Consider the following 57,671-nt stretch of genomic DNA (forward strand, 5'->3'; position numbering starts at 1 on the left):
TTCTTTTAATACTAAGCGGGTGTAGTTTAGTGGTAAAACTACAGCCTTCCAAGCTGTTGTCGCGAGTTCGATTCTCGTCACCCGCTTTGAACATTGTTCAAACACCAAGTTTTTAACTTGGGCGCGTAGCTCAGGTGGTTAGAGCGCACGCCTGATAAGCGTGAGGTCGGTGGTTCGAGTCCACTCGTGCCCATTTAGGAGAATTACTCAAGAGGCTGAAGAGGACGGTTTGCTAAATCGTTAGGTCGGGTAACTGGCGCGGGGGTTCGAATCCCCCATTCTCCGTATAGTTTTGAAGTTTGGGATTTTGTCTCAGGCTATTTTTTATATCTTTTTGAAGGTTTTTCACTATGGCTTTACATCGTTTTTTGAAAATAGTTTCTTTTTTATTCGTTCTTGTGTCTTCTGCTTTATTGTTTTTATTTCCATCTATTCGTAAAACGATTGTTTCCAAATCGGCAGATGGATTGGCTGTTGTGGATAGGGCTGTTTCGTTACCATTTGTAAAAGTAGAATCGAAGGCTAATGATCTAAAAAATTTAGCTCATGTTTATAATGAAAATGCTAGTTTGAAATCTAGTTTGTACCAGAATGATGTGGATCGTTCGAAACTTGATCGACTTTCTGCGGAAAATAAAGAGTTAAAGAGTTTTTTGAATATAAAAGATACTACATCTTCTTCAAAACAAATGATGGGGGAGATTGTGGATCGAAATTATAGTTCTTGGGATCAGGAATTTGTGATTGATAAGGGGAGTTCGGATGGTGTTTCAGATTCTATGTTTGTCCTTGCTTCTGGTGGTGTGATTGGAATTGTTGAAAAGGTGGAAAGTCATTCCAGTAATGTGAAGTTGCTTGTTGGGAATGATATAGCTTCTCAACATTTGACCTTGAAGATTGATGGACAAGGTCAATCAATTTTTGCCTTACTTAGTGGTTTTGACGATAAGACGGGCGAGTTTCGTTTGTTGCAAATTGGAGAACCGGTCGACATTAAGAAAGGATCTTTAGTTTCAACAAGTGGTTTAGGAAACTATAAAAGTAGTGATTTACCAGTTGGTACGGTGACATCAGTTAAAAAATCATCCGATCAGCTGGGGCAAGAAATTCGAGTCAAACCAAAAGCAAATTTGGATGTTGAACGATATGTGCTATTGATTGGAGAATAATGTGAAAGTATTAAGAAAACACTATTTCTTTCCTATATTGTTATTTTTTTCCTTGTTTGTGGATGGGCAAATTTCTTTTATTGTTTCGCGTTTTATTTCATCTTCTTTTACGTCTACATCTTTCTTGTTTTTCTATGGCTTTATGGTCTTGAGTCTTTATTTTTCTGAAATGGCTAGTATTTGGTGGGCTATTTTCTTTGGGTTTTGTTTTGACGTTTATTTTCTTCATACCCTTGGAATTGCTTTTCTACTCTTTCCTTTATTGCAGTTAGTGTATTCGCATTATAATCAAATTATTTTGGTCAACCGCTTAACTCGTTTTTTCACCTTCTTACTAACGATTTTGGCCTTTCAATTATTGGCTAGTCTTTTAGAAATCTTCATTATTGGAATTCACTTTAATGGCATTACAGTGATTGTTTATGAAGTTGCGCCAAGTTTATTATTGAATTTTCTGTTGTATATTGGGCTTCAACCATTACTTGAAAAAATTTATTTATAAAGTCGAAATAAAAATGTAACAATAGCGTAACATAAAAATTGAAAAAATTTGTTATACTAGTTAGTGTCTTATTTAAGAAGGGAAAATTTTAAATGAAGAAAAAATTATTTGCCACAATCTTATTGAGTACTGTTGCTTTAGCACAAGTAGCTGTAGTAGCTGGTGTGTCAGCAGACTCTACAGACGATAAGATTGCTGCTCAAGACAACAAAATCAATAGTATTAATCAACAACAACAAAGTGCGCAAGCTCAAGTAGATCAAATTCAAGGCCAAGTATCTGAAATCAAGAAACAACAAGCAGATCTTCAAGCTGAAAATGATCGTTTGAATGACGAATCTGAAAAATTGTCTGCTGAGATTGATGAGTTATCAAAAAATATTGTTGCTCGTCAAGAATCACTTGCAAATCAAGCACGTAGCGCTCAAACAACTGGAACTGCAACAAGCTATATCAATGCGATCGTTAGCTCTGGTTCTTTGACTGAAGCTATTTCACGCATTTCTGCTATGAACGAAATTGCTGATGCAAACAACAAAATGTTGCAAGAGCAAAAACGTGATAAAGAAGAGATTGCGAAAAAACAAAAAGAAAACAATGATGCGATCAATACTGTAATTGCTAACAAGCAACAATTAGATGATGATGCGCAGGCTTTGACTACAAAAGAAGCTGATTTGAAAGTTGCACAATTGAACTTGGCAGCTGAAAAATCAACTGCTGAAAATGAGAAGAATGCGTTAGTACAACAAAAAGCTGAGGCTGAAAAAGCAGCAGCGGCGGCAGCAGCAGCAGAAGCAGCTTACCGTGCTAAACAAAAAGAACAACAAGCAGCTGTGAAAGCTTCGGCTAACACAACTCTTCAAGCACAAGTACAAGCGGCAGCTCAAACTCCTGCAGCATCTGGAGCTCCAGCAGCTCCAGCAGCTCCAGCAGCTCCGGCAGCTCAAGCAACAACTCAAAAAGTAGCAGCAGCTCCAGCAGCCACTACTTCTCGTCCTACCTACAGCTCATCTGCGTCTTCTTACCCAGTAGGTGAATGTACTTGGGGTGCGAAAGTTTTAGCTCCATGGGCTGGCGATTACTGGGGTAACGGTGGTCAATGGGCAGCAAGTGCAGCAGCGGCTGGATTCCGTACAGGATCTCAACCACAAGTTGGGGCTATTGCATGTTGGAATGATGGTGGATATGGACACGTAGCAGTCGTTACTGCTGTTCAATCTACAACAAGCATCCAAGTTTCTGAATCTAACTATTTAGGAATTCGTAGTATTGGAAACTACCGTGGATGGTTTAACCCAGTCAATGCTCAAGGTACTGTTACTTATATCTATCCAAATTAAGAATTATCATGAAGCAGAACAAAGGTTCTGCTTCTTTTTTTGATAGCTTCTTTCTTTTGTATTTTCCATAAATTAATATTTGAATATTTGTTTAAAAAGCGATAAAATGGTGGTAGGAGAAATTTGTGCTGACTGTACAATATGGTTTTTAGATTTTACTGGAGGAAATCATGTCATTTTCTGATTTAATGCTCTTTGCTTTGTCGTCAAATCAAGAATTGGCTCAACGTGTGTCTCATGAAATGGGACTACCGCTTGGAAAGTCAACGGTTCGTCAATTTTCTGATGGAGAAATTCAGGTTAATATTGAAGAATCAATCCGTGGGAAAGATGTTTATATTTTGCAATCCACTAGCTCACCGGTTAATGATAATCTAATGGAAATTTTGATTATGGTAGATGCGTTGAAACGTGCGAGTGCGCAATCGATTAATGTGGTGATGCCGTATTACGGCTATGCTCGTCAAGACCGGAAAGCTCGGGCTCGTGAACCAATCACTTCTAAGTTGGTTGCGAATATGCTTGAGGTTGCTGGTGTAGATCGCCTCTTGACCATTGATTTGCACGCAGCACAAATTCAAGGCTTCTTTGATATTCCAGTTGACCACTTGATGGGAGCTCCATTGATCGCCGACTATTTCGAACGTCGCGGGATGATTGGAAAAGACTTTGTTGTTGTTAGTCCAGACCATGGTGGAGTGACTCGTGCTCGAAAATTAGCTGAATTTTTGAAGACACCGATTGCGATTATTGATAAACGCCGGAGTGTCGATAAGATGAATACGAGTGAAGTGATGAACATCATTGGGAGTGTTGAAGGTAAAACTTGTATTTTGATTGATGATATGATTGATACTGCTGGTACGATCTGTCATGCAGCGGATGCCCTTGCAGAAGCAGGAGCTGTAGAGATCTATGCAAGCTGTACGCACCCAGTTCTATCAGGACCTGCTATGGACAATATTCAGAAGTCTGCGATCAAGAAGTTAGTTGTTTTGGATACGATTTATCTGCCGGAAGATCGCTTGATTGACAAGATCGAGCAAATTTCAATTGCGAAGCTTCTTTCTGAAGCGATCGTTCGCATCCATGAAAATCGTCCTCTTTCACCTTTATTTGAAACGGGAAATGCGAAAAAAAGTTAAGAATGAAGAGGCTGGGCTACTGGCCTCTTTTATATAGGAGAAACACAAATGGGAATCAAACAGTGGTGGCAAAAAGTTAAAAATGAAAAGAAGCGAAAAGAACTGATTCAAGCGGCTCAAAAACTCGAAAGCAAGGCAGATCCAAGTTTGCCGAAGAAGACTCTGCCCAAAAATCGTGCGGTAAAATAGGAAATCATTGAAGTGGAAAAGAAGTGGGGATTTGTGAAATTAGAAAGTTCTATATATCTAATAGAGAAACGATTGAGTAAAAGTGTCCAAAAACCGAATAAATCTAATAGATGAGTATAATATAGTGCTAAATCGTAATTTTAGGGATCAAATAGGAAAAAATCTTAAAATTTTTAAAAAAAATGATAAAAAACTCTTGACAGGAGAAACATATCCTAGTATACTACTTATAGTTACGAAGTAACGAATATTTTTAAAACTATAAAAGGAGATAAAACAATGAAAAAAGTTTTATTATCATCAGTAGCAGCTCTTGCTGTATTTGCAGCAGCAACACCAGTTTTTGCCAATAACACTGGTCAACACTACTCAGCAGACGACAATGCTACACCACTTACAGGTGCAGACATGTTCACAAACGATAAAGATGGTCTTACTCAATACAATAAAGACGGTCTTAACAATGTTGATGCTGACTCAACTAAAGCTAAATTCAATGAAAATGGCGAAAAACTTGTACCTGTACCAGGTAAACCAGGTGAATTCGTAGTTGAAGGTGCATCTAAAGATGCTAAAGCTGATGCTAAAAAAGCTGACGATAAAAAAGCTGACGCTAAAGCTCCAGCAGCAGCTGCAGGTCAAAAAGCACTTCCAAAAACAAGCGCAGTTAAATAATTTGATTATTAATTAGCTCATAAAAATATCACTGAGTCCTTGGGCTCAGTGATATTTTTTAGAGAAAATACCTAATAGGAGAGTTTATTTTATGAAACGTTCTGCAAAAAAAACATCTTCAGGTGGGAAGATTGTTGGACTATTTGTTGCTCTTTTAGCAGTTATTGTGGTTGTCGCTGGTTTTTTATTCTTTAATCCATTTGGTGGAAAGGCCTCTAATACAGCTAAGAAAACAACTGGATCTTCAACCAGTGCTTCATCACAGACAGTGAAGTATGAACCTAGCCAAGAAGAAAAAGATTATCTAAAAAATCGGTTTGCCCAGTTGACAGCTGTGAACCCTGAAGCGATTGCTTATATATACGCTCCTGGTACTCAGTTAGATGAGCCAGTGGTGCAAACTGGGGATAATGCCACTTACTTAAATAAGACGTTTGATGGTGGTTACCAACCATATTTGGGAACAGTCTTTATGGATATGGATAATAAAAAGAACTTTAGTGACCGTTTGACTTGGCTGTTTGGTCATGCTCGTGGTAGTAAAGTTGGTGATCACCGGATGTTTAATGATGTGAATTTTTATGATAAGCAAGAATTCTTTGATCAACATCCATATGTTGTCATTGAAACACCAGAACGCAAGTACTACTATGAAGCAATGTGTTTGGTGATTGTTCCTGAAACGACAGCTTTTTATCGTACGAGCTTTAAGGATGATGAAGACTTTACAACTCAGTTGAAGAAGGTTTACGAAGACGGTCAAACCAAGAATCCTAATATTAAGATCAAAGCATCTGATAAATACTTGGTATTGTCTACTTGTCGTGAAGAGGACGAAACCATTCGTTCCAACCTCTACCTCCGTCAAATTCCTGATTCAGAAATGAAGGATTTTGTGGCCAAACACGGAGATCAATTGAAGTATGTTGCTACACGTGGTCAACAATAAACAATAAAGGCTTAGCAGTGCTAGGCCTTTTTGTTATATGTGAGTAGTTTGGGCAAGTTGTTGGAGTTCTTGTTGGGTTAACCCAGTGTATTTGACGATGAAGGGAATATCCAGCTTGTCTTTTAACATAGCTTTTGCTATCTCTGTTTTAGATTTTTGAATCCCCAATTGTTGTCCGTCGTAAGTGGCTTGAGCAATGGCTCCTTCGTAGAGGTCACGATTTCTACGTTTTTGATCAAACATTCTTTTTTCCTCCTAGATTGGATAACTTTATTGGAGTGAGAGGACTTCATCTGTCGTTAACCCAGTGTATTTGGCGATGAAGGAAATATCCAGTTTGTCTTTTAACATAGCTTTTGCCATCTCTGTTTTAGATTTTTGAATTCCTTTTTCAATTCCTTGTTTAATTCCCAATTGTTGCCCGTCGTAAGTGGCTTGAGCAATGGCTCCTTCGTAGAGGTCGCGGTTTCTACGTTTTTGATCAAACATTCTTTTTTCCTCCTTTGTCCATTGGGTTTGGTCTAGTAATTCTTCTGCTTCTTTGATCACGGGATCCATCTCGATATCAAAGGGTTTGTTTGAGAAAAATTCAAACCATTTTTGTAAGTGGTATTCTGTAATCTTATCTTTATTATACTTGTTCAGTTCTAGGAATGCAAATTTCATTGGTGGTCGTTGAGAACTTCCGTGAAAATCTGAATAGACGGGAGTTAAGGTCTCCTCATCATAAAGAGAGAGGGTATGAAAGGCTCGATCATCATCAAAGTGTTCTTTTTCAAGAATCGCGATACAGTACACAGGATCCATCTTGGAGTAGAGGGTGTGGGTCTTATTTTGATCAGTTTTTAAACGTTTTAAGTTATCAGTAATTTGATTGGCTAAATAGGCAAGCATACGATTGAAAAATGAGCGCTGTTTAGTAACTTGAACTTCAATGATCACTTGTGTACCGTCTTCAAGTTTGGCGCAAACATCTACGGCTGTATAGAAATTTGGATGGTCATATTCGGCTAATTGAATCTGGGTGCCATCGAGTATTTCAACGGAAACAACGGGAATATTAAGGACGCTTCGGATGAAATCGGCTGTTAGGTGTTGTTTGTGGAAGATCTTTTTGGCAATTAAGTCCATGGTTGGGGATAGATCTGGGTGTCTGAGTTGAGTGGGCATAAGTGTTCTCCTTTAGTAGTTCTCACTTATATAATTCGTAAAATTTGACCTATTGCATGGGAAAATCTGAAGTGGGGACTTTTTGTTTACCTGTTCTTTTGCGATGGGGTTCTATTTATAGTATAATGAATATAATTGTTTTTGGAGGTGGATTATGGATTTAACGAAACGGTTTAATAAAAATCTCAATCGGATTGAAGTTTCTTTGATTCGTCAGTTTGACCAATCGATTTCTTCGATTCCTGGGGTCTTGCGTTTGACGTTGGGGGAACCGGATTTTACGACTCCAGAACATGTCAAAGAGGCGGGGAAAGCTGCGATTGATGCGAATTTTAGTCATTACACTGGGATGAGTGGTTTACTGGCTTTGCGTGAGGCTGCGAGTCAATTTGTGGCTGATAAATATGGTCTTCACTATCGTCCGGAGGATGAGATTTTGGTCACGATTGGGGCGACAGAAGCTTTATCCGCAACCTTAACGGCAATCTTGGAACCTGGGGATGTGGTGCTTCTTCCTGCACCGGCTTATCCGGGTTATGAGCCTATTGTGAATCTGGTTGGGGCGGATGTTGTTGAAATTGATACGACGGCGGATCAATTTATTTTGACACCTGAAAAATTGGAAAAAGCTATTGTGGAGCAAGGAGACAAGCTGAAGGCAGTTGTTCTCAATTATCCATCCAATCCAACAGGGGTCACTTATTCGCGCGAACAGATGGCAGAATTGGCTGCGGTTTTGAAAAAATATGAAGTGTTTGTTGTCTGTGATGAAGTATACTCAGAGTTGACTTATACAGGAAAAGCGCATGTTTCTATGGCAGAATTTATTCCTGAGCAGACCATTGTCATCAATGGCTTGTCCAAATCTCACGCGATGACGGGTTGGCGGCTTGGCTTTATCTTTGCGCCTGCTGTATTAACAGCGCAATTGATCAAGAGCCATCAGTATTTGGTTACTGCTGCTGGAACCATGAACCAGTATGCTGCGATTGAGGCCTTGACTGCTGGTCGGGATGATGCGGAACCGATGAAGAAGGAATATGTGAAACGTCGGGATTATATTATTGAAAAGATGTCTGCTATTGGGTTTGAGATAATTAAGCCAGATGGAGCCTTCTATATTTTTGCTAAAATTCCAGTTGGTTACAACCAAGATTCCTTTGCTTTCTTGCAAGATTTTGCGCGTGAAAAAGCGGTTGCTTTCATTCCGGGGGCTGCTTTTGGTCAATACGGCGAAGGCTATGTGCGCTTGTCGTATGCAGCCAGTATGGAAGTGATCAAGGAAGCTATGAAACGCTTGAAGGAGTACATGGAAGAACATGCTGGAGTCAATTGAGACCCGAGGCATTGTGCTCTATAATCGGGAATTTCGTGAGGATGATAAATTGGTCAAGATCTTCACGGAGAAGTCGGGCAAGCGGATGTTTTTTGTGAAACATGCTGGTAAATCGCGGTTAAATCCTGTGTTGCAGCCCTTGGTTACGGCAGATATGTTGCTGAAAATCAATGATGATGGGCTGAGTTATATCGATGATGTTCAAGATGTGCAGGTCTATAAAAAAATCAATGCAGATCTTTTTGCTCTTTCTTATGCAACCTATGTTTTGGCACTTGCGGATGCCAGTATTCAGGATAATCAGGTGGATCCGGCCTTGTTTGCTTTTTTGGAGAAGACCTTGTCTTTGATGGAAGAGGGACTGGATTATGAGGTTTTGACCAATATTTTTGAGATTCAGATCCTTTCGCGGTTTGGGGTTGTCTTGAACCTGCATGAATGTTGTTTCTGCCATCGGGTTGGTCTTCCTTTTGATTATTCCTTCCGGTATAGTGGGGTCCTTTGTCCGGATCATTATGATCAGGATGAGAGACGCGCTCACTGGCATCCAAATGTTCTCTATTTATTGGATCAATTTCAAGCGGTACGATTCAGTGAGTTAGAGACAATTTCCCTACAAGCAGATATGAAAGTAGCTCTACGTCAGGCGATGGATCAGTTGTATGAGGAGTATGTAGGGATCCATTTAAAAGCTAAAAAGTTTATCGACTCCTTGAGTGATTGGGGAGCGATTATGAAAGATTCATCTGGAGGTGAAACATGAAAAAAATTGCAGTAGATGCAATGGGGGGCGACAATGCACCTCAAGCCTTAGTAGAAGGCGTGAATCAAGCCATTCGTGATTTTAGTGATATCGAAATTGTCTTGTATGGCGATGAAGCAAAAATTAAGAACTATTTGACAGCGACGGAACGTGTGTCCATTGTGCACACAGAAGAAAAAATCGATTCAGATGATGAGCCAACGCGTGCCATTCGTCGGAAGAAGCAGGCTTCGATGGTCTTGGCAGCTAAAGATGTGAAGACTGGGGATGTGGATGCCATGCTATCTGCGGGGAATACCGGTGCCTTGTTAGCGGCTGGTTTCTTTATCGTTGGCCGCATCAAAGGGGTGGAACGTCCTGGATTGATGTCGACACTTCCAACGGTTGATGGACGTGGTTATGATATGCTGGACTTAGGTGCCAATGCGGAAAATACACCGGAGCACTTGCATCAGTATGCTGTAATGGGGTCTTACTATGCGGAAAATGTGCGTGGAATTCAAAAACCGCGCGTGGGTCTATTGAACAATGGGACAGAAGCAAGCAAGGGAGATCCTTTGCGCAAGGAAACCTATCAATTGCTGTCTGAGGACGAGTCCATTCATTTTATTGGAAACGTGGAAGCGCGTGACTTGATGGATGGCGTTGCTGATGTTGTTGTGGCGGATGGTTTCACGGGAAACGCTGTCTTGAAAACCATGGAAGGGACAGCTTTTGGCATCTTGAAGCAATTGAAGCAAGCGATCGCCACTGGAAACTGGAAGGCGAAACTAGGAGCTTTCTTGCTCAAGGATCGTTTGAAATCATTGAAGCAAACCTTGGATTTCTCAGATGTTGGAGGAGCAGTCTTGTTTGGCCTTCAAGCACCTGTTGTCAAAACGCATGGTTCAAGTGATGCGAAAGCGGTCTATAGCACCATTCGTCAGATTCGAACCATGTTAGAGACGGATGTTGTTGGAAAATCAGTGAAGGAATTATCAAAGAAGGAGTAATGTATGAGTAAACGAAACGAAATTTTAGCTACTATTGAGGAATTTCTCAAAGAGCGCAAGGGATCAGATTTCCAAGTATCTTTGGAGTTGGATTTGCGCAAGGATTTACAGGCAGACTCCGTTGAATTGATGGAATTTATCATCGAGTTGGAAGATGAATACCAATTGGAAATCCCAGATAAGGTGATTGATGAATTCAACACGGTTGGGGATGTTGTAGATTATATTGAAAAACGAACTGCTGGTCACTAATGAAAAATGGATCGTTCAGAGATTGTTCTGAACGGTCTTTTTTTTCTGTTCTTTTCATTCGGATTCTGCCTATATTGTACGGAAATTTATTGAAAATGCGCTTTGTCTATGATAGAATGTAGGTGATAAAATACGAAAGGCGAACAAAGTCATGAGCAATCAACTGATTTATACTGGAAAAGCTAAGGATATCTATACTACTGAGGACGAACATGTGATTAAGTCGGTCTATAAAGACCAAGCAACCATGCTAAATGGGGCTCGTAAAGAGACTATTAAGGGGAAAGGTGTGCTGAATAATCAGATTTCGTCTCTTATTTTTGAAAAATTGAATGCTGCCGGTGTGGCAACACACTTTATCAAACGTATTTCTGACACCGAACAACTCAATAAAAAAGTGAAAATTATCCCTTTGGAGGTTGTTCTTCGTAATGTGACTGCAGGTTCATTTTCTAAACGTTTTGGCGTTGAAGAAGGGTTGGAATTAGAAACCCCAATCGTTGAATTTTACTATAAAAACGATGAGTTGGATGATCCATTTATCAACGACGAACATGTGAAATTCTTAGGTGTTGCCAACGATGAACAAATTGCTTATATTAAGGCAGAAACACGTCGTATCAATGAACTGTTGAAAGATTGGTTTGCACAAATTGGTCTTCGTTTGATTGATTTCAAATTGGAATTTGGTTTTGATAAGGATGGCAAGATCATCTTGGCAGATGAGTTTTCACCAGATAACTGCCGCCTTTGGGATGCTGAAGGGCACCATATGGACAAGGATGTTTTCCGTAGAGACTTGGGTAGTCTGACAGATGTGTATGAAGTTGTATTGGAAAAATTACAGGGCTTGGAGTAAATTGTTTGAAATGGAAAACCTTCGTCTTCAATAACCTATTTGAATAGAATTAAAGGAAATAAAATGGATAAACGTATTTTCGTTGAGAAAAAAGCTGATTTTCGTGTGAAATCTCACTCTTTAGTAAAGGAGTTACAGCATAATCTTCAGTTGAAAACCTTGAAGGACCTTCGGATTGTGCAGGTTTACGATGTTTTTGGTTTGGCAGAGGACTTGTTTGCGCGTGCAGAAAAACATATTTTCTCTGAACAAGTGACCGATACTGTTTTGGATGAAGCTGCGGTTCAGGCTGATCTTGAGAAGGTTGCTTTCTTTGCCATTGAAAGCTTGCCTGGTCAATTTGACCAACGTGCGGCCTCTTCACAAGAAGCTTTGCTTTTGCTTGGTAGCTCAAGTGATGTAACGGTGAACACAGCTCAATTGTACTTGGTTAACAAGGACATTGCTGCGAATGAATTGGAAGCTGTCAAAAACTACCTCTTGAACCCAGTGGACTCTCGTTTCAAAGATATCACTGTCGGCATTGCGAAGCAGGATTTCTCTGAGTCTGACAAGACCATTCCAAACTTGGATTTCTTTGAAACTTATACGGCTGAAGATTTTGCTCGGTATAAGGCAGAGCAAGGATTGGCCATGGAAGTGGATGACCTTCTCTTCATTCAAGACTATTTCAAGTCCATTGGACGGGTACCAACTGAGACTGAGTTGAAGGTTTTGGATACTTACTGGTCTGACCACTGTCGTCACACAACTTTCGAGACTGAGTTGAAAAACATCGACTTCTCAGCTTCTAAATTTGAAAAACAATTGCAAGCGACTTATGACAAGTATATCGCCATGCGTAATGAGTTGGGACGTACAGAAAAACCTCAAACCTTGATGGATATGGCGACTATTTTTGGTCGTTATGAGCGTGCCAATGGTCGTTTGGATGACATGGAAGTTTCTGACGAGATCAATGCCTGCTCCGTTGAAATTGAAGTAGATGTTAATGGTGTCAAAGAACCATGGCTTCTTATGTTCAAGAACGAAACTCACAACCACCCAACGGAAATCGAACCATTTGGTGGAGCGGCTACTTGTATCGGTGGTGCCATTCGTGACCCATTGTCAGGGCGTTCATACGTTTACCAAGCCATGCGTATTTCAGGTGCTGGTGATATTACAGCTCCAATTTCAGCGACTCGCGCTGGGAAATTGCCACAACAAGTGATTTCTAAAACAGCAGCTCACGGTTATTCTTCCTATGGTAACCAAATTGGTCTGGCAACAACCTATGTTCGTGAATACTTCCACCCAGGTTTCGTTGCCAAGCGTATGGAGCTAGGTGCCGTTGTCGGTGCGGCTCCTAAGGAAAATGTTGTTCGTGAAAAACCTGAAGCTGGTGATGTGATTATCTTGCTCGGTGGGAAGACTGGACGTGACGGTGTCGGTGGCGCAACAGGCTCTTCTAAAGTTCAAACGGTTGAATCTGTTGAAACAGCTGGTGCTGAGGTTCAAAAAGGGAATGCCATCGAAGAACGTAAGATTCAACGTCTTTTCCGTAATGGGGATGTGACATGTCTGATCAAGAAATCAAATGACTTTGGTGCTGGTGGTGTCTGTGTGGCTATCGGTGAATTGGCAGATGGTCTTGAAATTGATCTAGACAAAGTGCCATTGAAATACCAAGGTTTGAACGGTACAGAAATTGCCATCTCTGAATCTCAAGAACGTATGGCCGTGGTGGTTCGTCCGGAAGATGTAGATGCCTTCGTTGCAGCATGTAACAAAGAAAATATTGATGCTGTTGTGGTTGCAACCGTGACTGAAAAACCAAATCTTGTCATGCACTGGAATGGCGAAACCATCGTCGATTTGGAACGTCGTTTCCTTGACACAAATGGTGTGCGTGTGGTTGTAGATGCTAAGGTAGTTGACAAGGATGTCAAACTTCCAGAAGAACGCACAACAAGCGCTGAAACTCTTGAAGCAGATACGCTTGAAGTCTTGTCTGATCTCAACCATGCAAGTCAAAAAGGGTTGCAAACCATCTTTGATAGCTCAGTTGGTCGTTCAACAGTCAATCACCCACTTGGTGGTCGCTACCAAATCACACCAACGGAAGCTTCTGTACAGAAATTGCCAGTTCAACATGGCGTGACAACAACTGCCTCTGTCATGGCGCAAGGCTTCAACCCTTATATAGCCGAATGGTCTCCATATCATGGTGCTGCTTATGCGGTCATCGAAGCAACTGCTCGTTTGGTTGCCGCTGGTGCCAACTGGTCTAAGGCTCGTTTCTCTTATCAAGAATACTTCGAGCGTATGGATAAACAAGCAGAACGTTTTGGCCAACCGGTAGCAGCTCTTCTTGGATCCATTGAAGCTCAGATTCAACTTGGGTTGCCATCTATCGGCGGGAAAGACTCTATGTCTGGTACCTTTGAAGAATTGACAGTACCCCCAACCTTGGTTGCTTTTGGTGTCACAACAGCAGATAGCCGTAAGGTCCTTTCTCCAGAATTTAAAGCTGCTGGTGAAAATATCTATTACATCCCAGGTCAAGCTTTGGCACAAGAAATTGACTTTGATCTGATCAAGTCTAACTTTGCTCAGTTTGAAGCCATCCAAGCTGATCACAAAGTCACATCTGCATCAGCTGTCAAATATGGTGGAGTGGTTGAGTCTCTTGCCCTTGCAACATTCGGTAACCATATCGGTGCCACTGTTCAATTAGCTGATCTTGACAACAGCTTGACAGCCCAATTGGGTGGATTCGTCTTCACATCTCCAGAAGAGATTGCAGGTGTTACTAAGATTGGACAAACAGTTGCGGACTTTACACTGCTTGTCAACGGTGTAACGCTGGATGGACACAAACTTGACAGTGCCTTCCAAGGTAAATTGGAAGAAGTTTACCCAACGGAATTTGCACAGGCAACTGAACTTGAAGAAGTGCCTGCTGTAGCATCGGATGCTGTTATCAAAGCTAAAGAAACAGTTGAAACACCAGTGGTATACATCCCCGTATTCCCAGGGACTAACTCTGAGTACGATTCCGCTAAGGCCTTTGAAAAAGAAGGGGCAACAGTCAACTTAGTACCATTTGTAACATTGAATGAAGAAGCAATTGTCAAGTCTGTTGACACTATGGTTGACAATATCGAAAAAGCGAACATTATCTTCTTTGCAGGTGGGTTCTCAGCGGCAGATGAACCAGATGGATCAGCCAAATTCATCGTAAACATCTTGCTCAATGAAAAAGTACGTGCAGCTATCGATAGTTTCATCGAAAGTGGTGGTTTGATTATTGGTATCTGTAATGGATTCCAGGCTCTTGTCAAATCAGGTCTTCTTCCATATGGTAACTTTGAAGATGCAAGCAGTACGAGTCCAACTCTCTTCTACAATGATGCCAACCAACACGTGGCGAAGATGGTGGAAACACGGATTGCCAACACGAACTCACCATGGCTTGCCGGAGTAAAAGTTGGTGACGTCCATACCATCCCAGTATCACACGGTGAAGGGAAGTTTGTCGTGACAGCTGAAGAATTTGCAGAGCTTCGTGACAATGGTCAAATCTTTAGCCAATACGTTGACTTTGACGGTAAACCAAGCATGGATTCTAAATACAATCCTAACGGATCTGTGAATGCTATTGAAGGTATCACAAGCAAGGACGGTCAAATCATTGGGAAGATGGGCCACTCAGAACGTTATGAAGAAGGACTTTTCCAAAATATCCCAGGAAGCAAAGATCAACACCTCTTTGCCTCAGCTGTGAAATACTTTACTGGGAAATAAGAAGGTAAATAAATGACATACGAAGTAAAATCTCTTAATGAAGAATGTGGGGTTTTTGGGATCTGGGGTCATCCAGATGCCGCTAAATTAACCTATTTTGGGCTTCATAGTTTGCAGCACCGTGGTCAGGAGGGGGCAGGGATTCTCTCCAACGACAAGGGAAATTTGAAACGCTATCGGGATATGGGGCTCTTATCAGAAGTCTTTAAAAATCCTGCCAATTTGGATAAATTAACAGGTACAGGAGCAATCGGGCATGTGCGTTATGCGACTGCGGGAGAAGCTTCTGTGGATAACATCCAGCCTTTTCTCTTTCGCTTTCACGATATGCAATTTGGACTGGCGCATAATGGGAATTTGACCAATGCTGCATCATTGAAAAAAGAGTTGGAACAAAGAGGAGCTATTTTTAGTTCGACCTCAGATTCCGAAATTTTAGCTCACTTGATTCGCCGTAGCCACAATCCGAGCCTTATGGGGAAAGTCAAAGAAGCTCTCAGCCTTGTCAAGGGAGGTTTTGCCTATCTTTTGATGTTTGAAGACAAGCTGATTGCAGCCCTTGATCCAAATGGTTTCCGACCACTTTCTATTGGGAAAATGACCAATGGAGCCGTTGTTGTTTCTTCTGAAACTTGTGCTTTTGAAGTGATTGGTGCAGAGTGGGTGCGCGATGTGAAGCCAGGTGAAGTGGTAATTATCGATGATACCGGCATCCAATATGATACCTATACGACAGATACACAGTTAGCGATTTGTTCGATGGAGTACATCTATTTTGCTCGACCTGACTCAAATATTCATGGAGTCAATGTTCATACAGCTCGTAAGAGAATGGGTGCGCAATTGGCGCGTGAGTTCAAGCATGAAGCGGATATCGTGGTTGGGGTGCCGAATTCCTCACTCAGTGCAGCTATGGGCTTTGCGGAAGAATCTGGCCTGCCAAATGAAATGGGCTTGATCAAAAACCAATACACTCAACGGACCTTTATCCAACCAACTCAAGAGTTGCGCGAGCAAGGGGTTCGGATGAAATTGTCTGCCGTTTCTGGTGTCGTTAAAGGAAAACGGGTCGTGATGATTGATGACTCGATTGTTCGTGGAACGACGTCTCGGAGAATTGTTCAATTGTTGAAAGAAGCAGGGGCAACAGAAGTTCACGTTGCTATTGGTAGTCCAGCCTTAGCTTATCCTTGCTTTTACGGGATTGATATTCAGACGCGTCAGGAATTGATTGCGGCCAATCATACGGTTGAAGAAACTCGCCAAATCATTGGGGCAGATAGCTTAACCTATCTCTCTATCGAGGGCTTGATTGATTCTATCGGTATCGAAACAGATGCGCCAAACGGTGGTCTTTGTGTCGCTTACTTTGACGGGAAATATCCAACCCCGTTGTACGATTACGAAGAAGAATACCGTAGAAGTTTGGATGAAAAGACAAGTTTTTATCGATAGGAAATGAAAAGGAAGAAATAAAATGACAAATAAAAATGCATACGCGCAGTCTGGTGTAGACGTTGAAGCGGGTTATGAAGTTGTTGAACGAATCAAAAAACACGTGGCTCGTACAGAGCGTGCGGGTGTCATGGGAGCTCTTGGTGGTTTCGGTGGTATGTTTGACCTTTCAAAGACAGGTGTTAAAGAACCCGTTTTGATCTCAGGTACAGATGGTGTTGGAACGAAACTCATGCTGGCTATCAAGTACAACAAGCACGATACGATCGGCCAAGACTGTGTGGCTATGTGTGTTAACGATATCATCGCTGCAGGTGCTGAGCCTCTTTACTTCCTTGACTATATCGCAACTGGTAAAAATGAACCAGCTAAACTAGAACAGGTCGTTGCTGGTGTGGCTGAAGGATGTGTGCAAGCTGGTGCAGCCCTCATTGGTGGTGAAACTGCTGAAATGCCTGGTATGTACGGTGAAGATGACTATGACTTGGCTGGTTTCGCAGTAGGTGTCGCTGAAAAATCTCAAATCATCGACGGTTCAAAAGTAGCAGTAGGGGATGTGATTCTTGGTCTTGCTTCAAGCGGAATCCACTCAAATGGTTACTCACTTGTTCGTCGTGTCTTTGCGGATTACACAGGTGAAGAAGTTCTCCTAGAATTGGAAGGCAAAAAACTTAAAGACGTTCTTCTTGAACCAACTCGTATATACGTCAAGGCGGCTTTGCCACTCATCAAAGAAGGATTGGTGAATGGGATTGCCCACATCACAGGCGGTGGTTTCATCGAAAATGTCCCACGTATGTTCGCAGATGACTTGGCTGCTGAAATTGACGAAAGCAAAGTGCCAGTTCTTCCAATTTTCAAAGCCCTTGAAAAATATGGTGAGATCAAACATGAAGAGATGTTTGAGATCTTCAACATGGGTATTGGTCTCATGCTTGCGGTGAAACCAGAAAATGTGGAACGTGTCAAAGAACTTCTTGACGAACCAGTCTATGAAATTGGTCGTATCGTCAAGAAAGAAAACGAAAGTGTTATCATCAAATGAAAAAAATAGCGGTTTTTGCCTCTGGTAATGGCTCAAATTTTCAGGTGATTGCTGAAGAATTTCCAGTGGAGTTTGTCTTTTCAGATCACCGGGATGCCTATGTCTTAGAACGTGCCAAAAATCTAGGTGTGGCTAGCTATGCCTTTGAACTCAAGGAATTTGACAATAAAACGGCTTACGAAGAAGCTATCGTCAAACTTTTGGATGAGCACCAGATTGACCTAGTCTGTTTGGCGGGTTATATGAAAATCGTTGGCCCAAGTTTGCTTTCTGCTTATGAAGGCCGTATCATCAATATTCACCCGGCTTATCTTCCAGAATTTCCAGGTGCTCATGGTATTGAGGATGCTTGGAATGCAGGTGTTGCTGAGAGCGGCGTGACCATTCACTGGGTGGACTCTGGTGTGGACACCGGTATGGTTATCAAACAAGTCCGTGTGCCACGACTAGCAGGGGATACCCTTGATACTTTCGAGACTCGCATCCACGAAACAGAGTACAAGCTTTATCCAGAAGTGTTGGAACTTTTGGGGGTTGAGAAGAAAGAAGATGGGTAATAGTTTTAATAATTGGAAGAACAAAGCTGGTAGGGATGTTAACATTCAAATTAATCAAGATCCACCAGAAAAAGTTGCTACTTATGAACCTGAACCAATTTGGAGAAGTCCAATTACAATGGCAGTATTGAGTTGGATTGGTTTCTTCGCTTCAATAGGAAGTTTATTACCACTTTACAATTTTTTTGAACCGTTTGTAAAATGGGCTAAAAATTCTTTTAATGGGAATATTCCTAATGTTCAAGGAAAGCAAATTTATTTGTTTATTTTTTTAGGTTTGTTTATTTTTTCAGGTATCATTTTTTCTTTGCGAAAAATTACCAAGAATCAAACTCGTTATCCCCTTAAATTTAATTATGCAATTAGTGGCGAGAAAAAGAGATTGAATATTGAAAAATTACATATCGAATCGTGTCCAAAATGTGGTGGAAAATTGAAATACTATAATAAACCATATGAGTGGCTTGATTATTATGATGAAAATGGAAACTTTAAAAAAAGAAAGATTACCAAGAGAGTACCAGCTTTAGAATGTAAAAGAAATAGTGATCATTTTTGGTATGTAGATCCAGCTGGAACAAAAATTTGATAAATGAAAGGAAAAAACATGACTAAACGTGCACTAATTAGTGTCTCAGACAAAGCGGGCATTGTTGAATTTGCCCAAGAACTTAAAAAACTTGGTTGGGATATCATCTCGACAGGTGGGACCAAGGTTGCCCTTGAAAATGCTGGGGTGGACACCATTGCTATCGATGATGTGACTGGTTTTCCAGAAATGATGGACGGTCGTGTGAAGACTCTCCACCCAAACATCCACGGGGGGCTCCTCGCTCGTCGTGACCTCGATAGCCACCTTCAAGCGGCTAAGGACAATAATATCGAATTGATTGACCTTGTTGTGGTCAACCTTTACCCATTCAAGGAAACTATCCTTAAACCAGACGTGACTTACGCTGACGCGGTGGAAAACATCGATATCGGTGGTCCATCTATGCTTCGTTCAGCAGCGAAAAACCACGCTAGCGTAACAGTTGTAGTAGATCCTGCTGACTATACTGTTGTTCTTGACGAATTGGCAGCAAATGGTGAAACCACTTATGAAACTCGTCAACGTTTGGCAGCAAAAGTATTCCGTCACACAGCGGCTTATGATGCCTTGATTGCAGCATACTTCACAGCTCAAGTGGGTGAAGAAAAACCTGAAAAACTTACTTTGACTTATGACCTCAAGCAACCCATGCGTTATGGTGAAAACCCTCAACAAGATGCAGACTTCTATCAAAAAGCTCTTCCTACGGAATACTCCATTGCATCTGCTAAACAGCTAAACGGTAAAGAATTGTCCTTCAACAATATCCGTGACGCGGATGCTGCTATCCGGATCATCCGTGATTTCAAAGACCGTCCAACCGTTGTGGCTTTGAAACACATGAACCCATGTGGGATTGGTCAAGCTGATGACATCGAGACTGCTTGGGATTACGCTTACGAGTCTGATCCAGTATCCATTTTCGGTGGTATCGTTGTTCTCAACCGTGAAGTGGACGCTGCGACAGCTACGAAAATGCACGGTGTTTTCCTTGAAATCATCATTGCACCAAGCTATACGGACGAAGCGCTTGAAATCTTGACAACTAAGAAGAAAAACTTGCGCATCCTTGAATTGCCATTCGATGCTCAAGATGCGAGCGAAGTGGAAGCAGAATACACTGGTGTTGTTGGTGGTCTCCTCGTTCAAAACCAAGACGTGGTCAAAGAAAGTCCAGCTGACTGGCAAGTGGTGACCAAACGTCAACCAACTGAGACAGAAGCGACAGCTCTTGAATTTGCTTGGAAGGCTATCAAGTACGTTAAATCAAACGGTATCATCGTGACGAACGACCACATGACACTTGGTGTTGGCCCTGGGCAAACTAACCGTGTGGCTTCCGTCCGCATCGCCATTGATCAAGCTAAAGACCGTCTTGATGGCGCTGTTCTTGCTTCAGATGCCTTCTTCCCATTTGCAGATAACGTGGAAGAAATCGCCAAAGCAGGAATTAAGGCTATCATCCAGCCAGGTGGATCAGTCCGTGACCAAGAGTCTATCGAAGCGGCTGATAAATACGGCTTGACGATGGTCTTCACAGGTGTTCGTCACTTCCGTCATTAATCTAAAAAGGCACTCATCCACATCGGTGAGTGCCTTATTATCTATATCAACTAGTAAGAGAATTCAAACAATATAATATATAGAAATAATTTTTACAAGCTATTATAAACAAATAAATTTTTGTTCCCTTAAAAATGATATAATAGATAATAAAAATAAGAAGATCAAGGTAATAAATGAAATCTAAAATACAATATATAGATTTATTTGCTGGAGCGGGTGGCTTGTCAGAGGGATTTAAACGAACTAGTAATTATAGTCCGGTAGCTCATGTGGAAATGAATGAACATGCTTGTAACACATTAAAAACAAGGTTGTCATATTACTATTTAAAAGAAAATAGGAAGATTGATTTCTATTACCAATACCTTCGTAGAGAAATATCTAGGGAAGAGTTATGGGGAAAGGTCCCTAAGGAAATTTTAGAAAGTGTTATCAATACAGAACTTAATGATAATAGTATATATCAAGTTTTTAAGCAGGTAGATAAATATGTTAGGTTGACAGAAACTAAAAAAGTAGATTTAGTAATTGGAGGGCCGCCATGTCAAGCATACTCTGTAATGGGGCGATCTGTAAGTGTTACAGGTATGAAAGACGATCCTAGGAACTACTTATATAAACTGTATGTGAAATTTATTACTCATTACTCTCCCAAAATGTTTATTTTTGAAAACGTTCCAGGAATTTTAACTGCTGGAAATGGTAAAATTTTAGATGATATTATTGAATCTTTTTCGAAATCAGGATATAAAGTAGAATACCAAGTTTTAAATGCGGAAGATTTTGGTGTTTTACAGAAGCGTAAAAGAGTAATTTTAATCGGATGGAAAAAAGAGTTCAATTTTTCTTATCCTGTTTTTAAAAAAATAAATTTTCCGAATGCAAGTGTAAAATGTATTTTGAATGATTTAGCTAAATTGGATATTGGGACTGAAGATAATACGTATGTATCGAGAACGAATGACTATCTAATTAAGAGTTTTATAAGAGATAGTGACGCTCCACTGACATGGCATGTTTCAAGATATACGAATAACAGAGATAGAGAAATTTATGCTAGAGCTATTGATTTGTGGGATAAAAGTAGAGTAAGATTGAGGTATGACTCATTACCTGCTAATCTTGTGACGCACAAAAATCAAAAATCATTTTTAGATAGGTTTAAGGTGTTAGCTTCAAATTTACCATCCTCTCACACTATGATTGCACATATTGCAAAGGACGGGCATTATTTTATACATCCTGATATTAAGCAATGCCGTTCCATAAGTGTTAGAGAAGCTGCTAGAATCCAATCTTTCCCTGATGATTACTTTTTTGAAGGTTCAAGAACAGCAGCATTTACACAAATTGGTAATGCCGTACCTCCTCTAATGGCTTATTATATTGCAAAAAAATTAGAGGAATATTTTATTAACGAGGACTAAGAAATGACAGAAATTAAATTTAGACCAAAAGCTCAAATTTTAATTCAATTGGGAGATCAGTTAATTAAAAATGAGGGGATCGCATTATTAGAGTTAATAAAAAATTCATACGATGCTGATGCTACAGAATGTGAGGTAAATTTATCTTATTTAGACTCAGAAATGCTTGGGGAAATCGTTGTCGAAGATAACGGAGTAGGAATGTCTTTTGAAACGATTAGAGATGTCTGGATGCAGCCAGGAAATACTCATAAAAAGAGACAAGTTGATGAAGAAAAGAAGACTAAATTAGGGCGTTTACCGATTGGAGAAAAAGGAATTGGCCGATTCGGAATTCATAAACTAGGTAAAGAAATTGAAATTATCACTAGATCGAAGGGAAATCTTGAAGTATATTTTAAAATTGATTGGAGTAAGTTTGATTCAAATCAGTTTTTAGATGAAATACCAATTACTATTGAGGAACGGGAACCTCAGAAGTTTATAAATAGTACTGGAACAAAGATTCAGATTAGAAATATAGAGCAGTGGAACAAACGTAAATTTCGTGAAACATATAGACAAATCATTTCATTGAATTCTCCGTTTGAGTCCCAAGAATCGTTTAAAGTTAATATAAAAAGTACACATGATGATTGGCTAGAAGGGATGTTAGATTTCGGTCAGATTAAACAATTTGCTTTATACCGTTCGACAGCGAAGTTTAAAGATGGCAATATTGAAGATTTTAAGTATGAATTTTTACCCTATGACAATATGTCGGTTAAATCTCGTAGGATAGAAAAAAATATAATTCCACTTGATTTTTTCAGTGATAGCAAACGTAAAGACCCAGCTAAATTTTTTCAAGGTAAATCTAAAAATTTTATGGAACAGTATGGGATAAATGACTTTTCCATAGAATTATATGTTTTTGATAAATCATCTGACGTCACTCGCTTTATTATGGAAGATAAGAAATCTTTTAAAGACTACCTGACTGAAAATGGGGGTATACGAATTTTCCGTGATAATATGCGCGTTTTAGATTATGGTGAAAAGGGAAATGATTGGCTCAATCTTGATTCAAAACGTGTAAATAATCCAGCTAGTTCATTGAGTAACAATATAATTTTAGGAGCTATATCCCTAAAACGTAATAATAGTAGGGGGTTAGTAGAAAAAGCAAATCGCGAGGGTTTCATTGATAATCAAAGCTATGAAGTGTTTGTAAATATAATTGAAAAATACTTATTTGAATTTACTAGGGAACGAAATATCGATAAAGATCGGTTACGCCAATCTTTAAAAGAAGATAACAAAGATTTAGTTGATATTATTGATGATGTGGATAAGGAGATTAAATCTTTAAATGTTGAAACAAAACTAAAGAAACAAATTTCAAATAAACTAAATCGAGTGAAGTCAGAGTATAAATTTATTAAAGAAACTTACGTAAAAACTTCATCAGCTACAAGCAGCTATGCAATTGTTATCCATGAGATGGAGAAAATTGTAAAGGAACTTTCTGTTATTTCATGGAATTCTGAAGAGATTCAAAGAATTGATCAGTTAACGCATAGGTTACGGGATGTAATTGAAGGCTATACCTCGATATTACGAAATAGAAGAAAATCTAACTACTCTGTTATAGAGATTATTAATAATGCTCTATTTAATGTTGAGTTTAGGCTAGAAGCCCATGAAGTTTCGATTGATAGTTTTTATAAAGATAAGAATTATAAGGTTTTGTGTGACAAAGGTTTAATTGTGTCTGCTATCATGAATATCATTGATAATTCAATATACTGGACACATAAATCAGGAAAAAAACAAAAAAAAATCTTAATTGATACGGTACTAACTGAGAAGGATCGTGTTGAGCTAATAATAGCAGATAACGGGACAGGATTTCAAGGAAATCCAGAGGATATGATTCGTCCTTTTGTCGGAGAAAAACAAGGTGGACTGGGTCTTGGGTTAAATATTGTTAACGAAATTATGAATTCGCAAAAAGGACAGCTACTTTTCCCAGAAAATAAAGATTTGGATTTACCGAAAGAATATCAATCAGGCGCGACTATAATACTGAGTTTACCACTGTCGGAGGACTAAGATAGGATATGATTAATTTACCTAATAACGGATCTATTGTAATTTTAGATGATAAATATATGGAAGCAGAACCATTAATTAAACTTTTATCAAAAAATAATAAGTCTTTTCGCTATTATGATGGTAAACCTGAAAATTTACCGTCTGATACCATTGAAAAAGAAGCGACAAGACTAGTTTTTTTAGATTATAATTTAACTGAGGGGACGACAGGTAGCGCCAGTCAAGCTTCCACAATAACTGCAAATTTAAATAGAATTATATCTGAGGAGAACGGTCCGTATTTTATTTTGCTGTGGAGTAAGAAGAAGAATGATGCTCAAGAGTTCAATGATGAGATGGAATCAGTGTATAGGAGATACCCCCATTTAAGACCTCTTAGAATTAAGTGCTTAAATAAAGGAGAATATTTTGAAACAACAGCTAATGGATGTGAATTCAACAATGATAAAGTGGAAGAGTTTCAAAAAGAACTAGAAGAAATGATAAGTAGCATAGAGCTACTAGAATTCTATTCAAGCTGGGAAAATAAAATATTGTTAACAAGTCAGAAATTAATAAAGAAAACTTCTGATGTTGGTCAAGGGATGAATGCAAAACAGTTAGTACACTTATTATCTCATATTAATTTGGAGCAGTTTTCAAAAAATGTGAAAGATGAACAGCTAATAGCTGCTGCATACCAAAGTTTAAATACGGTTTTTTCATCGTATTTAAATCATAAAATAGAAGATATCAAGCTAAGCAGGGAACATTTTAGTAAAATTTCTAAAGTAGACAGTTATGAATTTAATTCTTCGCGAGTAAATAGTTGGTTTAATATTAATACGATAGAAAACCCTAGTCGTATAGGACAAGTGTTTTGTGCCAATGATCAATCATTCCTTGATTACAATATCGTTAATAGAGAAAGAATGAGAGACTGTTTTATAAAAGTTGCAACAAAAAAAGCAAATGCAGATAACGATTATTTTAAAATAGTAGGTCTTGAGATCAGCCCAGAATGTGATGTTGCTCAAAATAAGAGAGAATTTTATAGAATAATTCCAGGGATGGTTATTTCGGAATCTTTAATGAAAACTTTATTTGAAACATTTACCAAAACAGATAGATTAAATAAAGAACAAAAAAATAATGCTTTAATTTATTTTTTTAAAAAAGATGGTCAACTACGTTTTAATAAGTATCCTGAGTCAATTTTTGTGACACCGAAATTTGAATTTAAAGCTAATGGAAAGTGTTTTGATGTGTTCTTGATTTTGGATTTATCACAATTTAAGACAATTCCAATTCAAAATGAAGGCAAGGATTATTTGGTGGACAAAGAAATGATATTTTCAGTAAACAGTGATTTATTACAATCAATAAAAAATAGCTTAGCTAATAGTATACAGAAAAAAGGTTATCAACATTTATAGTTAAGTATTATCTTATTTATGAGAATAATTTTCATCCAACCGGGTGGCTCCGTCCGTGACCAAGAGTCTATCGAAGCGAATGATAAACATGGTTTAACCATGATCTTCACAGGAGTTCGTCACTTCCGTCATTAATCAAAAACGGCACGCATCAATGGATGGGTGCCGTTTCTGCTGGTCATGAAGACCTTAATCGGGATAGATATAGGTGACCGTTCCCCAGACGGGATTGGTCGGGTCGAACCAGCCACGGAAGTTGTCGATATAGCGATGGCCGTTGTAATTGGCTTCTTGAATCTGAATTTTTTGGTCGTGTTCGACGTCTGTTACAAGAGCGACGTGGCCATATCCTCCATTGTCCCAACAGGCGATGGCGCCGACCTCTGGGGTATCTCCTGTACGGAATCCCGCGGCGCGTGCACTAGCTGCCCACATGCCACCGTTTCCCCACCAGTTGTGGGCCCAAGGAGCTAATTCTTTGGCACCCCAGGTACATTCACCGATGGGGTAGGTGTTTCCTGGATGCGTCGCGAGTGGAGTGAGCTTTGGCCTTGCCTTTTCCACTTGAAAGGTAGTTGGGAACATTCCTTGCAGTTGCCCCTTCTTTTTCTGGTAGACGTGTAGGTGAAATAGGCCACTTCCCTTGTGTTTTTGGGCCTGAAAGCGCAGTTGGAAATGTCCAGGTGCGATCTTCTTTGCGGGGTACCAGACCAGATCGTCCTGCCCGTTCTCTTCTGACCAGATGGGAAAGACAATCTCCTCCACATCCTCGAATAACTTCAGGTCTACCTCGAATTCTTGTGAGGAGACAGGTTTGATCGTGATCTTGGGTTGGGAAGAAGCGAGGTCTTTTTCTTGGACGCTAGTCGTGAGAGGGTAAAGGCCAGCTACTTGTCCATTGCCCTCGACGCCATAGACATGGACATGGTATAGTCCAGCTTGATCAGAATGGTTGATTAAAGGTACTTCTAGATTGAATCCGGTGTCACTGCGTTTCACAGGATACCAAATCAGGTCATCTTGGCCATTTTGATCAGACCAGATGGGGACCTGAATCTTTTGGTACTTAGCTGGAACATTTCCAAGATGGATCATGAGTTTCCCTTTTTCTGCATAGATAGCATTGGTCGCTTGATCGGCATGAGCCAAGGGGCCTTGCATCCCCCAGGTGGCGCAAGTCAGTAATACGAATTTTTTAATGGTTTGCATAATACTCCTTTTTGTTAATTTAGTAGGTCTCACTTATACTATTCGGAAAAGAAAGCAGAAATGGGTTTGAAAAGGAAAAAAGTTTGGATTCTACTGCATTTCAGGGAGATTCACTGAAATTAATAGAATAAAGCGAACGATTATGATATAATTTAATAAAATAATTCGCAAAAGAGGTTCGAAATGAAACTTTTGGTTGTTGGATCTGGTGGTCGTGAACATGCGATTGCCAAGAAATTATTGGAGTCTAAGGACGTTGAGCAGGTTTTCGTGGCTCCTGGTAATGACGGGATGCGATTAGATGGTCTAGATTTGATCAGCATCGGAATTTCCGAACATTCTAAGCTGATTGACTTCGCAAAAGTCAACGATATTGCTTGGACCTTTATCGGTCCAGATGATGCTCTTGCTGCTGGGATCGTGGATGATTTCAATGCGGCAGGACTCAAAGCATTTGGTCCGACCAAGGCTGCGGCTGAACTGGAGTGGTCTAAGGATTTTGCTAAGGAAATCATGGTCAAATACGATGTTCCAACAGCAGCCTATGGCACATTTTCAGATTTCGAGGAAGCTAAGGCCTATATCGAAGAGAAAGGTGCTCCGATCGTCGTCAAGGCAGATGGACTAGCTCTTGGAAAAGGTGTTGTCGTTGCGGAGACCGTTGAGCAAGCCGTCGAAGCGGCTCACGAGATGCTTCTGGACAATAAATTTGGCGACTCAGGTGCGCGTGTGGTCATCGAGGAATTCCTTGACGGGGAAGAATTCTCTCTTTTTGCTTTTGTCAATGGGGATAAGTTCTACATTATGCCAACGGCTCAGGACCACAAACGTGCCTATGATGGTGACAAGGGTCCCAACACTGGTGGGATGGGTGCCTATGCGCCAGTTCCTCACCTGCCACAGAGCGTGGTTGACACAGCGGTTGACACCATTGTCAAGCCAGTTCTTGAAGGTATGATTAAAGAAGGTCGTCCTTACACTGGTGTCCTTTACGCTGGTCTTATCTTGACAGCTGACGGCCCTAAAGTCATCGAGTTCAACTCTCGCTTTGGCGATCCTGAGACGCAAATCATCTTGCCTCGTTTGACATCTGACTTTGCGCAAAATATTACTGATATTTTGGATGGCAAAGAGCCAGCCATCACTTGGACGGATAAGGGTGTGACACTAGGCGTGGTTGTAGCCTCAAACGGCTACCCACTGGCTTATGAGAAAGGTGTCAAGCTTCCTACCAAGACAGAAGGCGACATCATCACTTACTATGCTGGAGCGAAATTCGCTGAAAATGGCCAAGACCTTCTCTCAAACGGCGGACGCGTTTATATGCTGGTTACCACAGCAGACACCGTCAAAGATGGCCAAAAAATTATCTACAACGAACTCAACAAACAAAACACAGAAGGCCTCTTCTACCGTACAGATATCGGTAGCAAGGCGAACAAATAAAATTTCAAAAGCGACGAAGTCGCCAATCCGATAATGGTCGTTTGATTTGCGAGCGTTAGCGAGCTAGTATAAGATAATCGTCGCAGTAGTGGAACTCCTAGTAGCAAAGCTACTAGGAGCGGAAAACTGGAGACCTAGGCTCCAGTTTTAGTAATGGAACGCCATAGGCGGTCGGTTACGTCCGCACTACAATAGACGATTATTAAAAAAGGAGAATAAATGAAACCAGTAATTTCCATTATCATGGGCTCAAAATCCGACTGGGCAACCATGCAAAAAGCTGCTGAAGTTCTCGACAACTTCGGTGTCGCTTACGAAAAGAAAGTTGTTTCCGCACACCGTACACCGGACCTCATGTTCAAACATGCGGAAGAAGCACGTAGCCGTGGCATCAAGGTCATCATCGCTGGTGCGGGTGGCGCTGCTCACTTGCCAGGGATGGTGGCTGCTAAAACAACCCTTCCAGTCATCGGTGTACCAGTCAAATCACGTGCTCTTAGTGGCGTGGATTCGCTCTATTCTATCGTTCAGATGCCTGGTGGGGTTCCTGTCGCAACCATGGCTATCGGTGAATCAGGAGCTACCAATGCTGCTCTCTTTGCCCTCCGTCTCCTCTCAGTAGAAGACAAAGCCATTGCGGATGCGCTTGCTAACTTTTCTGAAGAACAAGGAAAAATCGCAGAGGAGTCTACAAATGAGCTCAACTAAAACCATTGGTATCATCGGTGGTGGCCAACTCGGTCAGATGATGGCGATCTCAGCTATCTACATGGGCCACAAGGTTATCGCTTTGGACCCAGCAGCTGATTGCCCAGCCTCCCGTGTGGCGGAAATTATCGCAGCCCCTTACGACGACGTAGAGGCTCTTCGTCAATTGGCGGACCGCTGTGATGTTCTCACTTATGAATTTGAAAATGTGGATGCTGACGGCCTTGACGCTGTTATCAAAGAAGGACAGCTTCCACAAGGGACTGATCTGCTTCGCATCTCTCAAAATCGGATTTTTGAAAAGGACTTTCTCTCAAATAAGGCTCAAGTCACCGTTGCACCTTATAAGGTTGTAACTTCAAGCCAAGATTTGGCGGACATCGACCTGTCGAAAAACTATGTCCTCAAGACTGCGACCGGTGGTTACGATGGCCATGGTCAAAAGGTTATTCGTTCAGAAGCAGACTTGGAAGAAGCTTATGCTCTAGCCGATTCAGCCGAGTGTGTTTTGGAAGAATTTGTCAATTTCGACTTGGAGATTTCTGTCATCGTGTCTGGGAATGGCAAGGACGTGACAGTCTTCCCTGTTCAGGAAAATATCCACCGTAATAATATCCTCTCTAAAACTATCGTTCCTGCTCGCATTTCAGAAAGTCTAGCAGACAAAGCTAAAGTCATGGCAGTGCGAATCGCTGAACAACTGAACCTCTCTGGTACCCTCTGTGTGGAAATGTTTGCGACAGCTGATGACATTATCGTCAACGAAATCGCGCCACGTCCGCACAATTCAGGGCATTATTCGATTGAAGCCTGCGACTTTTCACAGTTTGACACCCATATCTTGGGCGTTCTCGGAGCACCATTGCCATCCATCCACCTCCATGCACCAGCTGTCATGCTCAATGTTCTCGGCCAACACGTCGAGGCTGCTGAAAAATATGTGATAGAAAATCCAAGCGCTCACCTCCACTTATATGGTAAACTAGAAGCAAAGCACAACCGCAAGATGGGACATGTGACTTTGTTTAGTAATGAACCAGATAAGGTTGAGGAATTTGGGAAAGGGATTGATTTTTAAAAAAATCTGTGGAGGAAATGTTATAGATGAAACCGATTATTCCGAAAAGTCCAGAAGTTCCGAAAGAGTTCTCCAATAAAGAAATCTCCTTTTTGACTAAGAGTGTTTTTGGGAAAATAATCGAACCTCAGCCGTGTGATGTTTTATTTGTCTTCAGTGGAACTCACCCGGGTCACTGGGAAAAAGCTATTGAGGCATATCAAAAAGGTTATGTAAGACGAATCATTGTGACCGGCGGCCGAAGTTTAACAGGAACGCCTCATCCAGATTGGAATGGACATACAGAGGCAGAGGTTATTATTCAGCATCTGTTAGCTACAGGCATTCCTGAAGAAGTGATTAAATCTGAAAACTCCTCTAGCAATACTTTAGAAAACGTACTATTTGCCAAAGAAATTTTTGATTTTAATAGTGTTGAGACAGTTATGTTCATTTGCAAAAGTCACGCGACTGGTAGGCAATGGCGAACCTTGGCTCAGCACTTACCAAAGCATCTTTGCTACACCCCATATACCTTCAATGCCTTTTACAAGGATGTTGAGATTGGTCGGGATAGCTGGATGAATACAGACATTGGCAAGTCCAGAGTTTGGGGAGAGTATCTGCGGCTTCTCCGTTATGGAGAAAAAGGAGATATTTTAAAGTTAGACATTGAATTGTGATTTGGGAGGTTTTATGATACAACTCATCGTCAATGCTTTTGTTAAACAAGAGAAGCCATACAACTACTGCTGGAAAGGGATTGATTTTTAGGTGAAAATAGCAATTCTAGGGCTCGGAGTCATTGGAACGACTTATGCCTATGCTTTTCAAAAAGCAGGCCACCAAGTAGAACATGTATTGAGAGACAGTAAGAAAAACACTGCTCCGAAGGACTTGTCGGTTGATCTGCTAGATGGTCGCTATCATTCCAAGGGTGAAAACAAACATGACACTTATGAGGTTCATGTGTCAGAAGCTGATTCGGAATATGACTTTATTTTTCTCAGTGTTCGTCATGGCTTTGTCAAAGAAGCCGTGGAGACCTTGCGTAAAAATAATGTCAAAGGCACTCTCGTTTTCTTCTGTAATTTCTGGGATACTCGAAAAGAGGTTGAGGAGTGGGCAGGAGACTACGACTATATTCTAGCTTTTCCGACAGCGGGTGGTCACATGCAGGAGAATCATTTAGATGGTGTCTTGTTCGACCATTTAATGCTAGAAGGTGAGCAAAAAGCACAGATTTCTAACTATGCTGATCTGACGGTTTTACTGACTTCTGCAGATTTGAAGTGGGAAGTTCCTCATGATATGGTCGAGTGGATTTGGATTCACATGGCGATTAATGCGGGTGTCACTTCGACAGCTGCACGTTCAGGGAATCTGGAAAACCCAGAAGAATTGGCTTTGAACTTGATGAATAGTTCTTCGGAATTATCATTGGCTATCAAGGCCATTCGAGAAGCTTTGAAAGTCGTAGAAGCGCGTGGCGTGAATTTGAAGCTTTACAAAGCCGAACTCTTGCCATACAAAATTCCCGCTTGGATAGCCGGCAAGGCCATGAAAGTCATGTTTGCGAAAAATGAGCTGACCCGAAAAATCATGACCTTGCACAATGATAAACAGGACATCTTCTATTGTTGTCAAAGTGTTTATCAGACTGGTCAAGAGTTAGGTGTCAAGATGCCTATTCTGGAAGCAAATATGAAGGGAATTTCGATTTAGGAGGTTTTTATGATTCAACTCATCGTCAACGCATTTGTCGAAAAAGAGAAGACTGGGGCAGTCGTCGAAGTTTTGTATGCTAGTAGCGATCACGAAAGAGTGAAAGCGAAGTATGAAGAGCTAGTTGCACAATATCCTGAAAACTATTTAGCCGTCTATGATCTGCCTCTTGATATGGATTTGAATACATTAGATCACTATCCGTCAGTGTGGATTGGAAAAGAAGAATTTGAGTAAAGCGACAGTCGGTTGCTAACTGATATGATACATCAACAGAAAGGAAAATTAAACATGATCAACCGTTACTCTCGCCCTGAGATGGCGAACATTTGGAGTGAAGAAAATAAATACCGTGCTTGGCTTGAGGTGGAAATCTTGGCTGACGAGGCATGGGCTGAGTTGGGGGAAATCCCTAAGGAAGATGTGGCTTTGATTCGTGAGAAAGCGGACTTTGATATCGACCGCATTTTGGAAATTGAGCAGCAAACTCGTCACGACGTGGTGGCTTTCACACGTGCGGTTTCTGAGACTCTTGGTGAGGAACGTAAGTGGGTTCACTATGGTTTGACGTCTACTGACGTGGTCGATACTGCCTATGGTTACCTCTACAAGCAAGCCAATGAAATTATCCGCAAGGACCTTGCAAACTTCACTAAAATCGTGGCAGACAAGGCTAAAGAACACAAATTCACCATCATGATGGGGCGTACCCACGGTGTGCACGCTGAGCCTACAACTTTTGGTCTTAAATTGGCGACTTGGTACAGCGAAATGAAACGGAACATCGAACGTTTCGAGCATGCGGCTGCTGGTGTGGAAGCTGGTAAGATTTCTGGTGCGGTTGGTAACTTTGCCAACATCCCACCATTTGTTGAAAAATACGTCTGCGATAAGCTTGGTATCCGTGCTCAAGAAATCTCTACACAGGTCCTTCCTCGTGACCTTCACGCTGAGTATTTTGCAGTTCTTGCTAGCATTGCAACTTCTATCGAGCGGATGGCAACGGAGATCCGTGGTCTTCAAAAATCTGAACAACGTGAAGTGGAAGAGTTCTTTGCCAAAGGACAAAAAGGTTCTTCAGCAATGCCTCACAAACGGAACCCTATCGGTTCTGAAAACATGACAGGTCTTGCGCGTGTGATCCGTGGTCACATGGTCACAGCTTATGAAAATGTGTCCCTCTGGCATGAACGGGATATCTCTCACTCATCAGCTGAGCGTATTATCACACCAGATACAACCATCTTGATTGACTACATGCTCAACCGTTTTGGAAACATCGTGAAGAACTTGACAGTTTTCCCAGAAAACATGAAACGCAACATGAACTCTACGTTTGGTCTCATCTTCAGCCAACGTGCCATGTTGACTTTGATTGAAAAAGGCATGACGCGTGAGCAAGCTTACGACCTTGTTCAACCGAAGACTGCCCAATCATGGGATAACCAAGTCGACTTCAAGCCACTTCTTGAAGCAGATCCAGAAGTGACTTCACGCCTCACTCAAGAAGAAATCGACGAAATCTTCAACCCAACTTACTACACCAAACGGGTGGATGAAATCTTCGAACGCATCGGTTTGGGTGACTAATCGCAACGAAAAGCGGGAATTTGAAAAATAAACGAAAAGAGGCTGGGACAAAAGTCCTAGCCTCTCAATTGTTTTTGGATTATCGAGCAAGACGCAGTGGCTGAGTGCTCAAAGCACTGCTTTGAGGTGACGGATAGAACTTGCGAAGCAAGTATCCTAGGTCTTTGTTCGCTTTTTAAGCTTCAAAGATGCCCTATGTTGACGGAAACTATGTTTCCTTTATCTGCAACCTTCAACAGTCTCCCAGACTGTTGAAGCTGTGCGGAGGTGGGACGACGAAATCGAATTCTAACGAATGACCGATTTCGTCCCACTCTATTTGCTGCATCTCAAACACGTTTTTCTCCGGACAATTTGTCACTAATTATAAATAGTTACATTTTTATCTTTTAAAACTAATTTAAGAGTGTTATAATGTTTATATAAAAAAGACCGAGATGTCTCAGTCTTTTTCGTTCTTAGTGATCGCGGTCGCAGGAGATAAATTTGATCTTGTAGTAGTCCCCGCGCTTATACGTCTCGGTGTACTCGAGGATTTGGCCAGTGGCTTCTAATTTTGTAATTTTCACCTGTTTGACCGTTGGGAAGTTTTCGTCGATTTCCAATACCTTAGCGACCTTGCTAGGTGTAGGAAAGACGATCTCATTCACTTCTTCAAAGTGTTCGTCATTCATATGGATATGGTAATCTTCTTTGAAGCGATCATAGATAGAACTGTAGTATTCCAAATTTGGATAATTTGGATTGATGTATTGTTCAGGAATATAGGTTTGGTGGAAGATATAGGTGTCGTTTCCAGTCTTGCGAACCCGTTCAATCTTGTAGTAGAACTGCGTTGGGTTGAGTCCAAGTTTTTCTAGGATACCTAGGGTATTTCCACGTTTGATCGAGAGAACTTTGACAGTTGCCTTTTGGATAGGAAAGGTTTCAACGTCTGAAAATTCAACGAGTTTGTGTTTTCGAGCGCGAGAAACGAAAGTCCCTTTTCCTTGTTGGCGGACAATGTAGCCATCAGCAGCGAGGTCATTCAAAGCACGGACAACGGTGATCGAGCTGACATCATAAATTTTAATGAGTTCAGCCTCGGTATAAAATTTATCTCCGTTTTCAAATTTTCCTGAAATGATTTGCTGCTTCAGATCATCTTTAATGTACTGATACTTCGGAATTGCCATAGTAGCTACCTCTCTTTACATTTCTCTTATTAACCTTATTTTAACATATTTTTTTTAAAAGTGTTGACATTTTTAAAAAAATTTATTATATTAATAAATGAAAAGGGTTACATGCTAGAAAGGGGGGCAGTTTATGGGAATATTTGAGATCCGAGATGCTTTCTATTTAAACGGGCAACCCTTCAAGATTTTATCAGGAGCGATCCATTATTTCCGAATTGACCCAGATGATTGGTACCATTCTTTATTCAATCTAAAGGCTTTGGGCTTTAACACGGTTGAGACCTATGTTCCGTGGAATGCCCATGAACCGCACAAGGGGCAGTTTGATTTTAGTGATGGATTGGATTTAGAACGTTTTATCCAAACCGCTCAATCCCTAGGACTCTATATGATCGTAAGGCCATCACCTTTTATCTGTGCAGAGTGGGAATTTGGCGGATTGCCAGCCTGGCTCTTGGAAGAAGACATGCGGATTCGCTCATCTGATCCAGCTTTTATCGAAGCTGTCAGTCATTACTATGATCGCTTGCTAGGGATATTGACTCGCTACCAAGTGGATCAGGGTGGTCCGATCCTCATGATGCAGGTGGAAAATGAATATGGCTCTTACGGAGAAGACAAGACCTATCTTCGGGCCGTTCGCGATCTGATGAAAGAAATAGGTGTGACCTGTCCACTCTTTACCTCAGATGGTCCATGGCGAGCAACGCTCAGAGCAGGAACCTTGATTGAGGACGACGTCTTTGTGACAGGGAATTTTGGCTCCAAGGCCAGCTATAATTTTGCTCAGATGCAGGAATTCTTTGATGAGCATGGGAAGAAATGGCCCTTGATGTGCATGGAATTCTGGGATGGTTGGTTTACTCGTTGGAAGGAACCAGTGATCCATCGAGATCCTGAGGAGTTGGCAGAAGCCGTGCATGAGGTTCTAGAGCTTGGCTCGATCAATCTCTACATGTTTCACGGTGGCACCAATTTTGGTTTCATGAATGGTTGCTCTGCTCGAGGGACACTTGATTTGCCACAGGTAACGTCTTATGATTATGGAGCTTTGCTCAATGAGCAGGGCAATCCAACGGAGAAGTACTACGCTGTTCAAAAGATGATGGCGACCTATTATCCGCAATATCCTCAAGAAGAACCGCTCATCAAGGAGTGCTTGCCAGCACGAACCTTATCACTAACAGCTAAGACTAGCCTCTTTGCCAATGTGCACAACATAGCCCAGGTTGAGACAAGCCTCTACCCAAAACGGATGGAAGAGCTGGGTCAACATACCGGCTATCTCTTGTATGAGACAGATGTTGAAATGGATGCACCGGAGGAACGACTCCGGATCATCGATGGTCGAGATCGGGCACAGGTGTACGTGAATGATCGGCATCTGGCAACGCAATACCAGACAGAGATCGGTGAGGATTTATTGATCAAAGGGGATGAGAAAAGTTCCGTTAATCTCAAGATTCTTCTTGAGAATATGGGACGTGTCAACTATGGTCATAAACTCCTAGCTGATAGCCAGCGCAAGGGGATTCGTACAGGAGTTTGTGTGGATTTGCATTTCCACCTTCAGTGGAAGCAGTACCCACTCGAGCTACAAGACCTGAGTCGATTGGATTTTTCAAAGGAATGGCAGGAAAACGCACCAGCCTTTTACCGTTTTGATTTTCGGTTGGATGATGCCCACGATACCTATATTGATATGATGGGATATGGAAAAGGTGCTGTCTTTGTCAATGGACACAATCTTGGGCGTTTCTGGGAGGTCGGACCGACCACCTCACTCTATGTGCCTCATGGTTTCCTCAAAGAAGGCGACAACACCATTATCGTCTTTGAGACAGAAGGACGCTATCAAGAGACACTTCAACTTGTTCAACAACCTACATTTTTGACAATAAAGGGGGAAAACTTATGACAATTGTAGGATGCCGTATCGATGGACGCTTGATCCATGGACAGGTAGCCAATCTTTGGACTACCAAGCTCAACGTTTCGCGTATCATGGTGATCGATGATGAAGTCGCTCAAAATGATATCGAAAAAAGTGGCTTGAAACTGGCGACACCACCGGGTGTCAAACTCAGTATCTTGCCAATCGCAAAGGCTGCGGAAAATATCTTGGCTGGGAAATATGATAGCCAACGACTCTTTATCGTAGCTCGCAAGCCAGATCGTTATCTCCGCTTGATTGAAGCGGGTGTACAGATCGAAGCACTCAATGTCGGCAATATGTCTCAATCTGATGAGACACGCGCCATTACACGCTCCATCAATGTTGTGGATGACGATGTGGAAGCTTTCCACAAGATCCACGAAAAAGGGGTTCGCATTACTTCTCAAATGGTGCCAAATGACACAGCAGAAGATTTTATGAAGTTATTAAAATAAAAGAAAAATTTTTAGGAGGAAATTGTCATGATACAATGGTGGCAAATTTTACTACTTACTTTGTACTCAGCTTATCAAATTTGTGATGAGTTGACGATTGTTTCATCAGCAGGATCACCTGTCTTTGCTGGTTTCATTACAGGCCTTGTTATGGGGGATTTAAAGACAGGTCTCTTTATCGGAGCTTCTCTTCAATTGACAGTGCTCGGTGTTGGTACTTTTGGTGGAGCTTCTCGTATCGACGCCACTTCTGGTGCCGTTCTTGCGACTGCCTTTTCAGTAGCGCAAGGAATCAAACCAGAAATTGCAATTGCTACAATCGCTGTGCCGGTAGCAACTTTGTTGACATACTTTGATATCCTTGGTCGGATGAGTACAACTGCCTTTGCACACCGTATTGATGCTGCGATCGAACGCTTTGACTACAAAGGAATTGAACGCAACTATCTCTTAGGTGCTATTCCTTGGGCTCTCTCTCGTGCCCTTCCAGTTTTCTTCGCTTTAGCTTTTGGAGGAAAATTTGTTCAATCAATTGTTGATTTGGTTCAACAATATCAATGGGTTGCAAATGGTTTGACGCTTGCAGGACGTATGCTTCCTGGTCTTGGATTTGCGATCTTGCTTCGTTACCTTCCTGTTCGTCGTAACCTTCACTACTTAGCACTTGGCTTTGGCTTAACAGCAATGTTGACAGTGCTTTATAGCAATGTTCAAAGCCTTGGTACTGCAGTGTCTAGCATTGTTGGTTCTAAAGTGTTCGCTAAACTTCCAAAAGAACAAGCTATTACTTTTGTTAACAACTTCAAGAGTGTATCTATGATTGGTATTGCCATTATCGGTATCTTCCTTGCAGTGCAACACTTCAAAAACAACCAACGTACAGTCGTAGCTGCTCCAGCAAGCAATGTAGAAAGTGGGGAAATTGAAGATGACGAATTCTAAGAATTATACTCTCACCAAAGAGGATTTTAAACAAATCAACAAACGGAGTCTTTTTACCTTCCAATTGGGTTGGAACTATGAACGGATGCAGGCTTCCGGTTACCTATACATGTTGTTACCACAATTGCGGAAGATGTATGGAGATGGCACTCCTGAATTGAAGGAAATGATGAAAGTTCATACTCAATTCTTCAATACTTCTCCATTTTTCCACACCATTATTGCTGGTTTTGACCTTGCAATGGAAGAAAAAGATGGTGTGAAATCAAAAGACGCTGTTAATGGGATCAAGACAGGTCTTATGGGACCATTTGCCCCTCTTGGAGATTCTATCTTTGGTTCCTTGGTCCCAGCTATTATGGGTTCAATCGCAGCAACTTTGGCTGTTGCAGGAAACCCAGCCGGTATCTTCTTATGGATCGCTGTGGCAGTTGCTTATGACATTTTCCGTTGGAAACAATTGGAATTTGCCTATAAAGAAGGGGTTAACCTCATCAACAACATGCAAAGTACCTTGACAGCTTTGATTGATGCAGCTGCCGTTCTGGGTATCTTCATGGTTGGTGCCTTGATTGCCTCTATGATCAACGTTGATGTGACTTGGATGCCACACATCGGGGACAAAGCTATCGATATCCAAGATATGCTCAACTTGATCTTCCCACGCCTGGTTCCAGCTATTATCACTGGTGTGATTTACTGGTTGCTTGGACGTAAAGGTATGAACTCTACAAAAGCTATCCTGTTGATTATCGTAGCAGCTCTTGCTTTCTCTGCCTTTGGTCATTTCTTCTTTGGCATGCAATAATGGAGTAGCGTATGGCAAAACAGTTAGTATTGGTCAGCCATGGTCGCTTCTGTGAAGAGCTTAAAGCGAGCACAGAGATGATTATGGGGCCACAAGAAAACATCCATACGGTTGCGCTCTTACCAGAAGAAGGTCCGGAAGATTTTACAGCCAAATTTGAAGCAGCTGTTGAGGGAGTAAACGATTACGTGGTTTTTGCAGACCTCCTGGGAGGGACGCCTTGCAACACGGTGAGTCGTTTGATCCTTGAAGGCCGCGCCATTGACTTGTATGCTGGGATGAATCTTCCGATGGTGATTGAATTCATCAATAGCAGTCTGATTGGTAGTGAGGGCAACTATCCGGAACGTGCGAAAGAAAGCATTGTCAAGGTCAATGACCTCTTGTCAAACCTTGATGATGATGAAGACGAGTAGGTTGGTAGGGGAGTCTGGGAGAAGTTTCTCAGGCTCCTTTCCCATGTACTGAAAAAGAATGTAGGAAGGAATACAACTCGCTATGTTAGACTATACAAAAGAAGACTTGCAGGAGCTAGGAGCAGAGATCACAACACGTGAGATCTACCAACAACCAAGAGTTTGGAGAGAAACCGCCCGCTTATACCAAGAAAGAAAAGCAGAAATCCAAGCTTTTTTAACAAAAATCGGCAAGCAACATGACTACATTAAGGTTATCCTGACTGGAGCGGGAACTTCTGCTTATGTGGGGGATACCTTGGTTCCGTATTTGCAGGAAGTGCACGATGAACGCCACTGGAATTTCCAATCCATTGCGACAACAGATATTGTAGCCCATCCTCAAATCTATTTGAAAAAAGAGGTTCCAACGGTTCTGGTTTCGTTTGCCCGAAGTGGCAATTCCCCAGAAAGTGTTGCGACAGTAGACTTAGCCAAAGACTTGGTGGAGGATCTTTACCAAGTCACTATCACCTGTGCAGAGGAAGGGAAATTAGCCCTCCAGGCGCACGGGGATGAGCGCAATCTCTTGCTTTTACAACCAAAAGAAACCAATGATGCCGGCTTTGCCATGACTTCGAGCTTTACTTCTATGCTTTTGACAGCCCTCTTGGTCTTTGATCCGAGTGAGGAAGAAACCAAGGAAAAACGGGTTGAGGAGTTGATTCGTCTGTCTGAACAGGTACTAGCCAGTGATCAAGCAGTCAAGGAAGTTGTAGATTTAGACTTCGAGCGCGTGATCTATCTGGGGGCAGGGCCTTTCTTTGGACTGGCGCACGAAGCTCAACTCAAGATTTTAGAATTAACAGCAGGAAAGATTGCAACCATGTACGAGAGCCCTGTTGGCTTCCGTCACGGTCCGAAATCGTTGATCAATGAAGATACCCTTGTATTGGTCTTTGGATCCATCGATCCTTATACGCGTCAGTATGATTTAGACTTGGTACGAGAAGTGGCAGGGGATCGGATTGCGCGTCAAGTCATCCTTTTGACAGATCAAGCGTCTGAAATCGATCATGTACGGGAAGTCTTAGTAGAAGCTTCGGAGAACTCACTCGATATTTATCGCGCCTTCCCTTATATCCTCTACGGTCAACTAATTTCTCTTTTGACCTCGCTCAAGGTGAACAATCGCCCAGATACGCCGTCACCAACGGGAACGGTCAACCGGGTTGTTCAAGGAGTGATCATCCATCCTTTCCAATAGACGGTGGTGTAAAATGAAATGAAAACGAAGAGCGAGAGGAGGAGTTCTATGAAATCGTATCAAGTAGCTGTATTTGGAAAATGGCAGAATCAGGAGGTGCTGGCTTATCGCTTTGAAAATGAGCAAGGCTACCAATTGCGTGTCATGACCTATGGAGCAACGATTTTAGAGTATGTGACGCCAGATCAGGAAGGTCACTTTACAAATGTTGTCTTAGGCTTTGACCGTTTTGAGGATTATGTGGGAAATAGTCCGAAGTATGGGGCTAGCATTGGCCCTGTCGCGGGCCGGATTGCGGGGGCAAGTTTTGAGCTCAATGGTCAAACTTACAACCTGGAAAAGAATAATGAGCATAACTGCAACCACAGTGGATCAACTGGTTGGGACAGTGCCTTGTTTCAGGTAGAGTCCGTCACGGATCACGGTCTGACTCTTTATACGGAGCGTGCAGATGGGACGGGTGGCTTCCCAGGGAATCTCAAGGTTTGGGTGACCTATAGCTTGAGTGAAGAAGGGGTGCTTGAGATTGCTTACCGAGTAGAAACAGACCAAGATACCTTGGTCAATCCAACCAACCACAGCTATTTCAACTTGTCTGGAAACTATACACAGCCAATCGATGACCATGTCTTTCAGATCAATCATCAGGGACTTTACCCGATTCAGCCAGACGGAGTTCCTTTGCAAAGCATTGAAAGAGACAGTCCTCTTGTCCACCATCTCTCTCAAGCGATGCGACTAGCGGATCTCTTTCGGGATTCAGACCCGCAAATCCGCTTGGTAGAAGGTCTGGACCATCCTTTTGCTCTAGCGCCAAATCAGGAACAGGCGGGCTTTCTTTATCATGAGCCAAGTGGTCGCTTTTTGACATTCCAGTCAGAAGCACCGACCTTGGTCGTTTATTCAGCCAATTTTGTAGACGAGAGCGTGCATCTTGATGGAAAACCGATGGTGCAGCACAATGGCCTGGCACTTGAATTCCAAACAGTGCCAGATGCTATTCATAGTGGGCAAGCAGAGAAGGTTATCCTGAGAGCAGGTCAAGTCTTTACCAGCAAGACCCGCTACCATGCCCTTGTGAAGACACAAAAAAATTGAAACGAACAGAAGAAGTTTTTAGGACGGAGAAGTGGATAACCGCCACACTTTGCCTTCTTCTAAAAAAGAATGTATTTTTAAAATGAAGATAAGGAAATTTTAAGCTTCCTATCGTATACTAATACCATCATCAAAGACCTCCTAACTTTGAATGATAACACTCCTAAAACTTTTTCATAATCATCTCCCTATAGAGGCCACCAAAACCGGTGGCCTTTCTATATCTCTTAATGAGGTGAACTCAGAGAGTTCAACCGAATTTAGAGATATTGATGCAGTTTGAGCGAAGCGAAAACTACGTTCCTTATTTTTTACGAGTATTAGTGAGCTTAGGTACGTTGATGCAGTTCGAATGTTAGTGAGAACTACGATCCTTCCTAACCGAACCAAAGGTACTGAAGCATTTTAATAGAGCGTAAGCTCTTAAATTAATTTTTCGCACACAAAAGAGGCTGGGACAAAAGTCCTAGCCTCTCAATAGTCTTTGGAATGACGAGCAAGGCGCAGTGGTTGAGTGGGCTCTACTACGCTGATTTCATCAGCTTTTACAGCCCTACTCAACTGTGCGGAGGTAGGACGACGAAATCGAGTTCTAACGAATTACCGATTTCTGTCCCACTCTCAGTAAACTAGTTTTGAACTTTCTTGAATTTCATCGGATAAACGAGATGTGCTCCTGTTTCTTCGAATGTTTTTTCAGCATAGATAGTAAGAATATCTCCGTTCAACTCGTAATGATAGGTGAGGGGAACGTCCTTTGAAGAAATAAACAGAGGAAGCACTCCAAAAATATTTGGAACTTCAGGGAATACAATCGTTTTTGCCTTTTCATCTAAAACCGCATCTGTTAGAGACGCTGTTACCACATTCGTTTTTTCATCTATACTTCCTTTTTGGTGTTGAAAAGTATCCATTTTCTTCTGGAACAGACCATTCAGAACTTTGACGGCTTCTTCTTTACTAGAGTATTGATCTTTATTCGTTTCATAATAGAAATCGAAATATTTATTCATATCCGCCGTATAAGAATAGGTTACGTTTTTACCTTTGATTTTTAAAGTTGGATTGATATCTTGGAAAGCTTCTGTTACTTTGAGACGACTGTCTGCTTCGTTATAATAAAATAAGAATGTTCGTTCAATCGTATCTCGAAAGTCAACGGCTTTCCATTCACCTTCTAGTGTTACTGGTTCTGGAGTCTTACTTTCTTTGGTTTGTTGTTGTCCGCATCCTGCAATCAATAGAAGAGCTAGAAGGGAAATGAGCCATAGAGTTATTTTTTTCATATTTTTCATTATCGTTCACTCCTTCTATTTTTTCTCTTCTGCGTAGTTGAAACGAAGGCGCATCACGTGTAAAAGGTTATTAGAGTCTTTTTCTTCTGCATAGAGTGTGATTTGTTTGTCTTCAACCGTATATTTGTAAGTTATTGGTTTAAGAGGGTCATAACCAGTCCCCATAATAATTTTGCTTAAGAATGTTGGTGTTTCAGGGAATGTAATGGTATGGTTTTTTGTGTTGATTTCACCTGTAAGAGAGTACTTATAAGAGCTGTTTGCTTCATCTAAAGTAATCTTTGTATGCTGAAGCGATTCAGTGTATTTCTTGAAATCGGCTGTCTTGTTTTTCAAATAGGTTTCGAAATCAGGAGTTTTAAGTCCTTGTGCATTGTATTGATCTTCATAGAGCTTGCGGTAGTTAAACTGATACTTCAATTCGACCTTCTTGTCTTTGATGTTCAGTGTCATATTGACGTCTTCAAAGTCATCGAGCATCAATGCGGATTGAAGCTTTTTCAAGTTGGAAGCCAGGAATACTTTTTGCATCGTCAATTGTTTTTCAGTCCATTTCCAAGTTCCTTGTTGATCGTGTGTAAGATCTTGTGGTCCTTTTGTTTGATTTTTTGGCTGACATCCTGCAATAAGGAGCACTGCAAAGACTATCAAGAATCCGAAAAGAATCTTCTTTGTTTTAGTAAACATAAATTTACCTCCGAAACGTTGTTACTTTTATTCTATCATTAAATGGAATAATCATAAAGTGAAATCGTAAGCGAGAGATTATGGAGAAGAAGAGAACGTATAATAAAAAGAAAGGTTAGTAACGAGTGCCGATCTTTCAAATTTTTCTAACGAACACCAATGAGAATTACGGTCTAGAAAATAGCAGGTTTTCCATTGGAAAATTATTTCTATTTTCATTTGAAATATTTGTCAGCTTATCCTCGGATCTATTGGTATTTTTTGCTATAATAGTGTGTATGAGTAGAATTTTAGACAACGAAATCATGGGCGATGAGGAAGCTGTTGAACGGACCTTACGCCCGCAATATTTACAGGAATATATTGGGCAAGACAAGGTCAAGGACCAGCTGAAAATCTTTATTGAAGCGGCCAAGCTTCGGGATGAGGCGCTGGACCATGTCCTCCTTTTTGGACCTCCAGGATTGGGGAAGACCACCATGGCCTTTGTCATTGCCAATGAGCTAGGCGTCAACCTCAAGCAGACGTCCGGCCCTGTCATTGAAAAGGCTGGTGATTTGGTAGCGATTCTTAATGACCTGGAGCCAGGTGATGTTCTCTTTATCGATGAGATCCACCGCTTACCTATGTCGGTTGAAGAAGTGCTTTACAGCGCCATGGAGGATTTTTACATTGACATCATGATTGGGGCTGGTGAGAGCAGCCGCAGTGTCCATCTGGAATTGCCTCCTTTCACTTTAATTGGGGCAACGACCCGAGCTGGGATGCTGTCCAATCCCTTGCGTGCTCGCTTTGGGATCACTGGGCACATGGAATACTATGAGCAGGATGATCTGACAGAGATCATCGAGCGGACGGCCGATATCTTTGAGATGGAGATCACCCACGAAGCTGCTGAAGAGCTTTCTCTTCGTAGTCGTGGGACTCCTCGGATTGCCAATCGCTTGCTCAAACGGGTACGCGATTTTGCCCAGATTATGGGCGATGGCTTGATTGATGATACCATTACGGACAAGGCCCTTTCCATGCTGGATGTGGATAATGAAGGATTAGATTATATCGACCAAAAGATTCTGCGCACCATGATCGAGATGTATGGGGGTGGACCGGTCGGACTTGGGACTCTATCGGTCAATATTGCTGAAGAACGCGAGACGGTAGAAGATATGTATGAGCCTTACTTGATCCAAAAAGGCTTTATCATGCGGACCCGGACTGGGCGCGTGGCAACTCGCAAGGCCTATGAACACCTGGGTTATCCCTACAATGGAGACTAGAAGAAGATGCTGACAGAAGAAACGATAGTAGAACAAATCCAAGCGGATCCGGAGATGATGGCGGTCTTGGCCATTATTCGAGATCTCAACTTGGCAGATGCTTGGTTAGCAGCGGGCGCGGTGCGTAATTTTATCTGGAACCAGCTCTCTGGAAGACCAGGGTTTGATGCGACAACCGATATGGATCTGGTCTTTTATGACCCCGCGATCAGCTATGAGGAGACGCAGCAGATTGAGCAGGAGCTGAAGAAAAAGTTTCCCCAGTACGCTTGGGAAGTCAAAAATCAAGTCTACATGCACCAGCATAGCCCAGGGACAGCTCCCTACACGAGTGCTTGTGATGCGGTTTCCAAATACCCTGAGCGGTGTACGGCTCTTGCGGTTCGCCTAAGGAAAGATGGTCAGTTGGAACTCTTTCTCCCCTATGGGACCAGGGACATCGAAGACTTCATCGTTCAGCCGACTCCACATTTTTTAGTCAGCCCAGAGCGTTTGGCGGTTTATACGGAACGCATGAAAAAGAAAAATTGGCAGAGCAAATGGCCTCAATTAGAGGTTCGTTTTCCAAAATAGAGAAAAAGATCAGATTGGAGCAGAACATCTGATTTTTCTTTAAAATGATAGGGCGCCTTTGTCATCTTTCTGTCATATTTTTGTTATAATAGTCATAGTGTGCGAGTTTCCCTTGGGAAAGCGCAAAGGTCTTGCAGGGTTGAAAATTCAAACAAGGAGTTGGGTGTTGCCATGAAACAAATCGTTTTTGTCTGCTTAGGAAATATTTGTCGAAGCCCCATGGCAGAGTTTGTCATGAAGAACTTAACCGATCAGTATCTGGTTGAAAGTCGAGCAACTTCCAACTGGGAACATGGCAATCCGATCCATCAGGGAACCCAGAAAATCTTTCAGAAACACCAGATTCCTTATGATCTAACCAAGACTTCCTTACAGATCAAGGATAAGGATTTTTATGACTTTGATCTGATCCTTGGGATGGATGAAAATAATGTGGCAGATCTCAAGCAAATGGCTCCTGCAGGAACCGAACACAAGATCCATTTGTTTGCAAGTGAAAGTGTCCCAGACCCTTGGTATACGGGTGATTTTGATGATACCTACCGCAGGGTTTTGGCTGGATGCGAGGCCTGGTTGGACCAGCTAGCAAGAACCGAAGAGTTTGATCGTTGAGAGAATACAGAATATGAAAGAATTTTATGAGACCTATAAGGTCTATCTGACAAGAAAAAATTTAGAAATCGTTGCCTTGGTCGTCATTATCCTGTCGGCCTTGATGGTCTTCGTTTCGGCCATTCCAGGTCAAGGTGTTTTAACCTTGGATAAGGGAGCGATCCGCTATGACGGGACTTTAGTTCGTGGGAAGATGAACGGCAAAGGAACTGTCACCTTCAAAAATGGGGATACTTATACAGGCAACTTTGTTAATGGTGCTTTCAGTGGTCAGGGCAAGTTCAAGGCCAAGGCTGGGTGGACCTATGAAGGCCACTTTGTCAATGGGCAGCCAGAAGGCAAAGGGACGTTGACAACAGAAGCCAATGTCGTTTACAAAGGAACATTCAAGCAGGGGATTTATCAAAATGCGCATTAAATGGTTTTCACTGGTCCGTGTCACAGGACTCCTACTAGTATTGCTTTACCATTTCTTCCAGAAAGCCTTTCCTGGAGGCTTTATCGGGGTGGATATTTTCTTCACTTTTTCAGGATTTTTGATCACAGCCCTCTTGATCGATGAATTTGCGCGCAAACAAGAGATTGACTATCTAGCCTTTTTGAAACGCCGTTTCTATCGGATTGTTCCGCCTTTGGTCTTTATGGTTTTGGTCGTGATGCCCTTTACCTTTATGGTGCAACGGGACTATGTGGCTGGGATCGGGACCCAGATTGCGGCAGTCTTTGGCTTTGTGACCAATTTCTTTGAAATGGCAACGGGTGGTAGTTATGAAAGCAACTTCATTCCCCACCTCTTCCTTCATACCTGGAGTTTGGCTTTAGAAGTGCATTACTATGTGCTCTGGGCGCTTCTAGCATGGTTTTTGGCTAAGCGGGCAAAGACGGTTGGGGCCTATCGTGGCATGCTCTTTTTGGCCTCTAGTGGACTCTTTCTCTTTACCTTCTTGTCCATGTTTATACGAGCCTTTTTAACAGCAAACTTTTCAACAATTTACTTCTCTAGCTTCACCCACATTTTCCCCTTCTTTGTGGGATCTTGCTTAGCAACGGTGACAGGGATTGTCAATGTGAGCCCGAACTTCACTAAGCTGGTGCAATCTTGGAATATGAAAAAGACGGTATCAGTCTTGGGAGGAAGCTTTGCCTTCTTATTCGTGCTGAGTCTTTTCTTGCCATTTGATAGCTTGTGGACCTATCTCTTTGGATTTTTAGCTGCAACCATTGCTGCTGCGGCCATGATTCTTGCAGCTCGTATTCTTCATGAAAAGACGCCTGATAAAAAAGAACCGGCTATCCTTAATTTCTTTGCGGATACTAGTTATGGTGTTTACCTCTTTCACTGGCCTTTCTTCATCATCTTCTCTCAACATTTGGGAACCATGATGGCAGCGATTGTCACCACCATCTTGTCTTTGACCTTGACAGCTCTTTCCTTCTACGTCTTAGAGCCTACGATTGCAGGAAAGAAACCACGCGTCTTTGGCATGAAGATGGATCTCAGCTTTTTGACCAAACCGGTCTTTTATCTCATGATCCCATTGGCCATACTGATGGTTGGGATTTCAGCTTTTGCGCCAACGGTTGGAGCCTTCGATGAGAGTTTGGTTGCCAGCGGGCTCAATCAAGCCGATAATAAAATGCAGGTCACACGGACCCAGGTGGACAATGCGACGGCGACAGATTACAACGTTTCAAATGGGGTGACCATGATCGGAGATTCGGTCAATTTGCGGGCACAAAATTATCTAATAAAAGCGATCCCTGGCATCCAGATTGATGCGGTAGTGAGCCGTCAGTTGGAAAATGGGATGAAGGTCTTTGAAACAGATATCTCCAATAAAGTACTCCTGAAAAATGTTGTCATTGCCCTCGGAACCAATACAGTTAGCAACTACAAACAACTGCTAGATCAGTATGTTAAAAAGTTGCCAAAAGGTCGTCGCTTGATTTTAGTGACACCATACGATGGACGGTATGCGAGTGATCAGTCAAGTGAGTCGGTCCAAACCCGTCTCTATGAGTTGGAATTGGCTAAGAAATATGACTTTATCACCATTGCAGACTGGTATCAAGTAGCCGTGGAAAATCCAAATATTTGGGTGGGAACAGACTCTGTACACTTTAATATGGAAACCAATGGTGGGGAGCTCTACGCTCAGACAGTCAAAGAAGCCCTTGACAAAGCTGAAAAAGGCCCTGTTAAGAAGTAGTCTAGATTTTTGGAAAAAGAAAGACAAATTCATATTAAAAACTTTCCTTAGGTGAGTACGGACGTCAGCGAACTTCAAAGAAGTTCCATGACTAAATTAAGATACAAAGGGCGTCTGCGGATAAAGTCAAAATAGGAAGTTTGACGTAGAATCTTTCGATTCTAGGAGAACTTATCTTTTTGACACAATCCGCAGCCCGTGTTCAATTTATTTTGAGCCCCTTCGCTCTTTAATTTCTGGGCTCAGGCTAAAACAGTTTCCCAAACTGTTTTACTCTCAATAATTCCGAGTGCCTGAAACTGTATTGTTTCAGGCACTTTTCTCACATCGGAAAGTTTCGGTATTTTCTTGATTCATTCTTAAAATTAGGACTCATCTTTATTTTTTACAAAAGTAGTTTGTCTACCTTCTAAAGCAACTTTATACTTGCAAAAGGTTGCTTTTTTTAGTAAGATAAAGAAAACGCTTACAAAAACGGAGTGAAAATCTCTCTTTGTGAAGAAAAAGTTTTTTAAAAATTTATTTCACAAAGTGTGGGTTTCAAAACCCCCTATCAAAGGAGTTTGAAAAAAGATTCACAAAATTAGAAAAAATCTTTGTGAAAATTGCTTGGAAGTGTTTACAAAAAGCTCAAAATAGAGTAGAATAATATTGTGAAATAATTAACAAAAGAAAGAATGGGTAAAAGGTTTGAGTGTTTACTGAAAACATGAAAACAACTTTCTTTTGAACAATTCGGAGGAAACCATCAAATGGCTGATAAAAAATCACTTACCCCTGAAGAAAAGAAACTCGCCGCTGAAAAGCACGTTGACGAGTTGGTCCAAAAGGGCCTTGTTGCATTAGAAGAAATGCGTAAATTAACGCAAGAGCAAGTGGACTATATCGTTGCAAAAGCATCTGTAGCAGCTCTTGATGCCCACGGAGAATTAGCCCTTCATGCATATGAAGAAACCGGTCGTGGTGTCTTTGAAGATAAGGCAACTAAGAACTTGTTTGCCTGCGAACATGTGGTCAACAACATGCGTCATACGAAAACAGTTGGCATCATCGATGACGATGATGTGACAGGCTTGACCTTGATTGCAGAACCAGTCGGCGTGATCTGTGGGATCACTCCAACCACTAACCCAACTTCTACAGCGATCTTCAAAGCCTTGATCTCATTGAAGACTCGTAACCCAATCATCTTTGCCTTCCACCCATCTGCTCAAGAATCTTCTGCTCATGCAGCTCAAATTGTACGGGATGCAGCGATCAAAGCAGGAGCACCTGAAAACTGTGTGCAATGGATCACGCAACCATCTATGGAAGCAACCAGTGCGCTGATGAACCACGAAGGAATTGCGACTATCCTTGCGACAGGTGGGAATGCCATGGTGAAAGCTGCCTATTCTTGCGGGAAACCAGCTCTTGGGGTAGGTGCTGGAAACGTACCTGCTTATGTTGAAAAAACAGCCAACATCCGTCAAGCAGCCCACGATATCGTCATGTCTAAATCATTTGACAACGGAATGGTTTGTGCATCTGAACAAGCGGTCATCATCGATAAAGAAATCTACGATGAGTTTGTAGAAGAATTCAAATCTTACCACACTTACTTTGTCAACAAAAAAGAAAAAGCCCTCCTTGAAGAGTTCTGCTTCGGTGTCAAAGCCAACAGCAAGAACTGTGCGGGTGCAAAATTGAATGCGGACATCGTTGGGAAACCAGCAGCATGGATCGCTGAACAAGCTGGCTTCTCTGTCCCAGAAGGTACCAATATCCTTGCTGCAGAAGTGAAAGAAGTTGGTCCAAAAGAACCATTGACTCGTGAAAAATTGTCTCCAGTCATCGCTGTTTTGAAAGCAGACAGCCGTGAAGATGGAATTGACAAAGCTCGTCAAATGGTTGAATTCAACGGTCTGGGTCACTCTGCTGCCATCCATACTGCAGATGCTGATCTGGCTAAAGAATTTGGGAAAGCAGTCAAAGCCATCCGTGTGATTTGGAACTCTCCTTCTACTTTTGGTGGTATCGGGGACGTATACAATGCCTTCTTGCCATCATTGACTCTTGGTTGTGGTTCATATGGACACAACTCAGTTGGTGATAACGTAAGCGCAGTAAACCTCTTGAATATCAAAAAAGTCGGACGCCGGAGAAATAACATGCAATGGATGAAACTTCCTTCGAAGACATACTTCGAACGTGGATCAATTGAATACTTACAAAAATGTCGTGATGTAGAACGTGTCATGATCGTGACAGACCATGCGATGGTAGAACTTGGTTTCTTGGATCGCATTATTGAACAATTAGACCTTCGCCGCAACAAGGTGGTTTACCAAATCTTTGCGGATGTTGAACCTGATCCAGATATCACAACGGTTGAACGTGGTACGGAGATCATGCGGACCTTCAAGCCAGATACGATCATCGCTCTTGGTGGTGGTTCTCCAATGGATGCGGCTAAGGTTATGTGGCTCTTCTATGAACAACCAGAAGTGGACTTCCACGATTTGATTCAAAAATTCATGGATATCCGTAAACGTGCCTTCAAATTCCCATTGCTTGGTAAGAAGACAAAATTCATCGCCATCCCAACAACATCTGGTACTGGATCAGAAGTTACACCATTTGCCGTTATCTCTGATAAAGCCAATAACCGCAAATACCCAATCGCTGACTACTCATTGACACCAACAGTGGCGATTGTGGACCCATCTCTTGTCTTGACTGTTCCAGGATCGGTTGCAGCAGACACTGGTATGGACGTCTTGACCCACGCGACAGAAGCTTATGTCTCTCAAATGGCTAGCGACTTTACCGATGGTCTTGCCCTTCAAGCTATTAAACTGGTCTTTGAAAACTTGGAAGAATCTGTGAAAACAGCCAACTACGATGCCCGCGAAAAGATGCACAATGCCTCTACGATCGCAGGTATGGCCTTCGCCAATGCCTTCCTCGGTATTTCTCACTCCATGGCCCACAAGATTGGTGCGCAATTCCACACCATTCACGGACGGACCAATGCCATCTTGCTTCCATACGTGATCCGTTACAACGGTACACGCCCAGCCAAGACTGCGACATGGCCTAAGTACAACTACTACCGTGCAGATGAAAAATACCAAGACATTGCTCGTATGTTAGGACTTCCATGCTCTACACCAGAGGAAGCTGTTGAAGCTTACGCAAAAGCTGTATATGAACTTGGTGAACGCTGTGGTATCCAAATGAACTTCAAGGCACAAGGAATCAACGAAAAAGAATGGAAGAAACATTCTCGTGAATTGGCCTTCCTCGCTTATGAAGATCAATGTTCACCAGCTAACCCACGTCTTCCAATGGTAGACCATATGCAAGAAATTATCGAAGATGCTTACTATGGTTACAAGGAACGTCCAGGACGTCGTAAATAAGACGCCGACGAACAACTGATGTTTATCAGCCCCCTCACTTGAAAGAGTGGGGGATTTTTTGCTTTGAGTTCGCAATTCCCTTGATTTTATGATAGGGTATAAGAAAAGAACTAGAACAAAGAAGGCAAAGATGAGAAAAAAGATTATAGGAATCCTTTTAGTGATCGTCGTCATTCTGGGTGTAGGGGTGATCTGGCTGAAGAACCCTCATCGAACAGCCCAAGGCTTGACCTATGAAGAGGAGAGCATTTTTAAACATTCTTTCCGTCTATTGGAAGAACAAACGGCATTGTACGTAAAGGAAAATTTCACAGGTATCGGTAAAATTGAATTTTCTCCGATTATCTTTGACGGAGGTTTGAAATCTGGGGATCCTTTACGAGTGAATGTGGTTCCGGTTGTCTATGACTGGCATGGAAACAAAGCTTATCTAGGGCGGGATGCAAAAGGAGAGCCCATGCTCCGCTATGGCTTCCACCAGGGAGTTGAATTTGATTTTGGGATGAATCATAAAGAGGTCATCTTCTTAGATAATTCAAAAACAGGAGAAGCAATTGACGTTTCGAATGAAGAGAAACTACCAGAAGATGCAAAGGTGAAAGAGGATGAAGGAATTGATACGAGTCTAAAGGTCCTAACGGATGCTGGGCAGTTAGTTGGGGTGAATAAAAATAAAAGCGGTAGCCCAGAAGCGAAGGTTGTTTATAACTTAGAGATCCAAGAAGGAGACTATAATAAATGACGCTAAAAAAGTTAAGTTTTTCCTTTTATTTTTTAGGAATACGAGGCTCAAATTCAATTTTTTTTCATCAAGCGCTGTTTTTTTTAACTATTTTTTGAAATTTTTATAGCATTACGAGCTAATTTATGTTACCCTATAGTGTGTGAATTTGCTTCTACTGATGAGGCAAGGAAGTTTAGGATCTGTGGACCATAAAATGAACCAAGAAAGGAGGCTATCTCAAATGGAGTTAGAAGATGAAATACAAGGGATGCAAGACCAGGCGCAGAAAATTATTGAGATGCCACAAAGGGATCAACAAGCACCTAGATCAGAAACTCCATCATCTGCCTCGGTTGTTTCTCTGCATGGGCAGGGGACACCTGAGGATGCGTCTAGCATTCCTAGCCTCCATCAGCAACTAGCGAGTGCGTCTGGGACCCAGACCATTCAATTGCGAGAGGAATTGGTACTGGCAGTAGCGCAAAATGCTTCAGCGCAAGCGACGGTCTTTGAGGCCGAGCTCAAAGATCAGCTAGAAGTGGCCAAGGATACGGTTTCCCATAAGGTTGCGGAGGTGTCTCAAATGGCCCACAGCATGGCCCAATTTTTAACAGACGCAGAAGTGGAGCAACTATTAGGAGAGTTCTCCATGGATACTTGCTGGGACCAAGCGGTCGAGGCGGAAAACCTGGCTCAAGCAAGGGCCTACTCGACACGTCTGTCAGATCTGGCAGGGCAACTAGAGGCTGCATCAGCCCAATTGGTGGACTTGGACAAGGGACAAGCAGCGGCCTTTGATTTTTCATAAGTAGGAGAAAAAGATGTTAGAAATCCTGGGAGAGGATAGAGAACGCATTGAGGAGCTCCATCGAGAGATTAAAAAGGAGCAAGAGCGGATTGCAATTCGGAGTTTGATTGCAACGCAAAAAGCCTTGATGATGTTGGAAGGGATGAGTTTGCAGGTGACTTTGAGCGGTCAATCCGAAAAGATGCGCACTTTTGCCACAACGACCCTAGTTAATGATTTGAAAGATGGATTTACAGGAGGAGCAGCGGACGCGGCAGAAACTGCACTGAAATCAGTGAAAAAGCCGATTTTCATGAGTCCGATTAAAGGAGGTATGTGATGTACCATTCAGGAAATAATGAATTAGAACAGCTAGAAGATCGACATCACCGCTTCAATCAAAAGCTGAGTGAGTTGGAGTGGGATTATGCGGATATGCGTATGGATGTCCGCCAACACACAGAAAATTTAGTAGACTGGCTGAGTGCTCTGCATTTTCAAGCCCCAAGTGCGGAAGCTCAAAGTGGCTTGGAGCGTTTATTTGCCTTGCAAGAAGAGTTTGAGGCAGAACTCAAACGCTATGAAGAGCGCTTAGAAGAAGAACGCGAACGCGAGCAGCAAGAGTACTATAAGCAGCGCCAACAATTAGAACAAGGTGATTAAAACATTCCTCTGATAGAGAATAAGAGGGATGTTTTATTTTGCTCAAAACACTTTTAAAAATATGGCCACAGCCCGTTGCAAGCGCTTACTTATTATGTTATAATATTCACAAATAAAACAAAAATAAAATGGTTTATCAAACCAACAAAGAAAAGGAGTCGCTTATGAAAGCTGCAACCTATGTATCTGCGGGCAATCTGCAACTAATCGACCAACCAAAACCAGAAATCAAAAACCCAACGGATGCGATTGTACGTGTCTTAAAAACAACCATCTGTGGGACAGACCTTCACATCCTAGGAGGAGATGTTCCTGCCTGTAAGGAAGGCACGATTCTAGGTCACGAAGGGATCGGAATTGTCGAAGAAGTCGGCGATGCGGTTACTAACTTCAAGGTGGGCGACAAGGTCATTATCTCTTGTGTCACAGCTTGTAACACCTGCTACTACTGTAAACGTAGTCTGCCTTCTCACTGTGAAGATGGTGGTTGGATTTTGGGTCACTTGATCAACGGAACCCAAGCAGAATATGTGCATATTCCACATGCGGATGGCAGTCTTTATCATGCGCCTGAAACGGTGGATGACGAAGCCTTGGTCATGCTCTCAGATATTCTCCCAACCTCTTATGAAATTGGGGTCCTCCCATCTCATGTAAAACCAGGCGATAATGTCTGTATCGTTGGAGCTGGTCCAATTGGCCTTGCGGCTCTCTTGACCGTTCAGTTCTTCTCACCTGCTACGATTATCATGGTGGACTTATCTGAATCTCGTCTTGAAGCAGCTAAGAAATTCGGGGCTACTCACACCATCTGCTCAAGCGATATTGCGGAAATCAAGGCCTTTATCAATGAAGTGACGGACGGCCGTGGGGTTGATATTTCTATGGAATGTGTAGGTTATCCTGCTACATTTGATGTCTGCCAAAACGTCATCTCTGTCGGTGGTCATATTGCCAACGTCGGTGTTCACGGAAAACCGGTTAGCTTCAATTTGGACGAATTGTGGATCAAGAACATTACCCTCAACACCGGTCTTGTTAATGCCAACACCACTGAAATGCTGCTGAATGTCTTAAAATCTGGTAAGATCGATGCAACCAAGCTCATCACCCACCACTTCAAACTCTCAGAAGTCGAAAAGGCCTATGATGTCTTTAAACATGCGGGTGAAAACAATGCCCTCAAGGTGATTATCGAAAATGACATCAGTCAATAAGGTGGGAGTTACTCTTTGTTCATAGTTTTTTTAGAAGGGCCAGAGATATTCTGGTCCTATTTTCAGCCCTAACTAACCGCTTTTACCTTGCAAAAAAAGTTCTTTATCTTATAATATAAGTTTAGAAAACGATTACAATAAAAGAAAGGTGTGATCTTATGAAATGGTTTCATTATCATCGTGAATTCTGGATGGACTTTCATTTCTGGATCTTGGTCTTGCTTTTGGTGGCTGTGACGTTGATGATGCAGACACCGCTTTCGGTTATTAGTCTAACTTATCTTGCATTTGTAGGGATTTTGCTCCTGCTTCAGGTTTTTCAACCGCCTGTATCGACACGTCAGTATCCAGAAGGTAGCTACCATTTTAACTGGACCTTCTATCGCGATACCAGACTGTATATCGATCTCTTTATCTTAGCTGGTCTCTTGTCAGGGCCAATTGTTTCGTCAGATGCGCTCTATTGGATCTTGCTTGGTGCCGTTGTCGGCTCTATTGCTTTTGTGTTTGTCGTAAAGGAAAAAGCGACTAAAAAGATGGGCTAGGTAGATGAGATGGTCTCAGTATTATAGAGTAGAAATACTTCTTTAGAAGAATCAGAAAAATTAATTTGGCAGGGTTTTTCTTTTTAATAAAATTATTTTGGAGAACAATTGAATATTGTTCTCCTTTTTTATTTTCAGGAGGGAAAATGACAAAAGAATTACAATCATCACGCTATATTGTCATTTCATTTTTAGTACGTGAAATGGGAATAGATATTGTCGAGGCCATATCTCTTATGGCTGAATTGGAAAAAAGTGGCTTGGTTCGCTTGGAATCAAGTGGAGATTTAACACTCAAAGAACTTGGAGGCGCGCTATGAAACGAATTACCGCAAATCAATACCAAACTTCAGAACGGTATTACAAATTACCTAAAATTTTATGGAACTTGGTTAGAAAATTAAATATTCGAGTTGCTTTGACAAGTGTTTTATTTGCCTTAGCACATCATCCAGGAAGCATTCTAGCTTGGTGTTTATATGCTTCACTTGGGATGTTTTTAGGGCTTGTACGCTACAAATCGGACTTATGGGGCAGTATGGGGCTACATTTAGTGTGGAACCTACTAGTTTATAGTTTGATGCTTTTTTAAAATAGGTGATCTGATTTATCTCATAAATCAGTAGTTTTTATAGGATTATTTTTAATTCGGAAACAAAAATGTATTAACAGCATAAAATAAAGAAACTAGGAACATTTTTTCTATTTTTTTAGAAATAAAATGTTGTATAGAAATTCCGAAAGAAATAATAAAATCAAAATAAAAATTAATAAAATAGGTATATATGAACATATTGATGTCGACAAATGTTCTTGCAAGACATAAAATACAAATAAAAAGAATAAAAAATTGTTATATTTTTATATTTGTTGTTCTGTTATAAAATGAAAGAAATTAGAAACTACTTTCTAAATCATGAAAAATATTGAAAAAAAAGAAATAAGTGTTAAAATAAAGAATGTAAACGTTTACTTCAATAAAGAAGCTCATATGTTACTGCAAAAAGAACTAATTCCAATGATAGAAGCTAACTTACCAAATATGGCATATGCTGAAAAAGACATTGCTATATTCTTTTTAAAACAGCAACCTCTGAATAATTATTCATGTGAGGCATTGTGCGAATGCCTTAATGTATCCAAAGCAACATTGACTCGATTTGCGAAAAAATGTGGTTTTAAAGGTTTTAGACAATTCATTTTCAAATACCAAGAGATGATTCGTGAGAAAGAAAAGTTAGCATTGTATACAGAGGCTACAGAAAAAGTTTTATCCGACTATGAAGAAATGTTGAGAAAAACTTACACGGTTCTTGATGAAGTTCAACTTGAGCGTATTGCTGAGATGATAGAAACTGCTGAGCGTGTATATCTTTATGGTAAAGGAAGTTCTGTTCTTACTGAAAATAAAATATCTGCACCTAAATATACAACGATTCATGATATTTCAGAAATTAAAGCGAATTCAAGTTGGGAAGTTCGTCACTAGTCACTAATAGAAAAGAGAAAATAATATGATTATTTCTGAACAATCTGATTTTAGACGATATGCTTCTGTCAATAAACATTTTTCAAAAGTCTGTGATTTTTTAGAAAATACAAATTTGACAGATTTAGTTGATGGAAAAATTGATATTGACGGGGAAAATGTTTTTGCAAATTGTATGACTTATCTAGCTGATGGAGTTCCAGGAGATATTTTTGAAACTCATAAGAAATATTTAGATATTCATATTGTTGTTGAAAATACAGAAAAAATGGCAGTAACTTCCCCAGTTCGTGCTCAGTCACGTATACCTTTTAGCGAAGAGAAGGATATTGCTTTTTACGATAGCAAAGACTATCAAATTGTTGAATTGCTTCCAGGGAATATGTTGGTGACTTTTGAAGAAGATCTTCACCAACCAAAGATTCATTGCAATGATGAAACTGTTAAAAAACTTGTTATCAAAGTTTTAAACGAGGAAAAATAAAATGAACTTCATATGAAAAATGTTGTACCATATATAACATTTAAGATTGAAGATTTGAAAAAGAATTAAAGCTGAAATTTAAAAATATATAGAAAGAGGATAAAAATTATGGTAAATTACGGTATTGTTGGAGCTGGATATTTTGGAGCTGATTTGGCTCGCTCAATGAACAAAATTGAAGATGCAAAAGTGGTTGCGGTATTTGACCCAAATCATGGAGAAGAAGTTGCTCAAGAGTTGGGATCAGATGTTTGTGCAAGTTTAGATGAACTTGTAGCACGTGAAGATATTGATTGTGTGATCGTAGCTTCACCTAGCTACCTTCACCGTGAACCTGTTGTGAAAGCTGCTCAACATGGCAAACACGTATTTTGTGAAAAGCCAATTGCATTGTCTTATGAAGATTGTAAAGCCATGGTTGACGCATGTAAAGAAAATAATGTTATCTTTATGGCTGGTCACATCATGAACTTCTTTAATGGTGTACACCATGCTAAAGAATTGATTACTCAAGGTAAAATCGGTAAAGTTCTTTATTGCCATGCCGCTCGTACAGGTTGGGAAGAACAACAACCAACTGTATCATGGAAGAAACTTCGTTCT

Annotated in this window: 57 protein-coding genes, 3 tRNA genes and 2 pseudogenes (1 of these 62 running past the window's edge); 56 read left to right on the forward strand and 6 right to left on the reverse strand. The window is 41.4% G+C overall.

Annotated elements, in window-relative coordinates:
- The first annotated feature begins 15 nt into the window (after window positions 1-15).
- From HA044_RS03740 to srtB, 10 genes are all read left to right on the forward strand, one after another.
- A tRNA-Gly gene (locus HA044_RS03740) sits at window positions 16-86 on the forward strand.
- Window positions 87-119: 33 nt separating this feature from the next.
- A tRNA-Ile gene (locus HA044_RS03745) sits at window positions 120-193 on the forward strand.
- Between the two features lie 4 nt (window positions 194-197).
- A tRNA-Ser gene (locus HA044_RS03750) sits at window positions 198-285 on the forward strand.
- A gap of 65 nt (window positions 286-350) precedes the next feature.
- Entirely contained in the window at window positions 351-1,169 is an 819-nt protein-coding gene (gene mreC / locus HA044_RS03755) for a rod shape-determining protein MreC (RefSeq protein WP_187539436.1), read from the forward strand.
- Window position 1,170: 1 nt separating this feature from the next.
- A complete protein-coding gene (gene mreD / locus HA044_RS03760) occupies window positions 1,171-1,671 on the forward strand; it encodes a rod shape-determining protein MreD (RefSeq protein WP_187539438.1) in 501 nt (166 codons plus the stop codon).
- A gap of 92 nt (window positions 1,672-1,763) precedes the next feature.
- On the forward strand, window positions 1,764-3,014 hold the full coding sequence (pcsB, locus tag HA044_RS09975; RefSeq protein ID WP_187539440.1) for a peptidoglycan hydrolase PcsB: 1,251 nt from the start codon (window positions 1,764-1,766) through the stop codon (window positions 3,012-3,014).
- 170 nt (window positions 3,015-3,184) lie between these two features.
- A complete protein-coding gene (locus tag HA044_RS03770; RefSeq protein ID WP_187539442.1) occupies window positions 3,185-4,159 on the forward strand; it encodes a ribose-phosphate diphosphokinase in 975 nt (324 codons plus the stop codon).
- Between the two features lie 48 nt (window positions 4,160-4,207).
- Window positions 4,208-4,348 (forward strand): hypothetical protein, encoded by a 141-nt coding sequence (locus HA044_RS03775; RefSeq protein ID WP_187539444.1) that lies wholly within the window; start codon window positions 4,208-4,210, stop codon window positions 4,346-4,348.
- 279 nt (window positions 4,349-4,627) lie between these two features.
- On the forward strand, window positions 4,628-5,023 hold the full coding sequence (locus HA044_RS03780) for an LPKTxAVK-anchored surface protein (protein WP_187539447.1): 396 nt from the start codon (window positions 4,628-4,630) through the stop codon (window positions 5,021-5,023).
- Between the two features lie 91 nt (window positions 5,024-5,114).
- Window positions 5,115-5,972, forward strand: a complete 858-nt coding sequence (gene srtB, locus HA044_RS03785) for a class B sortase, LPKTxAVK-specific (protein WP_187539449.1) — start codon at window positions 5,115-5,117, stop codon at window positions 5,970-5,972.
- Window positions 5,973-6,005: 33 nt separating this feature from the next.
- Here the strand turns inward: srtB and HA044_RS03790 are convergent, their stop codons facing one another.
- Both HA044_RS03790 and HA044_RS03795 read right to left on the reverse strand, forming a co-directional pair.
- Window positions 6,006-6,215 (reverse strand): hypothetical protein, encoded by a 210-nt coding sequence (locus HA044_RS03790; RefSeq protein ID WP_187539451.1) that lies wholly within the window; start codon window positions 6,213-6,215, stop codon window positions 6,006-6,008.
- A 27-nt stretch (window positions 6,216-6,242) separates the two neighbouring features.
- A complete protein-coding gene (locus HA044_RS03795) occupies window positions 6,243-7,142 on the reverse strand; it encodes an Rpn family recombination-promoting nuclease/putative transposase (RefSeq protein WP_187539453.1) in 900 nt (299 codons plus the stop codon).
- A gap of 154 nt (window positions 7,143-7,296) precedes the next feature.
- Here HA044_RS03795 and HA044_RS03800 point away from each other — a divergent pair, with 154 nt between their 5' ends.
- The 15 genes and pseudogenes from HA044_RS03800 to HA044_RS03870 all read left to right on the forward strand — a co-directional run.
- Window positions 7,297-8,478 carry a pyridoxal phosphate-dependent aminotransferase gene (locus HA044_RS03800; RefSeq protein WP_187539455.1) on the forward strand — a complete coding sequence of 394 codons (1,182 nt, stop codon included), beginning with the start codon at window positions 7,297-7,299 and terminating at the stop codon, window positions 8,476-8,478.
- Entirely contained in the window at window positions 8,462-9,241 is a 780-nt protein-coding gene (gene recO, locus HA044_RS03805; protein ID WP_187539456.1) for a DNA repair protein RecO, read from the forward strand. The genes HA044_RS03800 and recO overlap by 17 nt, the downstream gene beginning before the upstream one ends.
- Window positions 9,238-10,233: a phosphate acyltransferase PlsX gene (gene plsX / locus HA044_RS03810; protein WP_187539457.1), complete on the forward strand. Its 996-nt coding sequence runs from the start codon at window positions 9,238-9,240 to the stop codon at window positions 10,231-10,233. The genes recO and plsX overlap by 4 nt, the downstream gene beginning before the upstream one ends.
- A gap of 3 nt (window positions 10,234-10,236) precedes the next feature.
- Window positions 10,237-10,485: an acyl carrier protein gene (locus tag HA044_RS03815; protein ID WP_187539458.1), complete on the forward strand. Its 249-nt coding sequence runs from the start codon at window positions 10,237-10,239 to the stop codon at window positions 10,483-10,485.
- A gap of 151 nt (window positions 10,486-10,636) precedes the next feature.
- Window positions 10,637-11,344, forward strand: coding sequence for a phosphoribosylaminoimidazolesuccinocarboxamide synthase (purC, locus tag HA044_RS03820; protein ID WP_187539459.1), 708 nt, complete (start codon window positions 10,637-10,639; stop codon window positions 11,342-11,344).
- Between the two features lie 63 nt (window positions 11,345-11,407).
- Window positions 11,408-15,133 carry a phosphoribosylformylglycinamidine synthase gene (locus HA044_RS03825; protein WP_187539460.1) on the forward strand — a complete coding sequence of 1,242 codons (3,726 nt, stop codon included), beginning with the start codon at window positions 11,408-11,410 and terminating at the stop codon, window positions 15,131-15,133.
- A 12-nt stretch (window positions 15,134-15,145) separates the two neighbouring features.
- The gene (purF, locus tag HA044_RS03830; RefSeq protein WP_187539461.1) at window positions 15,146-16,588 is read left to right on the forward strand and encodes an amidophosphoribosyltransferase; all 1,443 of its coding nucleotides are present in this window, start codon (window positions 15,146-15,148) and stop codon (window positions 16,586-16,588) included.
- A 22-nt stretch (window positions 16,589-16,610) separates the two neighbouring features.
- Window positions 16,611-17,633 carry a phosphoribosylformylglycinamidine cyclo-ligase gene (purM, locus tag HA044_RS03835; RefSeq protein ID WP_187539462.1) on the forward strand — a complete coding sequence of 341 codons (1,023 nt, stop codon included), beginning with the start codon at window positions 16,611-16,613 and terminating at the stop codon, window positions 17,631-17,633.
- Window positions 17,630-18,190: a phosphoribosylglycinamide formyltransferase gene (gene purN / locus HA044_RS03840; RefSeq protein WP_187539463.1), complete on the forward strand. Its 561-nt coding sequence runs from the start codon at window positions 17,630-17,632 to the stop codon at window positions 18,188-18,190. Before purM ends, purN begins: the two co-directional genes overlap by 4 nt.
- The gene (locus HA044_RS03845; protein WP_187539464.1) at window positions 18,183-18,779 is read left to right on the forward strand and encodes a hypothetical protein; all 597 of its coding nucleotides are present in this window, start codon (window positions 18,183-18,185) and stop codon (window positions 18,777-18,779) included. Before purN ends, HA044_RS03845 begins: the two co-directional genes overlap by 8 nt.
- Before the next feature lie 18 nt (window positions 18,780-18,797).
- Window positions 18,798-20,345 carry a bifunctional phosphoribosylaminoimidazolecarboxamide formyltransferase/IMP cyclohydrolase gene (gene purH / locus HA044_RS03850; protein WP_187539465.1) on the forward strand — a complete coding sequence of 516 codons (1,548 nt, stop codon included), beginning with the start codon at window positions 18,798-18,800 and terminating at the stop codon, window positions 20,343-20,345.
- Between the two features lie 176 nt (window positions 20,346-20,521).
- The gene (locus HA044_RS03855) at window positions 20,522-21,775 is read left to right on the forward strand and encodes a DNA cytosine methyltransferase (protein WP_187539466.1); all 1,254 of its coding nucleotides are present in this window, start codon (window positions 20,522-20,524) and stop codon (window positions 21,773-21,775) included.
- Window positions 21,776-21,778: 3 nt separating this feature from the next.
- The gene (locus HA044_RS03860) at window positions 21,779-23,869 is read left to right on the forward strand and encodes a sensor histidine kinase (RefSeq protein ID WP_187539468.1); all 2,091 of its coding nucleotides are present in this window, start codon (window positions 21,779-21,781) and stop codon (window positions 23,867-23,869) included.
- 8 nt (window positions 23,870-23,877) lie between these two features.
- On the forward strand, window positions 23,878-25,287 hold the full coding sequence (locus HA044_RS03865) for a hypothetical protein (protein WP_187539470.1): 1,410 nt from the start codon (window positions 23,878-23,880) through the stop codon (window positions 25,285-25,287).
- A 33-nt stretch (window positions 25,288-25,320) separates the two neighbouring features.
- Window positions 25,321-25,422: pseudogene (locus HA044_RS03870) on the forward strand (IMP cyclohydrolase); the annotation flags it as partial.
- A gap of 54 nt (window positions 25,423-25,476) precedes the next feature.
- On the opposite strand, the gene HA044_RS03875 reads toward HA044_RS03870, so the two are convergent.
- Window positions 25,477-26,496 carry a GBS Bsp-like repeat-containing protein gene (locus HA044_RS03875; RefSeq protein ID WP_187539472.1) on the reverse strand — a complete coding sequence of 340 codons (1,020 nt, stop codon included), beginning with the start codon at window positions 26,494-26,496 and terminating at the stop codon, window positions 25,477-25,479.
- A 183-nt stretch (window positions 26,497-26,679) separates the two neighbouring features.
- Between HA044_RS03875 and purD the strand changes: the two genes are divergently transcribed.
- From purD to purB, 7 genes are all read left to right on the forward strand, one after another.
- Window positions 26,680-27,942 (forward strand): phosphoribosylamine--glycine ligase, encoded by a 1,263-nt coding sequence (gene purD / locus HA044_RS03880; protein WP_187539475.1) that lies wholly within the window; start codon window positions 26,680-26,682, stop codon window positions 27,940-27,942.
- Between the two features lie 219 nt (window positions 27,943-28,161).
- Window positions 28,162-28,650: a 5-(carboxyamino)imidazole ribonucleotide mutase gene (gene purE, locus HA044_RS03885; protein ID WP_187539477.1), complete on the forward strand. Its 489-nt coding sequence runs from the start codon at window positions 28,162-28,164 to the stop codon at window positions 28,648-28,650.
- Window positions 28,637-29,728: a 5-(carboxyamino)imidazole ribonucleotide synthase gene (gene purK, locus HA044_RS03890; RefSeq protein ID WP_187539479.1), complete on the forward strand. Its 1,092-nt coding sequence runs from the start codon at window positions 28,637-28,639 to the stop codon at window positions 29,726-29,728. Before purE ends, purK begins: the two co-directional genes overlap by 14 nt.
- A gap of 26 nt (window positions 29,729-29,754) precedes the next feature.
- A complete protein-coding gene (locus tag HA044_RS03895; protein ID WP_187539481.1) occupies window positions 29,755-30,390 on the forward strand; it encodes a YdcF family protein in 636 nt (211 codons plus the stop codon).
- 91 nt (window positions 30,391-30,481) lie between these two features.
- Window positions 30,482-31,432 (forward strand): ketopantoate reductase family protein, encoded by a 951-nt coding sequence (locus tag HA044_RS03900; RefSeq protein ID WP_187539483.1) that lies wholly within the window; start codon window positions 30,482-30,484, stop codon window positions 31,430-31,432.
- A 9-nt stretch (window positions 31,433-31,441) separates the two neighbouring features.
- Window positions 31,442-31,669, forward strand: a complete 228-nt coding sequence (locus HA044_RS03905; RefSeq protein WP_187539485.1) for a phosphoribosylaminoimidazole carboxylase — start codon at window positions 31,442-31,444, stop codon at window positions 31,667-31,669.
- A gap of 54 nt (window positions 31,670-31,723) precedes the next feature.
- Window positions 31,724-33,022: an adenylosuccinate lyase gene (gene purB, locus HA044_RS03910; protein WP_187539487.1), complete on the forward strand. Its 1,299-nt coding sequence runs from the start codon at window positions 31,724-31,726 to the stop codon at window positions 33,020-33,022.
- 458 nt (window positions 33,023-33,480) lie between these two features.
- Here the strand turns inward: purB and HA044_RS03915 are convergent, their stop codons facing one another.
- Window positions 33,481-34,197 (reverse strand): GntR family transcriptional regulator, encoded by a 717-nt coding sequence (locus HA044_RS03915; protein WP_187539489.1) that lies wholly within the window; start codon window positions 34,195-34,197, stop codon window positions 33,481-33,483.
- Window positions 34,198-34,330: 133 nt separating this feature from the next.
- Here HA044_RS03915 and HA044_RS03920 point away from each other — a divergent pair, with 133 nt between their 5' ends.
- The 7 genes from HA044_RS03920 to HA044_RS03950 all read left to right on the forward strand — a co-directional run bounded on the left by HA044_RS03920 (window position 34,331) and on the right by HA044_RS03950 (window position 41,101).
- Entirely contained in the window at window positions 34,331-36,118 is a 1,788-nt protein-coding gene (locus HA044_RS03920) for a glycoside hydrolase family 35 protein (RefSeq protein ID WP_187539491.1), read from the forward strand.
- Window positions 36,115-36,591, forward strand: a complete 477-nt coding sequence (locus HA044_RS03925) for a PTS system mannose/fructose/N-acetylgalactosamine-transporter subunit IIB (RefSeq protein WP_187539493.1) — start codon at window positions 36,115-36,117, stop codon at window positions 36,589-36,591. The genes HA044_RS03920 and HA044_RS03925 overlap by 4 nt, the downstream gene beginning before the upstream one ends.
- Before the next feature lie 27 nt (window positions 36,592-36,618).
- The gene (locus tag HA044_RS03930; protein WP_187539495.1) at window positions 36,619-37,533 is read left to right on the forward strand and encodes a PTS mannose/fructose/sorbose/N-acetylgalactosamine transporter subunit IIC; all 915 of its coding nucleotides are present in this window, start codon (window positions 36,619-36,621) and stop codon (window positions 37,531-37,533) included.
- A complete protein-coding gene (locus tag HA044_RS03935; RefSeq protein ID WP_187539497.1) occupies window positions 37,520-38,341 on the forward strand; it encodes a PTS system mannose/fructose/sorbose family transporter subunit IID in 822 nt (273 codons plus the stop codon). Before HA044_RS03930 ends, HA044_RS03935 begins: the two co-directional genes overlap by 14 nt.
- A gap of 11 nt (window positions 38,342-38,352) precedes the next feature.
- A complete protein-coding gene (locus HA044_RS03940) occupies window positions 38,353-38,757 on the forward strand; it encodes a PTS sugar transporter subunit IIA (RefSeq protein WP_187539499.1) in 405 nt (134 codons plus the stop codon).
- Window positions 38,758-38,839: 82 nt separating this feature from the next.
- Window positions 38,840-40,003, forward strand: a complete 1,164-nt coding sequence (locus HA044_RS03945; protein WP_187539501.1) for an SIS domain-containing protein — start codon at window positions 38,840-38,842, stop codon at window positions 40,001-40,003.
- A gap of 48 nt (window positions 40,004-40,051) precedes the next feature.
- Window positions 40,052-41,101: an aldose epimerase family protein gene (locus HA044_RS03950; protein WP_187539503.1), complete on the forward strand. Its 1,050-nt coding sequence runs from the start codon at window positions 40,052-40,054 to the stop codon at window positions 41,099-41,101.
- A 629-nt stretch (window positions 41,102-41,730) separates the two neighbouring features.
- Here the strand turns inward: HA044_RS03950 and HA044_RS03955 are convergent.
- Window positions 41,731-42,396, reverse strand: a complete 666-nt coding sequence (locus HA044_RS03955; RefSeq protein ID WP_187539505.1) for a hypothetical protein — start codon at window positions 42,394-42,396, stop codon at window positions 41,731-41,733.
- 15 nt (window positions 42,397-42,411) lie between these two features.
- Entirely contained in the window at window positions 42,412-43,083 is a 672-nt protein-coding gene (locus tag HA044_RS03960; RefSeq protein WP_187539508.1) for a hypothetical protein, read from the reverse strand.
- 278 nt (window positions 43,084-43,361) lie between these two features.
- On the opposite strand from HA044_RS03960, the gene ruvB reads away from it, so the two are divergent.
- The 17 genes and pseudogenes from ruvB to HA044_RS04045 form a co-directional block, all read left to right on the forward strand.
- Window positions 43,362-44,360 carry a Holliday junction branch migration DNA helicase RuvB gene (gene ruvB, locus HA044_RS03965; RefSeq protein WP_187539510.1) on the forward strand — a complete coding sequence of 333 codons (999 nt, stop codon included), beginning with the start codon at window positions 43,362-43,364 and terminating at the stop codon, window positions 44,358-44,360.
- Window positions 44,361-44,366: 6 nt separating this feature from the next.
- A complete protein-coding gene (locus tag HA044_RS03970) occupies window positions 44,367-44,933 on the forward strand; it encodes a nucleotidyltransferase family protein (RefSeq protein WP_187539513.1) in 567 nt (188 codons plus the stop codon).
- Window positions 44,934-45,104: 171 nt separating this feature from the next.
- The gene (locus HA044_RS03975; RefSeq protein WP_187539515.1) at window positions 45,105-45,545 is read left to right on the forward strand and encodes a low molecular weight protein-tyrosine-phosphatase; all 441 of its coding nucleotides are present in this window, start codon (window positions 45,105-45,107) and stop codon (window positions 45,543-45,545) included.
- Window positions 45,546-45,558: 13 nt separating this feature from the next.
- Window positions 45,559-45,963, forward strand: a complete 405-nt coding sequence (locus HA044_RS03980) for an MORN repeat-containing protein (protein WP_187539518.1) — start codon at window positions 45,559-45,561, stop codon at window positions 45,961-45,963.
- Window positions 45,953-47,755 (forward strand): acyltransferase family protein, encoded by a 1,803-nt coding sequence (locus HA044_RS03985; protein WP_187539520.1) that lies wholly within the window; start codon window positions 45,953-45,955, stop codon window positions 47,753-47,755. The genes HA044_RS03980 and HA044_RS03985 overlap by 11 nt, the downstream gene beginning before the upstream one ends.
- Window positions 47,756-48,507: 752 nt before the next feature.
- Complete coding sequence (gene adhE, locus HA044_RS03990) at window positions 48,508-51,159, forward strand: bifunctional acetaldehyde-CoA/alcohol dehydrogenase (protein WP_187539522.1); 2,652 nt, start codon at window positions 48,508-48,510, stop codon at window positions 51,157-51,159.
- Between the two features lie 130 nt (window positions 51,160-51,289).
- On the forward strand, window positions 51,290-51,901 hold the full coding sequence (locus tag HA044_RS03995; protein WP_222935330.1) for a hypothetical protein: 612 nt from the start codon (window positions 51,290-51,292) through the stop codon (window positions 51,899-51,901).
- A gap of 223 nt (window positions 51,902-52,124) precedes the next feature.
- Window positions 52,125-52,691, forward strand: a complete 567-nt coding sequence (locus HA044_RS04000) for a hypothetical protein (RefSeq protein ID WP_187539524.1) — start codon at window positions 52,125-52,127, stop codon at window positions 52,689-52,691.
- 13 nt (window positions 52,692-52,704) lie between these two features.
- The gene (locus HA044_RS04005; RefSeq protein WP_187539527.1) at window positions 52,705-53,010 is read left to right on the forward strand and encodes a hypothetical protein; all 306 of its coding nucleotides are present in this window, start codon (window positions 52,705-52,707) and stop codon (window positions 53,008-53,010) included.
- Window positions 53,010-53,333: a hypothetical protein gene (locus tag HA044_RS04010; protein ID WP_187539529.1), complete on the forward strand. Its 324-nt coding sequence runs from the start codon at window positions 53,010-53,012 to the stop codon at window positions 53,331-53,333. Before HA044_RS04005 ends, HA044_RS04010 begins: the two co-directional genes overlap by 1 nt.
- Before the next feature lie 164 nt (window positions 53,334-53,497).
- Window positions 53,498-54,550 carry a zinc-dependent alcohol dehydrogenase family protein gene (locus HA044_RS04015; protein ID WP_187539531.1) on the forward strand — a complete coding sequence of 351 codons (1,053 nt, stop codon included), beginning with the start codon at window positions 53,498-53,500 and terminating at the stop codon, window positions 54,548-54,550.
- A gap of 158 nt (window positions 54,551-54,708) precedes the next feature.
- Window positions 54,709-55,095, forward strand: a complete 387-nt coding sequence (locus HA044_RS04020) for an ABC transporter permease (protein WP_187539533.1) — start codon at window positions 54,709-54,711, stop codon at window positions 55,093-55,095.
- Window positions 55,096-55,241: 146 nt separating this feature from the next.
- A complete protein-coding gene (locus HA044_RS04025) occupies window positions 55,242-55,415 on the forward strand; it encodes a hypothetical protein (RefSeq protein WP_016397890.1) in 174 nt (57 codons plus the stop codon).
- 53 nt (window positions 55,416-55,468) lie between these two features.
- Window positions 55,469-55,687: pseudogene (locus HA044_RS04030) on the forward strand (type II CAAX prenyl endopeptidase Rce1 family protein); the annotation flags it as partial.
- A 324-nt stretch (window positions 55,688-56,011) separates the two neighbouring features.
- Window positions 56,012-56,584, forward strand: a complete 573-nt coding sequence (locus HA044_RS04035; protein WP_262407532.1) for a MurR/RpiR family transcriptional regulator — start codon at window positions 56,012-56,014, stop codon at window positions 56,582-56,584.
- Between the two features lie 25 nt (window positions 56,585-56,609).
- Window positions 56,610-57,068, forward strand: coding sequence for a YhcH/YjgK/YiaL family protein (locus HA044_RS04040; protein WP_187539535.1), 459 nt, complete (start codon window positions 56,610-56,612; stop codon window positions 57,066-57,068).
- A 108-nt stretch (window positions 57,069-57,176) separates the two neighbouring features.
- On the forward strand, window positions 57,177-57,671 hold the start of the coding sequence (locus HA044_RS04045) for a Gfo/Idh/MocA family protein (protein ID WP_000248712.1). 615 nt of this gene lie beyond the right edge of the window; only the first 495 of its 1,110 coding nucleotides appear in the window; the start codon lies at window positions 57,177-57,179; its stop codon lies off the right edge, out of view.

The organism is Streptococcus sp. IMAU 99161 (assembly GCF_014435245.1).
Classification (GTDB): domain Bacteria; phylum Bacillota; class Bacilli; order Lactobacillales; family Streptococcaceae; genus Streptococcus; species Streptococcus lactarius.

Bases quoted from the DNA above. Each gene is read 5' to 3' on its own strand.
- mreC (WP_187539436.1), top strand. From the start codon at position 351: ATGGCTTTACATCGTTTTTTGAAAATAGTTTCTTTTTTATTCGTTCTT.
- pcsB (WP_187539440.1), top strand. From the start codon at position 1,764: ATGAAGAAAAAATTATTTGCCACAATCTTATTGAGTACTGTTGCTTTA.
- HA044_RS03770 (WP_187539442.1), top strand. From the start codon at position 3,185: ATGTCATTTTCTGATTTAATGCTCTTTGCTTTGTCGTCAAATCAAGAA.
- HA044_RS03775 (WP_187539444.1), top strand. From the start codon at position 4,208: ATGGGAATCAAACAGTGGTGGCAAAAAGTTAAAAATGAAAAGAAGCGA.
- HA044_RS03780 (WP_187539447.1), top strand. From the start codon at position 4,628: ATGAAAAAAGTTTTATTATCATCAGTAGCAGCTCTTGCTGTATTTGCA.
- srtB (WP_187539449.1), top strand. From the start codon at position 5,115: ATGAAACGTTCTGCAAAAAAAACATCTTCAGGTGGGAAGATTGTTGGA.
- HA044_RS03790 (WP_187539451.1), bottom strand. From the start codon at position 6,215: ATGTTTGATCAAAAACGTAGAAATCGTGACCTCTACGAAGGAGCCATT.
- HA044_RS03795 (WP_187539453.1), bottom strand. From the start codon at position 7,142: ATGCCCACTCAACTCAGACACCCAGATCTATCCCCAACCATGGACTTA.
- HA044_RS03800 (WP_187539455.1), top strand. From the start codon at position 7,297: ATGGATTTAACGAAACGGTTTAATAAAAATCTCAATCGGATTGAAGTT.
- recO (WP_187539456.1), top strand. From the start codon at position 8,462: ATGCTGGAGTCAATTGAGACCCGAGGCATTGTGCTCTATAATCGGGAA.
- plsX (WP_187539457.1), top strand. From the start codon at position 9,238: ATGAAAAAAATTGCAGTAGATGCAATGGGGGGCGACAATGCACCTCAA.
- HA044_RS03815 (WP_187539458.1), top strand. From the start codon at position 10,237: ATGAGTAAACGAAACGAAATTTTAGCTACTATTGAGGAATTTCTCAAA.
- purC (WP_187539459.1), top strand. From the start codon at position 10,637: ATGAGCAATCAACTGATTTATACTGGAAAAGCTAAGGATATCTATACT.
- HA044_RS03825 (WP_187539460.1), top strand. From the start codon at position 11,408: ATGGATAAACGTATTTTCGTTGAGAAAAAAGCTGATTTTCGTGTGAAA.
- purF (WP_187539461.1), top strand. From the start codon at position 15,146: ATGACATACGAAGTAAAATCTCTTAATGAAGAATGTGGGGTTTTTGGG.
- purM (WP_187539462.1), top strand. From the start codon at position 16,611: ATGACAAATAAAAATGCATACGCGCAGTCTGGTGTAGACGTTGAAGCG.
- purN (WP_187539463.1), top strand. From the start codon at position 17,630: ATGAAAAAAATAGCGGTTTTTGCCTCTGGTAATGGCTCAAATTTTCAG.
- HA044_RS03845 (WP_187539464.1), top strand. From the start codon at position 18,183: ATGGGTAATAGTTTTAATAATTGGAAGAACAAAGCTGGTAGGGATGTT.
- purH (WP_187539465.1), top strand. From the start codon at position 18,798: ATGACTAAACGTGCACTAATTAGTGTCTCAGACAAAGCGGGCATTGTT.
- HA044_RS03855 (WP_187539466.1), top strand. From the start codon at position 20,522: ATGAAATCTAAAATACAATATATAGATTTATTTGCTGGAGCGGGTGGC.
- HA044_RS03860 (WP_187539468.1), top strand. From the start codon at position 21,779: ATGACAGAAATTAAATTTAGACCAAAAGCTCAAATTTTAATTCAATTG.
- HA044_RS03865 (WP_187539470.1), top strand. From the start codon at position 23,878: ATGATTAATTTACCTAATAACGGATCTATTGTAATTTTAGATGATAAA.
- HA044_RS03875 (WP_187539472.1), bottom strand. From the start codon at position 26,496: ATGCAAACCATTAAAAAATTCGTATTACTGACTTGCGCCACCTGGGGG.
- purD (WP_187539475.1), top strand. From the start codon at position 26,680: ATGAAACTTTTGGTTGTTGGATCTGGTGGTCGTGAACATGCGATTGCC.
- purE (WP_187539477.1), top strand. From the start codon at position 28,162: ATGAAACCAGTAATTTCCATTATCATGGGCTCAAAATCCGACTGGGCA.
- purK (WP_187539479.1), top strand. From the start codon at position 28,637: ATGAGCTCAACTAAAACCATTGGTATCATCGGTGGTGGCCAACTCGGT.
- HA044_RS03895 (WP_187539481.1), top strand. From the start codon at position 29,755: ATGAAACCGATTATTCCGAAAAGTCCAGAAGTTCCGAAAGAGTTCTCC.
- HA044_RS03905 (WP_187539485.1), top strand. From the start codon at position 31,442: ATGATTCAACTCATCGTCAACGCATTTGTCGAAAAAGAGAAGACTGGG.
- purB (WP_187539487.1), top strand. From the start codon at position 31,724: ATGATCAACCGTTACTCTCGCCCTGAGATGGCGAACATTTGGAGTGAA.
- HA044_RS03915 (WP_187539489.1), bottom strand. From the start codon at position 34,197: ATGGCAATTCCGAAGTATCAGTACATTAAAGATGATCTGAAGCAGCAA.
- HA044_RS03920 (WP_187539491.1), top strand. From the start codon at position 34,331: ATGGGAATATTTGAGATCCGAGATGCTTTCTATTTAAACGGGCAACCC.
- HA044_RS03925 (WP_187539493.1), top strand. From the start codon at position 36,115: ATGACAATTGTAGGATGCCGTATCGATGGACGCTTGATCCATGGACAG.
- HA044_RS03930 (WP_187539495.1), top strand. From the start codon at position 36,619: ATGATACAATGGTGGCAAATTTTACTACTTACTTTGTACTCAGCTTAT.
- HA044_RS03935 (WP_187539497.1), top strand. From the start codon at position 37,520: ATGACGAATTCTAAGAATTATACTCTCACCAAAGAGGATTTTAAACAA.
- HA044_RS03940 (WP_187539499.1), top strand. From the start codon at position 38,353: ATGGCAAAACAGTTAGTATTGGTCAGCCATGGTCGCTTCTGTGAAGAG.
- HA044_RS03945 (WP_187539501.1), top strand. From the start codon at position 38,840: ATGTTAGACTATACAAAAGAAGACTTGCAGGAGCTAGGAGCAGAGATC.
- HA044_RS03950 (WP_187539503.1), top strand. From the start codon at position 40,052: ATGAAATCGTATCAAGTAGCTGTATTTGGAAAATGGCAGAATCAGGAG.
- HA044_RS03955 (WP_187539505.1), bottom strand. From the start codon at position 42,396: ATGAAAAATATGAAAAAAATAACTCTATGGCTCATTTCCCTTCTAGCT.
- HA044_RS03960 (WP_187539508.1), bottom strand. From the start codon at position 43,083: ATGTTTACTAAAACAAAGAAGATTCTTTTCGGATTCTTGATAGTCTTT.
- ruvB (WP_187539510.1), top strand. From the start codon at position 43,362: ATGAGTAGAATTTTAGACAACGAAATCATGGGCGATGAGGAAGCTGTT.
- HA044_RS03970 (WP_187539513.1), top strand. From the start codon at position 44,367: ATGCTGACAGAAGAAACGATAGTAGAACAAATCCAAGCGGATCCGGAG.
- HA044_RS03975 (WP_187539515.1), top strand. From the start codon at position 45,105: ATGAAACAAATCGTTTTTGTCTGCTTAGGAAATATTTGTCGAAGCCCC.
- HA044_RS03980 (WP_187539518.1), top strand. From the start codon at position 45,559: ATGAAAGAATTTTATGAGACCTATAAGGTCTATCTGACAAGAAAAAAT.
- HA044_RS03985 (WP_187539520.1), top strand. From the start codon at position 45,953: ATGCGCATTAAATGGTTTTCACTGGTCCGTGTCACAGGACTCCTACTA.
- adhE (WP_187539522.1), top strand. From the start codon at position 48,508: ATGGCTGATAAAAAATCACTTACCCCTGAAGAAAAGAAACTCGCCGCT.
- HA044_RS03995 (WP_222935330.1), top strand. From the start codon at position 51,290: ATGAGAAAAAAGATTATAGGAATCCTTTTAGTGATCGTCGTCATTCTG.
- HA044_RS04000 (WP_187539524.1), top strand. From the start codon at position 52,125: ATGGAGTTAGAAGATGAAATACAAGGGATGCAAGACCAGGCGCAGAAA.
- HA044_RS04005 (WP_187539527.1), top strand. From the start codon at position 52,705: ATGTTAGAAATCCTGGGAGAGGATAGAGAACGCATTGAGGAGCTCCAT.
- HA044_RS04010 (WP_187539529.1), top strand. From the start codon at position 53,010: ATGTACCATTCAGGAAATAATGAATTAGAACAGCTAGAAGATCGACAT.
- HA044_RS04015 (WP_187539531.1), top strand. From the start codon at position 53,498: ATGAAAGCTGCAACCTATGTATCTGCGGGCAATCTGCAACTAATCGAC.
- HA044_RS04020 (WP_187539533.1), top strand. From the start codon at position 54,709: ATGAAATGGTTTCATTATCATCGTGAATTCTGGATGGACTTTCATTTC.
- HA044_RS04025 (WP_016397890.1), top strand. From the start codon at position 55,242: ATGACAAAAGAATTACAATCATCACGCTATATTGTCATTTCATTTTTA.
- HA044_RS04035 (WP_262407532.1), top strand. From the start codon at position 56,012: ATGAAAAATATTGAAAAAAAAGAAATAAGTGTTAAAATAAAGAATGTA.
- HA044_RS04040 (WP_187539535.1), top strand. From the start codon at position 56,610: ATGATTATTTCTGAACAATCTGATTTTAGACGATATGCTTCTGTCAAT.